This window comes from Paucihalobacter sp., assembly GCF_036825875.1.
Taxonomy (GTDB): Bacteria; Bacteroidota; Bacteroidia; order Flavobacteriales; family Flavobacteriaceae; genus Paucihalobacter.
This window is the reverse complement of record NZ_DAISXK010000001.1, coordinates 167948-214883: the sequence shown is the minus strand read 5'-3', so window position 1 is coordinate 214883 and position 46936 is coordinate 167948. Positions and strand designations below refer to the sequence as shown.

Annotated in this window: 43 protein-coding genes and 1 other RNA gene (1 of these 44 only partly in view); 15 read left to right on the top strand and 29 right to left on the bottom strand. The window is 35.2% G+C overall.

Going from position 1 to position 46936, the window contains the following annotated elements; all coding sequences use genetic code 11:
• The 3 genes from V7Z48_RS00990 to V7Z48_RS00980 form a co-directional block, all read left to right on the top strand.
• A partial coding sequence (locus V7Z48_RS00990; protein WP_334111515.1) for a gliding motility-associated C-terminal domain-containing protein occupies nt 1-995 on the top strand: 995 nt, incomplete at its 5' end.
• A 12-nt stretch (nt 996-1007) separates the two neighbouring features.
• A complete protein-coding gene (locus V7Z48_RS00985) occupies nt 1008-1925 on the top strand; it encodes a PorP/SprF family type IX secretion system membrane protein (protein ID WP_334111514.1) in 918 nt (305 codons plus the stop codon).
• An 11-nt stretch (nt 1926-1936) separates the two neighbouring features.
• Nucleotides 1937-3847: an OmpA family protein gene (locus V7Z48_RS00980; RefSeq protein ID WP_334111513.1), complete on the top strand. Its 1911-nt coding sequence runs from the start codon at nt 1937-1939 to the stop codon at nt 3845-3847.
• 555 nt (nt 3848-4402) lie between these two features.
• Here the strand turns inward: V7Z48_RS00980 and V7Z48_RS00975 are convergent.
• Together V7Z48_RS00975 and pdxH are read right to left on the bottom strand one after the other, a co-directional pair.
• Entirely contained in the window at nt 4403-4897 is a 495-nt protein-coding gene (locus V7Z48_RS00975) for a CAP domain-containing protein (protein ID WP_334111512.1), read from the bottom strand.
• Between the two features lie 222 nt (nt 4898-5119).
• Nucleotides 5120-5767: a pyridoxamine 5'-phosphate oxidase gene (gene pdxH / locus V7Z48_RS00970; protein WP_334111511.1), complete on the bottom strand. Its 648-nt coding sequence runs from the start codon at nt 5765-5767 to the stop codon at nt 5120-5122.
• A gap of 97 nt (nt 5768-5864) precedes the next feature.
• Between pdxH and V7Z48_RS00965 the strand changes: the two genes are divergently transcribed.
• Nucleotides 5865-6281: a hypothetical protein gene (locus V7Z48_RS00965; protein WP_334111510.1), complete on the top strand. Its 417-nt coding sequence runs from the start codon at nt 5865-5867 to the stop codon at nt 6279-6281.
• On the opposite strand, the gene V7Z48_RS00960 is transcribed toward V7Z48_RS00965, so the two are convergent.
• The 5 genes from V7Z48_RS00960 to rpsA form a co-directional block, all read right to left on the bottom strand.
• A complete protein-coding gene (locus tag V7Z48_RS00960) occupies nt 6271-7176 on the bottom strand; it encodes a ribonuclease Z (RefSeq protein ID WP_334111509.1) in 906 nt (301 codons plus the stop codon). The two genes, V7Z48_RS00965 and V7Z48_RS00960, sit on opposite strands and share 11 nt — an antisense overlap.
• Nucleotides 7177-7179: 3 nt before the next feature.
• Entirely contained in the window at nt 7180-7512 is a 333-nt protein-coding gene (locus tag V7Z48_RS00955) for a ribonuclease Z (protein ID WP_334111508.1), read from the bottom strand.
• Nucleotides 7513-7515: 3 nt separating this feature from the next.
• Nucleotides 7516-8445 carry an aspartate carbamoyltransferase catalytic subunit gene (locus V7Z48_RS00950; RefSeq protein ID WP_334111507.1) on the bottom strand — a complete coding sequence of 310 codons (930 nt, stop codon included), beginning with the start codon at nt 8443-8445 and terminating at the stop codon, nt 7516-7518.
• Between the two features lie 4 nt (nt 8446-8449).
• On the bottom strand, nt 8450-8989 hold the full coding sequence (pyrR, locus tag V7Z48_RS00945; RefSeq protein ID WP_334111506.1) for a bifunctional pyr operon transcriptional regulator/uracil phosphoribosyltransferase PyrR: 540 nt from the start codon (nt 8987-8989) through the stop codon (nt 8450-8452).
• Nucleotides 8990-9115: 126 nt separating this feature from the next.
• Complete coding sequence (gene rpsA / locus V7Z48_RS00940; RefSeq protein ID WP_334111505.1) at nt 9116-10957, bottom strand: 30S ribosomal protein S1; 1842 nt, start codon at nt 10955-10957, stop codon at nt 9116-9118.
• A gap of 267 nt (nt 10958-11224) precedes the next feature.
• Here rpsA and V7Z48_RS00935 point away from each other — a divergent pair, with 267 nt between their 5' ends.
• A complete protein-coding gene (locus V7Z48_RS00935) occupies nt 11225-11602 on the top strand; it encodes a LysM peptidoglycan-binding domain-containing protein (RefSeq protein ID WP_334111504.1) in 378 nt (125 codons plus the stop codon).
• 44 nt (nt 11603-11646) lie between these two features.
• Here V7Z48_RS00935 and cmk read toward each other — a convergent pair whose 3' ends face one another.
• From cmk to lon, 3 genes are all read right to left on the bottom strand, one after another.
• Nucleotides 11647-12345 carry a (d)CMP kinase gene (gene cmk, locus V7Z48_RS00930; protein ID WP_334111503.1) on the bottom strand — a complete coding sequence of 233 codons (699 nt, stop codon included), beginning with the start codon at nt 12343-12345 and terminating at the stop codon, nt 11647-11649.
• Nucleotides 12345-13364, bottom strand: coding sequence for a type IX secretion system protein PorQ (gene porQ, locus V7Z48_RS00925; protein ID WP_334111502.1), 1020 nt, complete (start codon nt 13362-13364; stop codon nt 12345-12347). The genes cmk and porQ overlap by 1 nt, the downstream gene beginning before the upstream one ends.
• A 90-nt stretch (nt 13365-13454) precedes the next feature.
• A complete protein-coding gene (gene lon, locus V7Z48_RS00920; protein WP_334111501.1) occupies nt 13455-15905 on the bottom strand; it encodes an endopeptidase La in 2451 nt (816 codons plus the stop codon).
• Nucleotides 15906-16135: 230 nt separating this feature from the next.
• Between lon and V7Z48_RS00915 the strand changes: the two genes are divergently transcribed.
• From V7Z48_RS00915 to V7Z48_RS00900, 4 genes are all read left to right on the top strand, one after another.
• Nucleotides 16136-16708: an RNA polymerase sigma factor gene (locus tag V7Z48_RS00915; protein WP_334111500.1), complete on the top strand. Its 573-nt coding sequence runs from the start codon at nt 16136-16138 to the stop codon at nt 16706-16708.
• 12 nt (nt 16709-16720) lie between these two features.
• Complete coding sequence (locus V7Z48_RS00910; RefSeq protein WP_334111499.1) at nt 16721-17275, top strand: hypothetical protein; 555 nt, start codon at nt 16721-16723, stop codon at nt 17273-17275.
• On the top strand, nt 17256-18341 hold the full coding sequence (locus V7Z48_RS00905) for a hypothetical protein (protein WP_334111498.1): 1086 nt from the start codon (nt 17256-17258) through the stop codon (nt 18339-18341). Before V7Z48_RS00910 ends, V7Z48_RS00905 begins: the two co-directional genes overlap by 20 nt.
• A gap of 63 nt (nt 18342-18404) precedes the next feature.
• A complete protein-coding gene (locus V7Z48_RS00900) occupies nt 18405-19130 on the top strand; it encodes a head GIN domain-containing protein (protein WP_334111497.1) in 726 nt (241 codons plus the stop codon).
• Nucleotides 19131-19147: 17 nt separating this feature from the next.
• Here the strand turns inward: V7Z48_RS00900 and V7Z48_RS00895 are convergent, their stop codons facing one another.
• The 8 genes from V7Z48_RS00895 to glgA all read right to left on the bottom strand — a co-directional run bounded on the left by V7Z48_RS00895 (nt 19148) and on the right by glgA (nt 32079).
• The gene (locus V7Z48_RS00895) at nt 19148-20500 is read right to left on the bottom strand and encodes an MFS transporter (RefSeq protein ID WP_334111496.1); all 1353 of its coding nucleotides are present in this window, start codon (nt 20498-20500) and stop codon (nt 19148-19150) included.
• 54 nt (nt 20501-20554) lie between these two features.
• Nucleotides 20555-21385: a M48 family metallopeptidase gene (locus tag V7Z48_RS00890; protein ID WP_334111495.1), complete on the bottom strand. Its 831-nt coding sequence runs from the start codon at nt 21383-21385 to the stop codon at nt 20555-20557.
• Between the two features lie 88 nt (nt 21386-21473).
• Complete coding sequence (locus V7Z48_RS00885) at nt 21474-23879, bottom strand: glycoside hydrolase family 31 protein (RefSeq protein ID WP_334111494.1); 2406 nt, start codon at nt 23877-23879, stop codon at nt 21474-21476.
• 156 nt (nt 23880-24035) lie between these two features.
• Nucleotides 24036-25946, bottom strand: a complete 1911-nt coding sequence (gene glgB / locus V7Z48_RS00880) for a 1,4-alpha-glucan branching protein GlgB (protein WP_334111493.1) — start codon at nt 25944-25946, stop codon at nt 24036-24038.
• Nucleotides 25947-25949: 3 nt separating this feature from the next.
• Nucleotides 25950-27581, bottom strand: coding sequence for a trehalose synthase (locus tag V7Z48_RS00875; protein WP_334111492.1), 1632 nt, complete (start codon nt 27579-27581; stop codon nt 25950-25952).
• Nucleotides 27582-27583: 2 nt separating this feature from the next.
• On the bottom strand, nt 27584-29521 hold the full coding sequence (locus V7Z48_RS00870) for an alpha-1,4-glucan--maltose-1-phosphate maltosyltransferase (protein ID WP_334111491.1): 1938 nt from the start codon (nt 29519-29521) through the stop codon (nt 27584-27586).
• Nucleotides 29522-29605: 84 nt separating this feature from the next.
• Entirely contained in the window at nt 29606-30871 is a 1266-nt protein-coding gene (locus V7Z48_RS00865; protein ID WP_334111490.1) for a glucose-1-phosphate adenylyltransferase, read from the bottom strand.
• Between the two features lie 2 nt (nt 30872-30873).
• Nucleotides 30874-32079 carry a glycogen synthase gene (glgA, locus tag V7Z48_RS00860; protein WP_334111489.1) on the bottom strand — a complete coding sequence of 402 codons (1206 nt, stop codon included), beginning with the start codon at nt 32077-32079 and terminating at the stop codon, nt 30874-30876.
• A gap of 239 nt (nt 32080-32318) precedes the next feature.
• Between glgA and msrB the strand changes: the two genes are divergently transcribed.
• The 3 genes from msrB (at nt 32319) to lpdA (ending at nt 34952) form a co-directional block, all read left to right on the top strand.
• Complete coding sequence (gene msrB / locus V7Z48_RS00855; RefSeq protein WP_334111488.1) at nt 32319-32798, top strand: peptide-methionine (R)-S-oxide reductase MsrB; 480 nt, start codon at nt 32319-32321, stop codon at nt 32796-32798.
• Nucleotides 32799-32815: 17 nt separating this feature from the next.
• Nucleotides 32816-33346, top strand: a complete 531-nt coding sequence (locus tag V7Z48_RS00850; RefSeq protein WP_334111487.1) for a DUF1572 family protein — start codon at nt 32816-32818, stop codon at nt 33344-33346.
• Nucleotides 33347-33575: 229 nt separating this feature from the next.
• The gene (gene lpdA, locus V7Z48_RS00845) at nt 33576-34952 is read left to right on the top strand and encodes a dihydrolipoyl dehydrogenase (protein ID WP_334111486.1); all 1377 of its coding nucleotides are present in this window, start codon (nt 33576-33578) and stop codon (nt 34950-34952) included.
• 98 nt (nt 34953-35050) lie between these two features.
• On the opposite strand, the gene V7Z48_RS00840 is transcribed toward lpdA, so the two are convergent.
• The 6 genes from V7Z48_RS00840 to V7Z48_RS00815 all read right to left on the bottom strand — a co-directional run bounded on the left by V7Z48_RS00840 (nt 35051) and on the right by V7Z48_RS00815 (nt 39225).
• Complete coding sequence (locus V7Z48_RS00840; RefSeq protein WP_334111485.1) at nt 35051-35533, bottom strand: hypothetical protein; 483 nt, start codon at nt 35531-35533, stop codon at nt 35051-35053.
• Between the two features lie 288 nt (nt 35534-35821).
• Complete coding sequence (gene aroQ, locus V7Z48_RS00835) at nt 35822-36241, bottom strand: type II 3-dehydroquinate dehydratase (RefSeq protein WP_334111484.1); 420 nt, start codon at nt 36239-36241, stop codon at nt 35822-35824.
• Between the two features lie 73 nt (nt 36242-36314).
• The gene (locus V7Z48_RS00830) at nt 36315-36896 is read right to left on the bottom strand and encodes an outer membrane beta-barrel protein (protein WP_334111483.1); all 582 of its coding nucleotides are present in this window, start codon (nt 36894-36896) and stop codon (nt 36315-36317) included.
• A gap of 275 nt (nt 36897-37171) precedes the next feature.
• Nucleotides 37172-37771 (bottom strand): porin family protein, encoded by a 600-nt coding sequence (locus V7Z48_RS00825; RefSeq protein ID WP_334111482.1) that lies wholly within the window; start codon nt 37769-37771, stop codon nt 37172-37174.
• Nucleotides 37772-37915: 144 nt separating this feature from the next.
• Nucleotides 37916-38554: a porin family protein gene (locus tag V7Z48_RS00820; RefSeq protein ID WP_334111481.1), complete on the bottom strand. Its 639-nt coding sequence runs from the start codon at nt 38552-38554 to the stop codon at nt 37916-37918.
• A 194-nt stretch (nt 38555-38748) separates the two neighbouring features.
• The gene (locus V7Z48_RS00815) at nt 38749-39225 is read right to left on the bottom strand and encodes an outer membrane beta-barrel protein (protein WP_334111480.1); all 477 of its coding nucleotides are present in this window, start codon (nt 39223-39225) and stop codon (nt 38749-38751) included.
• Nucleotides 39226-39444: 219 nt separating this feature from the next.
• Here V7Z48_RS00815 and xerA point away from each other — a divergent pair, with 219 nt between their 5' ends.
• On the top strand, nt 39445-40362 hold the full coding sequence (gene xerA, locus V7Z48_RS00810) for a site-specific tyrosine recombinase/integron integrase (RefSeq protein ID WP_334111479.1): 918 nt from the start codon (nt 39445-39447) through the stop codon (nt 40360-40362).
• A gap of 313 nt (nt 40363-40675) precedes the next feature.
• Here the strand turns inward: xerA and V7Z48_RS00805 are convergent, their stop codons facing one another.
• The 5 genes from V7Z48_RS00805 to V7Z48_RS00785 form a co-directional block, all read right to left on the bottom strand.
• Entirely contained in the window at nt 40676-41107 is a 432-nt protein-coding gene (locus V7Z48_RS00805) for an FKBP-type peptidyl-prolyl cis-trans isomerase (protein ID WP_334111478.1), read from the bottom strand.
• Nucleotides 41108-41275: 168 nt separating this feature from the next.
• Entirely contained in the window at nt 41276-42853 is a 1578-nt protein-coding gene (gene rny / locus V7Z48_RS00800; RefSeq protein ID WP_334111477.1) for a ribonuclease Y, read from the bottom strand.
• A 55-nt stretch (nt 42854-42908) separates the two neighbouring features.
• A non-coding RNA gene (gene ssrS, locus V7Z48_RS00795) (6S RNA) lies at nt 42909-43015 on the bottom strand.
• 55 nt (nt 43016-43070) lie between these two features.
• On the bottom strand, nt 43071-43364 hold the full coding sequence (locus tag V7Z48_RS00790) for a cell division protein ZapA (RefSeq protein WP_334111476.1): 294 nt from the start codon (nt 43362-43364) through the stop codon (nt 43071-43073).
• 6 nt (nt 43365-43370) lie between these two features.
• Nucleotides 43371-43661: a hypothetical protein gene (locus V7Z48_RS00785; RefSeq protein ID WP_334111475.1), complete on the bottom strand. Its 291-nt coding sequence runs from the start codon at nt 43659-43661 to the stop codon at nt 43371-43373.
• Between the two features lie 176 nt (nt 43662-43837).
• Here V7Z48_RS00785 and V7Z48_RS00780 point away from each other — a divergent pair, with 176 nt between their 5' ends.
• Both V7Z48_RS00780 and V7Z48_RS00775 read left to right on the top strand, forming a co-directional pair.
• Entirely contained in the window at nt 43838-45526 is a 1689-nt protein-coding gene (locus V7Z48_RS00780; protein ID WP_334111474.1) for a M23 family metallopeptidase, read from the top strand.
• A 64-nt stretch (nt 45527-45590) separates the two neighbouring features.
• A protein-coding gene (locus V7Z48_RS00775) for a TonB-dependent receptor (RefSeq protein ID WP_334111473.1) crosses the window boundary here: on the top strand, nt 45591-46936 show its 5' portion. 1069 nt of this gene lie beyond the right edge of the window; the window shows 1346 of its 2415 coding nt (coding positions 1-1346); the start codon lies at nt 45591-45593; its stop codon lies off the right edge, out of view.

The following is a 46936-nucleotide window of genomic DNA, read 5'->3' as shown; positions in this document are numbered from 1 at the left end:
TTGAATGTGATGCTATTCCAACTGCTGAAACTTTAACAGCAACTGATAACTGCGGTATTGCTGAAGTTACTTTTGGAGAAGAAACTTCAAATGGAGACTGTGCTGGGGAATTTATAATTACTAGAACTTGGACTGCTACCGACGAATGTGGTAATGAAACTGTGCACACACAAATTATCAGTGTAAGAGACACGACCGCTCCTAGTTTAACGAATGCGTTCGAAACAAATATATTTGCTATTTGTAATGATATTCCAGAAGTACCTCAATTAGTATTTGAAGATGCTTGTTCAAATGATATTTCTGTTGTTTTCATTGAAAATTCAACTCAAACAGATGTACCACAAAATTATCAAATCATTAGAGAATGGACAGTAACCGACGATTGTGGCAATGAATCCATTTTTACTCAAACCATCAATGTATCTGTAAAAGTTGATGTATCTGCAATTCAGGCTTCAATATGTATTGAGGATATAGAAGTAGATCTGTTTGATTACTTGCCAAATGATATTTCTCAAGGCGGAACTTGGACAGTGGTAACAGGGAATGCAGACTTAGATGGCAGTCTATTCGATCCTTCAAATGTTGAGTTAGGTGACTATACTTTCAGATACAATGCAAACGATGATGTTTGTTTCACCCAAGTAATACTCAATTTAAATGTTAACGATGATTGTGTTGTACTATCTTGTGGAGAAGATGATGTGGAAATCTCAAAAGCAGTAACGCCTAATAACGATTTGATTAACGATTTCTTTACCGTTACTGGTATTGAAGATTGCGGATTTGTTGTAGAAGTTGAAATCTTTAATAGATGGGGCGCTAAAATATTTGAAAGCAAAAATTACCAAAACAACTGGGGTGGCGAAACATCAAAATCCTCTGTAGGTAATGCCGGAAAAGTACCAACTGGAACTTACTATTATATCGTAAAACTTAGAAACAGTGGATTAAGACCTTTCACAGGACCAATCTACGTTGCTACAAAATAAAAATCTTAACCTATGAAGTTATCAAAGTATTACATAACAGCTTTTATACTGGCCAGTAGTTGGATGGCATTAGCTCAACAGCTACCTCAATTTACCCAGTATATGTATAATACAATCGCTATTAATCCTGCCTATGCGGGAAGTAGAGAAACACTAAGTGTTGTTGGCCTTCACAGAAGTCAATGGGTTGGCTTAGAAGGTGGCCCTTCAACATCAACGCTGTCTGTTCATAGCCCATTGAAAAATGAAAAAATTGGACTTGGTCTTTCTTTTATAGACGATCAACTTGGTTTTGAAAATTTCTCATATATCTATGGCGACTTTTCGTATACAATTCAAACTGGGGAAAAAACTAAATTAGCATTTGGTTTAAAAGCTGGGTTTACCCATTATGGCCTAGACGCTGCTTTTCAAAATGACCAATCTTTTGATCCAACCATTTTTGGAATTCAAAATAGATGGACCTTTAACACTGGTTTTGGTTTATATTGGCACACCAATAAATGGTATTTGGGTTTGTCTGCACCTAGAATGTTAACCACAGACCTTAATCCTGACGATGGTTTCGCTGCTTTAGAGCGCGTGAGTTATTATTTTACAGGTGGTTATGTTTTTGATTTAAGCGAAAGCACAAAATTTAAACCAGCATTCATGCTTAAAGGAACCAATGGAGCACCATTGTCGTTCGATATAACCGCAAATTTCTTATTTAATGAAGTGTTGTGGTTAGGCGCAGCTTATCGCGTAAATGAACAGGCAGGAGCTTTAGGCGGTATTGCAGACTTTCAAGTTTCTAAACAACTTAGAATTGGTTATGCATACGAATATCCAATTTCAGATTTGCGACCTTATACCTCAGGAACCCACGAAATACTATTAATGTTCGAAGTATTTAAGAGTAAACGAATTAAATCACCAAGATACTTCTAAAACCTATCACAATGAAACTAAAATTAATAACATTATGTTTTGCTCTGAGTACCGTTTTCGGATTTTCTCAGAAAAAATTAGCTGATAAGTTTTTTAGTAACTATGGCTATGTAAAAGCAACAGAACTCTATCAAGAAGCCGTCGCTAAAGGCGATAGCAGTGCACATGTATTAACCAGACTTGGCGATTGTTATTACAACAACTCCGATACAAAAAATGCGGCACTATGGTACGGTAAGGCACTTAAAAAATATAAAGATGTTCATCCAGAATATATTTATAAATATATTCAGGCCTTAAGAAGTGTTGGCAATTATGACGAAGCTGATGTATGGACAAAAACATTTCAATCCATTCAAACGTCTGATACAAGAATTAAAGGCTACAATCCAGATGAAGTTGACATTTTAGAGAAGTTTGCAGCTAACACCGAAAAAGTTGTCAATATTGAAGGTGTTCCTTTTAATACTGCCAATTCAGATTTTGGATCCTATATCAATAATGGAAAGTTGTATTTCGCATCTTCTAAAGCTGATGAAAATAACAAAGTTTACAGCTGGAATAAGGAACCATTTTTAGATATTTTTGAGGTATCTGTTTCTGAAGAAAACGGCAAAACCAAATTTGGAACTCCAGATTTTATCAATGCTGAAAAACTAAACACCGATTATCACGAAGCAACCGTTGCTATAACAAATGATGGAAAAACCCTTTATTTTACAAGGGATAACGTTACCAAACGCAACAAATTGGATTATGACAAAAAAGGAACTTCTCATCTAAAAATTTATAAAGCGACACTATCGGATGACGGTACTTGGGATAATATTAAAGAATTACCATTTAACGATGCTAAATCTTCAACAGGTCACCCAGCCTTAAGTCCCGATAATAAAAAACTATATTTTGTATCGGACAGAGAAGGCGGTTTTGGACAAACCGATATTTATGAAGTTGATATTCTTGAAGACGGAACTTATGGCGAACCTATGAACTTAGGGCCAAATGTAAATACCGAAAGCCGTGAAATGTTTCCATTTGTGAGCAAAGATAATACCTTGTATTTTTCAACCGATGGATTTTTAAATTTGGGACTGTTAGATATTTTTAAATCAAATATCTTAAAAGAAAGCGATGCCCAACCTGAAAATTTGGGAGCTCCCTACAACAGTGGATATGATGATTTTGCATTTTTCTTAGATGAAGAAACTTCTAAAGGATATTTTTCATCTAACAGACCTGGAGGTCTTGGCAGTGATGATATTTATCAGTTTAACAGTTATGTGTGTTCTCAAATAATAAAAGGAATTGCTAGAGACGTTAAAACGAATGCTGTGCTTCCAGGTGTTGAAGTGAGATTAATTGATAACAATGGAAAAGTTATTGAAAAACTAACTACCACAGAAGAAGGTACTTATGAATTTGAAGTAGACTGCAACCAAATTTACACGGTTGTTGGAAGCAAAGACGATTATAAAGAAGATCAAACTGTGGTTAAAACAGATGACAATAATGGCAAAGTAATTGAAGCCGATTTGTATTTAACACCATTAATTATGGATAATCAGATTGTGATTAACCCAATTTTCTTCGATTTTGATAAGTGGAACATAAGAACCGATGCTGAATATGAATTAGAAAATATTGTAGATGTTTTACGTAAGCACCCAACTATGGTAATCAAAATTGAATCCCATACTGACAGTAGAGGAAGTGATAGCTACAATATGAAATTATCCGATCGACGCGCTAAATCGACAAGAGATTATTTATTATCTCGTGGAATTGCACCAGAGCGCATAGAAAGCGCTATAGGATACGGCGAGACACAGTTGCTTAACAAATGTTCAAATGGCGTTAGATGTAGCGCAGAAGAGCACCAACTTAACCGTCGTTCATACTTCTATATCTTAAAAGAATAATTTTTAGCTTAACATATTTGAATTTTAAAAGCCACCCGTTAAAGGTGGCTTTTTTACTTTTGATTATGTCTTATGCTTCATTTATTAAATAAAAAAAATGTCTATTTAAAACTTTGATAGTTTCAATAGCTATTAGGTTTTATAATATTTATATTAATATCAACCAAAAAAACTCAACAATTAATCGCTATAAAAGAAGGCAACAAAGTACTTCAGTAATCATCAAATGTATTCAGAATATACAAGAAATTCTCGCTGATGTCGAAGAAATATGCAGAACAAATCAGCGAAAATCAACGCTATCTGCAGGACAAGAAATTAATGAAATAATAAGTTGGCGGTGTATTAAATAGCAATACAAGAATATTCATAAAACAGCAAAACTGTAGGAAGAATACACTATCAAATATATCCCTCCGATGTCGCAGATCTACTGAAACCAAAACGGTGCTAATCTAATACCTTTTTAGATAAATAATACCCGAAATGCGATGTAACAAAAAAGCCACAAACTTTCGTTGTGGCTTTTTCTGCTATTAATCAAACTAATCCCAATTATCGTTTGATAAAAATGTTGGTGTAATACCATTTTCCTTGTGCATTCTGTTCGGCGGAAATATCAAAATCGGTAAAATCGCCTTCAATGGTAGCTCTATGGGAATCACTATTAATCCAAGCATTTACAACAGATTCAGCAGAGTTAAAAGCAAAGGCAACATTTTCTGAAACCTTTGAAGCGCTCGCATGTTGTTGCAAACTAGCTTTTCTTTGAAAGAAATTATCGTGAGATACATTGTCAACTTCTATCATATAATCTGTATGAGTAAAAGCGACCGATTTAATTATATTGTGATTTACCAAAGGTGTTAATCCGATGCTAATTCTATGTTCATTTATAAGTTCTAAAATTTCCAATTCTATCACCTTGGCTTGAGGTGCGTTGTTAATATTTATGGTACTAACTTCTTCCGGAAAACTTTCTGTTGAGCAAGATGTGAAGCTGAATAAAGCCACAATTGCCAATAACGGCAGTGTTTTAAAAACTTTCATAGTAGGGTTATTTAGATTTGGTATAGTAAAATTAACCGCTACTTTTGTTTAAACTCTTAATAAAATGTTAAAATCGATGAAATGCATGTATTTTATCGTTTTAGTATGCATTTCGTCGATGTTTTGCCGTCTTAAACTTAATTTTTGAACGTTATGGCTAAATTAAATGTATTTCATCGATGTTTTTTTTATTAAACATATTGCACAATGCCTTAAAAAAAACTAAGGTGAGAGTCGTTCAATTTTCCAGTTGAAATCATTTTGTAATTGATAACGTATTCTGTCGTGGAGTCTGTTTGGTCGTCCTTGCCAGAATTCTATCTCTACTGGTTTTACAATAAATCCACCCCAATACTGTGGACGTGGTATTTCTTTTCCTTCAAATTCACTTTCTAAAGCTTTAAGTTTTGCCTCAATAAATTCTCTGCTTTCAATAACCTCACTTTGATCGGAAACTAAGGCACCTAATTGACTGCCTCTTGGTCGCGATTCAAAATAACCATCGCTTAAATTATCAGCTATTTTCTCAGCTTTTCCTTTAATAATAATTTGCTGTTCGGCTCCATGCCAAAAAAATGATAGACACACTTGATTGTTTCTTAGAATGGCTTTGCCTTTTTCGCTTGTGTAATTGGTATAAAAAATAAAACCCTCGTACGTATACTTCTTTAGTAGCACTACTCTACCCTTTGGAAATCCGTCTAAACCAATCGTTGAAAGCGTCATAGCATTGGTTTCTATTTCTGGGAAATTCTTGTCGGCTTCGTAAAACCATTTTTGAAATAACTCTAATGGGTTTTCAGGCAGATCGGATTCTAATAAAGCTTTACTCTCGTAAGATTTTCTATAATTGCTTAAATCATTATTCATCGTGCGTTTTTTATTTCAAAATTAACCATAATAAAAATTACCGCTTTGATTATAACGAAAATTATATAACTTCGGCTCTGATTTAAAAAACGACCCCTTGATTTTTGAAACATCTGAACCTGCATCTATTTTTAAACATCAAAAACTAACATTAGATTTTGGTGTATTTTATTTCTGTGACCAATTTATAATTGTTGAAATTAACGAAGGCATCGATTATACCTGGGATAAAATTGAAATTGTAGCTATGATGGTTGTTGAACATTACGGCAACAATCCCAAACTTGGTTATATATCAAATCGCGTTAATTCGTATTCTGTAGATCCTAGTTTGTGGGATAAATTTCACAATACTTACAATATGATTGTAGCTAGTGCCATTGTTTCCTATAATAAATTTGGAAGCCTAAATGCCGAAATTGAAAAAAGGCTTACCTACAAAAGTACCAAACGTTGCACTAGTTTAGATGAGGCTATTGTATGGATAACAAATCTGAAGGAATTTAAAAATTAAATACCGCACCATCTTCAGCTAGTTCAACATTTTTAAAAACGGTTTGTGCTTCTTTTTTGAAGAGATTTAAATTATCATATCGTGTTGAATAATGACCTAAAATTAGCGTTTTGGCGTTGGCTTGTTTGGCAATTTCAGCGGCCTGCTTGGCAGTGCTGTGCTTAGTTGGTTCGCATAAATGCTTATGACTTTCTAAAAAAGTTGATTCGTGGTAGATCGCATTCACATTATTTACTACAGAAATTATTTCAGGATGAAACATTGTGTCGCTGCAAAATGCATAGGATTTTGGTTTTGGTGGATTTTTCGTGACTAATGCATTGCCTACGGTTTCGCCCTTTTCGTTTTCGACATCAAAACCTTGTTTAAGTTTTCGGAAATAAGACTTATCAATATTGGCATTTAAAACTGCATTCATGTCTAACTTTCGCTCCGCTGCTTTTTCTTTAAACAAAAAGCCGTTGGTATAAACTCGGTGGTTGAGAGGAATTGTATATACTTCAACCTTGTCGTCCTCAAAAATTAATTCGGAGGATTGGGATTCTAATTCGTGAAATATCAATTGATAGTTCGTCCATGAATCGGATAATTTCATTTGCAAGGTGATAACCTCTTTTAATCCTTTTGGTGCGTAAATATTTAAGTCAGCTTCACGCGTGAGCAATCTAAAGGTTGAAATTAGCCCAACCAAACCAAAATAATGGTCGCCGTGTAAATGAGAAATAAATATGTGCTTTATTCTTGCAAACTTAATTTTGTGTTTTCTGAGTTGAATTTGCGTGCCTTCGCCACAATCAATCAAAAAAATATGATTGTTTATTTCGAGAACTTGAGAAGTTGGATTGGAATTTATTCTTGGAGTTGCGCTGTGGCAGCCTAATATGGTTAGCTTCATTTACTAAAATCCTAAATCACGCTCAATATCTTCCATTTCAATAATATCTTGTGCTTCCTGCATAGTTGGGACAATAATTAATTCGTCTGGAGTAAGATCAAAATTAAACTTATTGGTAACAATTACAAATGAATGCTTTTTGACCCGATGTTTATTTGATATCAACAAAAATTGAAGCATATCGTCTAAACTAAATGCTTTCAAACTCGATAAATTAATAATGATATTATCGTTTTTGAACTTCGGATAAGATCCATTAATCTCGTTTACAAAATCTGTTATGGGTTCGTTTTGGTGCGTGATAATTACATTGACACCGCTGCTATCTATAATCATATTTTAAAGTTTTATTTTGGATGCTAATAAATAAATTACAGCCATTCTAATGGCTACGCCATTTTCTACCTGATTTAAAATTATGGAATGACTTGAATCTGCAACATCGCTGGTAATTTCCACACCGCGATTGATGGGTCCTGGATGCATTATTACAATTTCTTTATCTAGTTTGTCTAAAATAGTTTTGGTGACGCCGTATTGTTGCGCGTATTCTCTTGTGGAAGGAAAATAATTTATTTCCATACGTTCATTCTGTACGCGTAACATATTAGCTACATCGCACCAGTTTAATGCTTTGATAAGATTGGTTTCAACAAGCACTCCCAAATCTCCGATGAATTTTGGCAATAGGGTTTTTGGACCGCATACCATTACTTCGGCACCTAACATTTTTAAAGCATAAATATTAGATAATGCCACACGACTATGCAATATATCGCCAACGATAACTACTTTTTTTCCTTCTACATTTCCTAAGCGTTCTCTTATTGAATAACAATCTAAAAGTGCTTGTGTAGGATGTTCGTGAGCACCATCGCCAGCATTTATAATGGTGGCATTGATATGTCTTGATAGAAATACTCCAGCTCCAGGGTTGGGATGCCGCATAACCACCATGTCTACTTTCATTGAAAGGATATTATTAACCGTATCGATTAAGGTTTCACCCTTTTTCACAGAAGATTGTGCTGCCGAAAAATTAATAATATCGGCTGATAATCGCTTTTCAGCCAATTCAAATGATAGTTTTGTGCGGGTGGAATTTTCGAAAAATAAATTGGCAATGGTAATATCTCTAAGCGAAGGTACTTTTTTGATGGGTCGATTTATGACTTCTTTAAATTGATCGGCAGTTTCAAAAATTAATTGAATGTCCTCGGGCTTGAGGTATTTTATTCCTAATAAGTGGCTAACACTTAATACGCTCATAGGTTTATTTATTTATGAGATAGACAGCATCTTCGCCATCGTTCTCTTTCCAATTTACAATTACTCGCTCGTTACTAATGGCATCTACCTGCCTACCTCTATAATCCGGTTGAATTGGTAAATGTCTACTAAACCTTCTATCTATTAAAGTTAGCAACTCTATATGTTTTGGCCTTCCAAAGGATTGTATAGCTGTTAATGCAGCTCTTATACTTCTGCCTGTGTACAGGACATCGTCAATAAAAACTACATTTTTGTCTTCTATTATAAAATCGATATGAGTTTTGTTAGCTTCAAGTGGTTTGTCGCCGCGTCTAAAGTCGTCTCTAAAAAAAGTGATGTCTAGGTGCCCAAGTTGAACATTTTCAATACCGTAATCAACTTTTAGCATAGAAGCCAATCTGTCGGCTAGATATTTTCCGCGAGGTTGAATACCAATTAAAACGGTATTGTTAAAATTATTGTGATTTTCAATAAGCTGACAAGCCAATCGATTTAGAATGATATCAATTTCCTTGGCTGTTAACAGTACTTTTTGACTCATATAGTAAGAATCTCTTTATGGTTGGTAAAGTTAAACTAAATTTTAATAGTTAGCAATTCACTTTATTTATAAAAAAAGCCTCTCGTGAAGACGAAAGGCTTTTTAATTTACTAATGCGAGGGTTTATTATTTCCCGTCCATTTTATCTTTAAGTGCTTGCAACACATTGTTGGCGTCACCTAAAGTTGGTTTAGCTTCGTCTGCTGCTGCTTCAGCTTTTTTAACTGCTGCTTTGACAATCTTAGCTTCCTCTTCTTTAAATACCGCAGTATGTGAGGCTACTACTCTTTTGAATTCTTTATTAAATTCAATGATTTTAAACTCGGCACTTTCACCTTTATTTAATTTCTTACCGTCTTCTTTTTCAAGGTGACGTGTAGGAATAAAAGCAAGAATATCCTCGTTAAATTGAACAGTTGCACCTTTGTCAACTACTTCTAAAATCTCACCTTGATGAACTGTATCAAGTGCAAAATCAGATTCGTATTTATCCCAAGGGTTTTCAGTTGTCTGTTTATGACCTAAGCTTAATTTGCGCCCTTCAACATCAAGTTCAAGAACTACAACATCTAACTTTTGACCAACAGTACAGAATTCACTTGGATGTTTAATTTTCTTAGTCCAAGATAAATCAGAGATATAAATCAACCCGTCGATACCTTCTTCTAATTCAACAAAAACTCCAAAGTTTGTGAAGTTACGAACCACACCAACATGTTTTGAACCTACTGGATATTTTCCAGTAATATCTGTCCATGGATCTGGCGTTAATTGCTTGATACCTAAAGACATCTTTCTGTCTTCTCTATCTAAAGTAAGCACAACTGCTTTAATTTCATCTCCAACAGAAACAAAATCTTGAGCAGAACGCAAGTGTGTAGACCATGACATTTCACTTACGTGAACTAGGCCTTCAACACCATCGGCAACTTCAACAAATGCACCGTAATCTGCAATAACAACTACTTTACCTGTTACTTTGTCACCAATTTTTACTTCTTCACCTAAAGCTTCCCAAGGGTGCTTGCTTAGTTGTTTTAAACCTAATTGAATTCTTGATTTATCTTCATCAAAATCAAGGATAACAACGTTTAATTTTTGGTCTAATTCAACTATTTCGTTCGGGTGATTAATTCTTGACCATGATAAATCTGTTATGTGAATTAAACCATCCACACCACCAAGATCAATAAATACACCGTAAGAAGTGATGTTTTTCACAACGCCTTCTAACACTTGACCTTTTTCTAATTGACCAATAATTTCTTTTTTCTGTTCTTCAAGATCCGCTTCAATAAGCGCTTTATGAGAAACGACAATGTTTTTGAATTCATGGTTAATTTTAACCACTTTAAATTCCATTGTTTTATTTACGTACTGATCGTAATCGCGAATAGGTTTCACATCTATTTGAGAACCTGGTAAAAATGCTTCGATGCCAAAAACATCTACAATCATTCCACCTTTAGTTCTGCATTTTACAAAACCGTTTACAATTTCGCCACTATCGTGCGCTGCATTTACGCGATCCCAAGCCTTAATTACGCGGGCTTTACGATGTGATAATACCAATTGACCGGTAGCGTCTTCACGCACGTCAATAAGTACTTCAACCTTATCACCTACTTTTAAGTCTGGATTGTATCTAAATTCGTTTAAGGATATTACGCCTTCAGATTTTGCATTGATGTCAATAATGGCATCTCTATCTGAAATATGCACAACAACACCTTCAACAACTTCGTCGTTTAATGTGTCAACAAAATTTTCGGATACTAATTTTTCGAATTCTTGAAGTTTTTTGTCATCTACTTCGTCGATTCCTTCTTCGTAATTGTGCCAGTTAAAATCCTTTAAGAATTGTTCTGGACTTACTTTTTTTTCAGAAACCACAGGAGTTTCGACTACTGCTTCGATTGCTACTCCCGTAGTTTCGGGACCAGCTGGATTTGTTTGCTCTTCAGCCATATGCTGATTAATTAATTTGTATTCTGATTGTTATGGAACCTTTAACGAATAACAAACAGAAGTGTTATTGATTCTTTGTCGTTTTCCTTTTGCTATTCCATACTATTCGCCAAAAGGAGCGCAAAAATACAATATAATTGTCTGAAATACAAATAAAATTGAACCGATAAAATATGATAAAAGCTTAAGAAAATAATAATACATAACTTATTGAAATTTTGACATTTATTAGTATCTTTAAGCTACAATAATTAAAAAGACGATATTATGAATAAAGCAAAATACCAAAAGGTTTTAGACTTAGGACATAGTTTAAATATCAAAAACGGTGACGTAAAGGAAGCAAACGGTAAATTACATGTTACAGGAACTGCCAAAACCCAATACGAAAAAAACCTAATATGGGATAAAATAAAGGAAATAGGTGGTGATAATCCATCGGATATCATGGCTGATATTAAAGTTGAAGATACCTCGGTTTTTCACAGACACACCGTTAAGCAAGGAGAAACTTTGGGTAAAATTGCTCAGAAATATTACGGAAAAGCGAGTTTATACACGAAAATATTTGAAGCCAATACTGATAAACTAAAAAACCCTGATATGATTCACCCAAATCAGGAATTGGTCATACCAAATGTATAGAATTACTAAATAAATTGATTTAAGCGGCCAGACGGTCGCTTTTTTTATGAAATTTTTAAAATAGCTTCCTTGGCAAGCTGCAATAGAGCTTCAAATTGTTGCTCAACACTTAAGTTGGAATTGTCGAATAGAATCGCATCTTCTGCTTGAGCTAATGGCGAATCATCTCTATTGGTATCAATAGAATCTCTTTTTTGTATATTCTTTAAAACCGAGCTAAAGTTGGCACTATCGCCTTTTGTTTTTAGTTCTTCAAAACGACGTTGTGCTCTAGTTTCTGCAGAAGCGGTCATGAAAATTTTAAGCTCGGCATCTGGAAACACAACAGTTCCAATATCACGACCATCCATAACAACGCCTTTATTTTTGCCAAATTGCTGCTGCTGTTCTACTAGTTTTTTACGTACCTCAGATATTTCGGCAATATGGCTTACAAAATTAGACACTTCCAAAGTTCGGATATCTGATTCCACATTTATTCCGTTAAGATAAACTTCAGCAACACCTTTAACGGGATTATATTCAAACGAAATAGTAATATCCTTTAATTGTTTTACTAGGTTTGCTTTGTCAAAACTATCATTTGAAATCAGGCCATTTTGCATGGCAAATAAAGTAACTGCTCTATACATCGCACCGCTATCTACATAAATGTATTCCAATGCCTTTGCTAATTGTTTGGCAACAGTGCTTTTTCCCGTTGAGGAAAATCCGTCTATCGCTATGGTGATTTTTTTTGACATTATCTCAAGTCTATTTGCAAACCAAAAAAACTGCTATTGGCAGCACTGGTATATCGTGCATGAGTGTAACTAAAACGTAATTTATTCATTTTAATACCAACACCAAAGGACAAACCCGAAAAATTCCGTTGGTCTTCAATACGCAGTTCGTCTGCGCGTCTAAAACTGTAACCTAATCTTATATTGAAACCACGTTCGGGAAATAATTCGGCTCCAATTATGGTGTGACGCATCAATTCATTTATAAAACCAACTTTTTCCGGTGTTTGATTGCCGTCTAAATCAGTCTCTGTTCGCGCTGGATTAGAGCTTGCCAATGGCCATCTTTGCAAGTTTTCAAAAGTTAAATGCCATCTAATCGGCACATTTTCCAAAGATTGTGACAATCCTAAAATTACTTCAAACGGCAATGGCTCGTTTAACCCTGCGTAAGTTTTAAACTGCGATCCTAAATTTCGAACTGAAAGTGCCGCTCTAAAATCTAGTTTCTCATTTATATACATGGCACCAAAATCGACAGCACCACCAACAGAGTTATAAATTTCTAACTGCGAGGTTATCAACTTTAAATTGGCTCCTATATAAAAATCTGAAAAAGGAATATTGTAGGCATAACCCAAGGAAAGTGCAACTTCACTACCAGAAAACGACCCGGTAGAAACACCGTTTAAATCATAGCCATCAAAACTGCCATAGTTTATATAATTAACACCAATGTGGAAAGTTTGCACATGCCTATCCCAAGTGTAGGCATAAGCCGCTGTGCCATAACTTATACCACCTAAATAGCTTGAATAATTAAGCGCCAACTGATTATCCATGTCTTCGTTAATAGAGGCTGGATTATAAATCCCATCAGTAACGTCGTAATCGTAGTTTGTAATGGTTTTACCACCTAATGCCGCTTGCCTAGGTGAAGAAATTAAATTGAGGAATTGATAAGTCGATTCGCCTCCAATTTGCCCAAAAATTGAACCAAAAGAGCACAAAAAAGCAATAGCGGCAATCGGCTTTATCATAGGCTGCAAAATAACTAAATCTTATTTAAAACGTTTGCAAGAATATTTTATTTTTTAGCCTGTAATTTATCTACGAAATGCTCCGAAGAATTACAAAATTTTAGCATTTTTTACCTTTTGATCTGTCAGTGCTAATTTTAATACTTCACTCATATCACTCACATAATGAAATGTAAGTCCCTTTAAGTAATCGGCCTTAATTTCAGCTATATCGCTTCGGTTTTCTTCACACAATAAAATCTCTTTGATGCGTGCGCGTTTTGCAGCTAGAATTTTTTCCTTTATTCCACCAACCGGTAATACTTTTCCTCTTAAGGTTATTTCACCTGTCATGGCTAAACTACTTTTAACTTTGCGCTGTGTAAACAAGGATACCAAGGAGGTTAGCATTGTAACTCCAGCACTTGGACCATCTTTTGGCGTTGCACCTTCTGGCACATGAATATGGACGTTATATTTCTCGAATACCTCTGGATCAATACCAAAATCGTCTGCGTTGGACTTAATATATTCCATTGCTATGGTGGCCGACTCTTTCATCACTTTACCAAGATTACCAGTAATGTTTAGCGTTCCTTTTCCTTTTGACAGTATTGATTCAATAAACAAAATATCACCGCCAACACTGGTCCATGCTAATCCTGTAACGACCCCAGCAATATTGTTATTTTCGTATTTATCACGTTCTAACTTTGGAGTGCCTAAAACAGTTACAATATCTTCGTTCGTCACCTTAATGTTGTAGGTTTCTTCCATTGCAATGTTTTTGGCTGCGTGCCTTACCATTTTAGCAATTTGTTTTTCCAAACCTCTCACACCAGATTCACGGGTATAACCTTCGACAATCTTTTCCAATTGTGGTTTGGCTATTTTTAAATGACTTGATTTAAGTCCGTGCTCCTTTAACTGCTTTGGAAGCAGGTGACGTTTGGCTATTTCTACCTTTTCTTCGATGGTGTAACCTGTAACATTTATAATTTCCATTCTGTCTCGTAGAGCAGGCTGAATGGTATTTAAACTGTTTGAAGTCGCAATAAACATCACCTTAGACAAATCAAATCCAACTTCTAAAAAATTATCGTAAAAATCGTTGTTTTGCTCTGGATCTAAAACTTCAAGCATGGCAGACGACGGATCGCCTTGATGCGAATTTGAAAGCTTATCAATTTCATCTAAAACAAACACAGGATTGGATGTTTGCGCCTTTTTTAGATTCTGTAATATTCTCCCGGGCATGGCTCCTATATAGGTTTTTCGGTGACCTCTAATTTCGGCTTCATCTCGTAAACCACCCAAGGACATACGCACATATTCTCTGCCCAAAGCTTCTGCAATGGATTTACCCAACGATGTTTTACCAACGCCTGGTGGACCATAAAAACACAAAATCGGTGACTTCATATCATTACGGAGTTTTAAGACGGCCAAGTATTCGATAATACGTTTTTTAACGTCTTCTAATCCGTAATGATCGCGATCTAGTATACGCATGGCGCGTTTTAAATCGAATTTATCCTTGCTGTATTCATTCCATGGTAAATCCAGATACAAATCCAAATAATTTCGTTGAATAGAATACTCAGCGACCTGTGGATTCATACGCTGCAGCTTGGCTAATTCTTTATTAAAATGCAATTCAACCTCCGAAGTCCAACGTTTTTTATTGGCGCGTTCTTGCATTTCTTCAATTTCTTCATCGTAAGAAACGCCACCCAATTCTTCTTGAATGGTTTTCATTTGTTGATGCAGAAAATACTCGCGTTGCTGCTGGTTGATATCACTTTGAACCTTAGACTGTATATCGTTTTTCAATTCTAATTTTTGAAACTCTATAGTCATGTATTTGAGCGTCGCCATAGCGCGTGCTTGCAGGTCGTTAATCTCTAATAACTCTTGCTTTTCTTTCACCAAGAGATTCATATTAGAAGACACGAAGTTCACCAAAAACGAGTTGCTTTCAATGTTTTTAATAGCGAAGGTAGCCTCGGTTGGAATGTTCGGACTTTCCTTAATAATTTGAAGTGCCAAATCTTTTATTGATTCGATAATTGCTGAAAACTCTTTGTTATCGATCGCTGGTTTCGCCTCGGGAACTTCTTTTATGGTTGCTGTGATATATGGTTTTTCTGAAGTAATCTCGTTAACCTCAAAGCGCTTTTTACCTTGAATAATAATCGTTGTGTTGCCATCGGGCATTTTTAACACTTTCAAAATACGCGCTACTGTACCAGTTCTATAAATGTCATTAATTCCAGGATCTTCAACATCGACATCTTTTTGTGACACCACGCCAATAACTTTTCCGCCTTTGTTGGCGTCGTTTATCAGTTTGATAGATTTATCTCTTCCGGCAGTTATAGGAATAACCACGCCAGGGAACAAAACTGTGTTTCGCAATGGCAGAATTGGTAGTGCGTTTGGTAATATTTCGTTGTTTATTTCTGCTTCGTCTTCGGGAGTCATTAACGGAATTAACTCTGAATTCTCATCAAAATCCTGAAATGACAAACTGTCAAGACTTATAAAATTAGATTTAGCCATAGTATATTTAAGGTCATTCTGTCATTTAAACAAAACAGAATGCAATTTTTATAAAAGTTTATAAATATATTCAATTTTCATAATATCAGTTTTTTACGTTTATTTTTTGTCTTGAATACTGAATCTTAAGTTCAATAGTTATGCCACTACAACTCATGAAACGAAAAAAAAATATTTAAAAGTGTAACAAAGATTGTATAACTTCATCTTTATACCAAACAATTGTTTTTTTGTCAACAACCAACAAAAATATAAAGGAACTCATCAAACGCTGTAAAAATGGTGACCGCAAGTCGCAAATGATGTTATACAACAATTATTGCAAAGCTATGTATAATGTATCATTTAGAATTGTAAAGGACAGATTTATTGCTGAAGATATCATGCAAGAATCGTTTTTAACGGCTTTTTCAAAGTTAAACGATCTTAAAAATGAAGAAACATTTGGTGCCTGGCTAAAGCGTATCGTTGTGAACAACAGTATATCCTATTACAAGCGTGAACAAAACCATATAGAAGTTGGTATTGATCAAGTATTATATAAAATTGAAGATGACAGCGATTTTGAAGAAGCGATGGAGGAACAACACACTAGCTCTTACAAAAATATTAACGCTAGTACTTTAAAGAATAGTTTATCCACCATTAAAGAAAGTTATGAGATGGCTTTAACACTGCACTATATTGAAGGTTATGATTACGATGAGATGTGCGAAATTTTAAATATTAGTTATGCCAATTGTCGCACTTTACTATCGAGAGCCAAGGCTAGTTTGAAAAAAAAATTGCAACATGCGAGTTAAAAATTATAAATTATGAATCCAGATCCACTTAAAAATATTTTCGATAATCATTCGGCTGAGTTCGATACTGAGCAATTGATGGATGATCACGAAATGCGATTCTTAGAAAAACTGAACATAGCGTCCGTTTCAAAAAAGTCAACATCCAGAATTAGTTATTTACAACCAATAATCGCAGTCGCTGCAAGTATAATAATCTGTTTAGGGCTTTTTGTTGTGTTTAATCAAGGTTCATCAGAATCTGATTTGGCAAGTGTTTCGGAAGAAATGTCAAACACCCAAGATTTTTTCACACAAACAATCGCTTCCGAATTAAATAAAATTAATGAGCAGCGCACGCCTGAAACTGAAATTTTAATTAATGACGCATTAAAACAACTAGCGTCTCTTGAGAAAGAATACGTAACGCTTAAAACAGATTTAAAAAATAGTGGTCAAGACAAGCGTGTTATTTATGCTATGATCAGCAATTTTCAAAGTAGAATAGAAATTTTACAAAACGTATTAGAACAAATTGAAAACATTAACAACTTTAAAAATCAATCCAATGAAAGCACAATTATATAAAATTTGTTTGGCAGTTTTTATGAGTATAGGTACTATCAATGCTCATGAGAATTGGAAAGGCAAACACACCGAAGAAAAAACAATTAATAAGGAGTTTACCGTTAGTAGCGATGCACTTTTAAAGGTTAACAACAGTTATGGAAGTATTAATATTGCCACCTATACAGGTAATAAAGTTTTAATTGAGGTTCATATAAAAACCAATGGGAATAGTCCTGATAAAGTAAAAGAAAGATTAGACGATATAAACATCGATTTTAGCAATACTTCAAGCTTAGTAACGGCCAAAACAAATATTAAGAAAAGAAGTTTAAGCAGTTGGTGGAATTGGGGAAACAACAATAATGTAAATCTCGAAATCAACTACACCATTAAATTACCAATCACAAACAGCGTAAATCTTGACAATAGTTATGGTAGCATTTACTTAGATACTCTTGAAGGAAAGGCAACCATTAACTGTGATTATGGCAAAATTACTACCAAAGAACTTTTGGCTGAAAACAATTTACTAACTTTTGACTATACCAATAATTCGTATTTCGAATATATAAATACAGGAAAAATAGATGCCGATTACAGCAGTTTTATCGTTGGAAAAACCAAATCGCTCGAGGTGGTTGCCGATTATACCAAATCGGTAATTGAAATTGCCGAAAAACTAAATTATAATTGCGATTATGGCTCATTTACCGCTAACGATGTTAACCATGTTAAAGGCAATGGCGATTATTTAACCTTAAGACTTGGTAACGTTTACAAAAGCTTAGAAATAGAAGCCGATTACGGATCTTTAAAAGTTGATAAATTGGGAACTAATGTTGAATTGGTTAAAATTAATTCCAATTTTGTTGGTATCACCATCGGTTATCATCAAGATTATGAATTTAGGTTTAAAATAGATTTGGAATACGCTTCGTTGAAGCATCCCGATACTTTTAATTTTGAAAAGAAGCGTGTAGAATCTTTTAGTAAATATTACGAAGGATCTGTAAAAAACAACAATACGCGCAACCATGTTGTCATCAATTCAGATTATGGCAGCATCACTTTTAAAGAAAATTAATTCACTAAGACCATAAAAGCTTTAGAGAACCAAAAATAAATCAAACACTTAAATTTAGAAAAAATGAAAAAATTAGTATTAGTAAGTTTTGCTTTAATGTTAGCAATAAACGTTCAAGCACAGTTTTGGGGTAATAAAAAAATTAAGGGTAATGGCGAGATGACGAGCATTACAAGAACAACATCAGATTATGATGGCATAAAATGCGCAGGGTCTTTTAATTTTATTTTAGTTTCTGGCACAGAAGGAAATATTAAAATTGAAGGCGAATTGAATTTGCTGGAATACATAATTACAGAAGTAAAAAACAACAATCTCATTGTTAAAGTTGATAACAATGTTTCCTTACAATCAAGCCGGAATAAAACCATCACCATAACAATTCCTTTTAAAGATATTTCTGAAATTTCACTAGCTGGCTCTGGAGATTTATGGAGTAAAAGTGATATTAACAGTGATGATTTAAAAGTTTCTTTAGCGGGTTCTGGAGATGTGAAATTAACTATTGATGCTCAAAATACTATTGCAAAGGTTGCTGGTTCGGGTGATTTAACTTTAACTGGAAATACTGAAAATTTGGAAGTGAGAGTGGCTGGCTCAGGAGATTTTCACGGATTTAATCTAAACGCCAGACACACCGACGTTTCCGTGGCAGGTTCAGGCGATGCCAAAGTTGTTAGCAACGAAAGTCTTTTGGCTAGAGTTGCAGGTTCAGGTGATATCAAGTATAAAGGTAACCCTACAAAAGAAGATACAAAAGTTGCAGGTTCAGGTTCAATAAGTAATTAACCAAAAAATTAATCACTTTAAACTTCTTCTATTTTAGCTTCTGGTACGAGTGTATTTTTTGGTAAGGTAGTTAGTATTATTAAACCGATTATAAAGAAGGTTATTAAAAACAATATGGAATAGCGCATGCTTCCTGTTAACTCAGCAACAAATCCATACATAAACATACCAATTACGATACCGATTTTCTCAGCCACATCGTAAAAGCTAAAATAGGAGGCAGTATCTAAAGTGTCGTCAGGAATCAGTTTAGAATAAGTAGATCTAGACAACGCCTGAATACCACCCATAACCACACCAACGCAAGCAGCAACCACATAAAATTGCGTTGGTGTGACTACAAAATATGCAAAACCACAAATCACAATCCACATACTAATGATAATGATCAAGGTTTTTATATTCCCAATTTTCTCAGATAGCTTAGCAGTTGCATTGGCACCAACAATGGCAATCAGTTGAATTAGTAAAATGCTCACAATTAACCCAAATGTTGAATCTTGTGATCCCCAATCTAATTCTTCAATAGCAAAATAGGTGGCCGCAATCATTATTGTTTGAACCGCCATGCTATATACAAAAAAGGCTGAAATGTATTTTTTTAATATTTTGTTCTCTTGAATAGCCAACCATATTTTTTTAAGCTCCTTCAAACCTGAAAACAAAACAGTTTTTGTCACTTTCTGTCCTTCATGGGTTCCAGTAGGCAGATGCTTAAAAGTGTATTGGGCAAATAAAATCCACCACACACCGACTAGAATAAAAGCCAGTCTAGTAGGTTGACCAGCATTTTCAAAGCCAAACCATTCAAATTTCAAAATCATAATCAGATTAGCAACTAAAAGAATAACGCTACCAATGTAACCCAATGAAAATCCTTTAGCACTAATTCGGTCTTGTTGTTCGGGGTAAGCAATATCAGGTAAATATGAATTATAGAATACCAAACTTCCCCAAAAACCAATCAATCCAAAGAAATAGCACAATAAACCAAACCATAGATTATCTAAAGAAAACCAGTACAGTCCAATACAAGAAATTGCTCCTAGGTAACAGAAAAATTTCATAAACGATTCCTTGTTACCGATATAGTCGGATATTCCCGATAACACAGGAGACATCACAGAAATAACCAAAAAACTAACTGCCGTTACATAACTAATAAGGGAATCATTGTTAAAATTATAGCCTAAAAAAGACACTGTATCACTTATTACAGCGCCAGTATCTTCGTCCTTAATGATGGTAAGCGCTCCATAAAAAATTGGAAACACCGCTGAAGAAATGACTAATGGATAAACAGAATTGGCCCAATCGTAAAACGCCCAAGCATTTAACAATTTTTTACTTCCTTTTGGTAAGTCTGACATAACAAAAAAGCTGTTCTTTTATGAACAGCTTGAAAGATAGATAAATATTTTAAACTATAGCGGCGACAATGGTCTAAAACTCGTAATACCAAATTTTGCCGCTTCTTCTTTAGCTTTTGGTGCTAATTGTTGTAATTCTCTAATTCGTGTTTCATTAGCTGGATGCGTGCTTAAAAATTCAGGTGGTGCTTGACCGCCACTTTTAGCGGCCATTCGCTTCCATAATTCTGCACCTTCATCTGGATTATAACCTGCCAAAGCGGTTAGTATCAATCCAATTTTATCGGCTTCCGTTTCGTGAGCTCTGCTAAAAGGCAACATCCCTAAAACATTAGAGCCAATACCATAGGACTGGTTAAAAATATTTCTGGTTTGCTCATCCTGAATTGCAATATTTCCTGCAAGTGCAATTCCTTGTTGTACATATGCAGCGCTCATACGCTGTTGACCATGATTGGCTAATGCATGCGCCACTTCGTGACCCATGATAACAGCAACCGCAGTTTCATTCTGTGCGACTTCTAAAATGCCTGTGTAAAAAACAATTTTTCCTCCTGGCATACACCACGCATTTACTGTTTTATCATCTACAAGGTTGTATTCCCATTTGTAATCGTTCAAATACCCTTGATAACCATTGGCATTCAACCAACGTTCCGAGGCGATGGCTATACGTTCGCCAACGCGTTTAATCATTTCGGAGTCTTTCGTTCCTGTCAATACTTTATTTTCAGTTAAAAACTGGTTATATTGCTGGAATGCTGAAGGAAAAAGGCTTTCGTTAGAAACTAACGCCATTGTTTTTTTTCCTGTGAATGGATTTGTAGCACAAGAAAGATAAAGTCCTAAAAATCCAAAAAGTATAATAATCTGTTTTATTGACATGTTAGTTATATTTAGTTGTTTTAAAGGTAATAAATTTTAGCTATGAATTAATATATCTTTTTTGCTTTAAATATCGATATAATAAAACCTACTCACCAATAATGTGAACTTCATTGAAGTTCTTATCAACTACCATGCTATTCTTTCCGTTTGTTTTTATGGACTCTAATGGAATCTTCATATTGTCGATCTGAATTTCCTTAATTTTAAATGGTAAACCGTGGATATTTAACATAAACGTTTCATAAGTGGTGATATATTTTCCTTCTTTATGTTGTTGAATAATAAGTTCATTTGGCCTGCCCGTAAGTTTAAACGTTCGTAAACTATACCTTCCTTTTATATAATCGTAACCATCGTGAGCATCATCAAAAAGTTGAGAGTCTTCTCTACCCTCTTTGTAAAAAATTGACAGCGTTAATTCATCTATAGGTTTTTCATCTACGTATTGCATAACGGGATATACTGGAATGATAGCACCTTCTTTTATAAATATAGGCATACGATCGATATCGGCCTCAACCCACATTTCTTTACCGCCTTTTACGCGCTCTTTAGTCCAATAGTTGTACCACTTACCTTTTGGCACGTACATGCGTCGCCCTTTGGCATTAGGCTCCAATATGGGACAAACCAAAATTTGTTCACCAAAAACAAACTCATCAGTCCTGTAATGGGTTTGTGAATCGGCTTGATCGTATAAAACCAAAGATTTTAGCAATGGCGCACCATGATCAACATAATTCCAAAAAGCGGTATATAAATAAGGAAGTAATTGATATCGCAACTCAATAAATTTTCTCACGATATCAGTTACATCTTCATCAAAAGACCAAGGTTCTTGACTACCGTGGTCACCGGAAGAATGCACTCTGAAAAAAGGATGAAAAACACCTAATTGAATCCAACGCGTAAATAACTCACCTGAAGGTTGCTCGGCAAAACCACCAATATCACTTCCGGCGAACGAATAACCCGACATGGCCATTCGCTGAACCTGAATATTGGCAATCCATAAGTGTTCCCAAGTGGCTACATTATCTCCTGTCCAAGTTGAAGTATAACGCTGTGTACCAGAATATGCCGATCGTGTTATTACAAACGGTCGTTTTGGATAGCAAAACTTTTTTAAGCCATGATAGGTTGCTCTTGCCATTTGCATCCCATAGATATTATGTGCTTTTCTGTGGCTACATGGGTTACCGTCGTAATCGTGACGAACGTCGTCTGGGAATGTTTTGTTAGGGACTTCCATAACGGCTGGTTCATTCATGTCGTTCCAAACGCCCTTTACTCCTATTTCTTCAATTAATTCTTTAAAAAGTCCTGACCACCAATCTCTAACTTCTGGCTTGGTATAATCCGGGAAATAGCATTCGCCAGGCCAAACCTTGCCTTTCATATAAGGACCATCCGCACGACGACAGAAATAATCATTTTTAAGTCCTTCTTGAAAAACCCAATAGTCTTTATCTACTTTAATGCCTGGATCGATTATAGCAACGGTTTTAAAACCATCGTCAGCCAATTCTTTCACCATCCGTTTTGGGTCTGGGAAATAGTCTTTGTTCCAAGTGAAACATCGAAAACCTTCCATATAATCGATATCCAAATAAATGGCGTCGCAAGGAATTTTTAATTTTCTAAAGGTTGAAGTCACTTCTTTAACCTTACTTTCTGGATAATAACTCCATTTACATTGATGAAAGCCTAGAGCCCAGAGTGGTGGTAAAGAATGAGGTTTTCCTGTTAAATCGGTGTAACTTTCAATCACATCATTCATTTCTGGACCATAAATGAAATAGTAATTCATTTCGCCACCATGCGCCCAAAAACTAGTTACGTTTCTTTTTTCCTGAGCGAAATCGAAAAATGACCGAAAAGAATTATCGAAAAAGATCCCGTAAGCTTTTTTATGATGCAAACCGATAAAAAAAGGAATCGCTTTATAAATTGGGTCCGTTTCTTTTCCATAGGCATAAGAATCAGTTGCCCAGTTTTGAAAGCGTTTCCCTTTGAGGTTTAAATGGTCGGACTTATCACCTAATCCATAATAGCTTTCGCCTTCATTGGACATCTTGCTCATTTTAACGATATTACCACCGTGTTCATAACTTTCTTCCCAGTGAAAACCTATTTCGTCTTGGCTGATAAGTGCTTTGTCTTGAGCATCAAAAATTGAAACCCGTAAATCATCCTTATTAATGTTACAAATTAACTTTGAAGTAGTTATTTGATAGGCATTTTCGTGTTCTACAATTTCGAGTTTATTATAGCCGCGACTAGCGTATTTGGTGATGGCATAAGAAAAATCTTTGTCGAAAGTTCCAGTAGTTGCATACCTAAATCTAAGTACACTATCTCTTACGACTGTTACTTGCAGTGCGACGTCATTTTCAGCAAAAAAAGAAAGTACATCTACGTCTTTCTTATATTTTATAATTTGTCTAGGAAACTGATTTCCTTTCTGTTCTAAATCGGTATTTATAATCATGCAATTTCTTTTAAAAGCAAGTAAAAAAAAGCAATTGTTTTTACTTTTGAAATTTTAGTTTCCACTTGTTATTAACTATAACGTTTTAGTAATATAAAACTAATTGGACATACGCCAAATCTGAATGTACTCCGCATAAGAAATACTACCAACTGCTTAAAATTGATATTTAAATACCAACAATCCAAGCGGCGGAATGTCTATCGAGGCTGAAAATTCACGGTACTGATGTGATAATTTTACTACCTTAATATCATTATTTTTATAGGTTCCACTGCCATAATATTTTTTTAAATCGCTATTGAAAATTTCTTTTAAATTACCTTTGGAAGGCAAGCCAATTCTGTAATTTTCTCTAGGAACCGGGGTCATATTACAAGCAATAATTAAATTGTTTTCTGGATTATCAGCCTTTCTTATGTAGGTTAAAACAGAGTTCTCCGCGTCGTTATAATCTATCCATTCAAAACCTTCTACACTAAATTGTTTATTGTATAACGCTGGTTCTTTTTTATAAAGTTTGTTTAAATCTTTAATGAGTGATTGCACGCCGGAATGTGGTTTGTATTCTAACAAATGCCAATCTAGACTTTGCTGGAAATTCCATTCAGAACTCTGACCAAATTCAGCACCCTGAAACAGTAATTTCGCACCTGGATGCGTAAACATATAACTGTAGAGCAAGCGTAAGTTTGCAAAACGCTGCCATTCGTCGCCTGGCATTCTTCCTAAAATAGATTGTTTACCGTAAACTACTTCGTCATGACTTAATGGGAGCATAAAATTTTCCGTAAATGCATAGGTCATTGAAAAAGTTAAATCGTTTTGATGGTGTTTTCGGTAAATGGGTTCTTTTGCAAAATACTGTAAGGTATCATGCATCCAGCCCATCATCCATTTCATACCGAAGCCCAAACCACCAATAAATGTTGGTTTTGAAACCATTGGAAATGAAGTAGATTCTTCAGCAATAGTTTGCACATCAGGAAAACTACTGTAAACAGCTTCATTCATTTCTTTCATAAAAGCGATGGCATCCAGATTTTCTCTGCCTCCAAATTGGTTGGGCTCCCATTCGCCTTCGTCTCTTGAGTAATCTAAAAACAACATAGAAGCCACAGCATCCACTCTTAAACCGTCGGCATGGTATTGGTCAAACCAATAAATGGCATTACTGATTAAAAATGATTTCACCTCATTTCGTCCATAATTAAAAATGAGACTTTTCCAGTCCGGGTGGTATCCTTTACGTTTGTCTGGATGCTCGTATAAACATGAACCGTCAAAAAAGCCCAAACCATGTGCGTCTTCTGGAAAATGCGATGGCACCCAGTCTAAAATAATTCCTATATCGTTTTGATGCAGTTTATCAACCAGTAGTTTAAATTCTTCAGGATATCCAAATCTTGAGGTTGGTGCAAAATAACCTGTTAACTGATAACCCCAAGACGGATCATATGGAAACTCCATTATTGGCATGAGTTCTACATGCGTGAAATTCATGTCTTTAACATAGGCTACCAATTCATCGGCTAACTCGGTGTACGACAAAAATCTGTTTTCTTCAATTTGCCTTTTCCAAGAACCTAAATGTACTTCATAAACGGAATATGGTGCATTCAGGGCGTTATGTTTTTCTCGTTTTTGCATCCATTTTCCGTCATTCCACTTATAATCATCGTCCCAAACTACGGAAGCTGTATTAGGTGGGTGTTCACATCGACGTGCATAGGGATCGGCTTTTTCTGTTTTAATATCGTTGTGATGACTTTGAATTTTATATTTGTAAATATTGCCTTTTCCAACTTTGGGTATAAATCCTTCCCAAATACCGCTACCATCCCATCTCACATTAAGTCGGTGTTCACCTTCTAACCAGTAATTAAAATCACCTACCACTGAAACCACTTTTGCACTAGGTGCCCAAACCGCAAAATAGGTGCCTTCTAACCCATTCAATGTAATTATGTGTGAACCAAATTTTTCGTATAATCTGTAATGTTTGCCTGATTTAAATAAATTGACGTCGAATTCTGAAAACAAACTATGTACTATAACTTCTGCCATAAATTAGTGGTTTATAATATTTGAAATTCCCTTTAATGGGATTACAGCCCAACGCGGACGCGAATTAAGCTCATAGCCTAACTCGTAAACAGCCTTTTCTAAAAGGGAATATTTAAGTAGAAACATGCGTTCTTGATGATACCCAATATTGATGTTGCCATTTTGAACCTCAATAATGTAAGTCCCTAAAAAGACACCTACTAAATACTGATACAGAATTTCACCGTATTGAAACAGCATATCTTGTTCTTGTTTGTATTGTGAAGCATTATTAAAAATTGTAGCATAAATAGCGTAGTGAAAGGATCTAAACATGCCAGCAACATCCTTAAGTGGTGGTTGTTTTACTTTCCGATCGCGAATGGTGCTTTCGGGTTCACCTTCAAAATCAAGAATGTAAAAATCGTCATCCTTGACCAAAACTTGTCCTAAATGGTAATCGCCATGCACTCTTAATCGCTCACCTTTGAGTTTGGTCCAGTCAAAATTAACAAAACGTTTCCTGATGGTGTTTTTCTGATCTAAAAATTCCTGTGCCAATTCAAGCGCCAAACCATCAAGTTTATGAAAATTATTTTCAATGGTGTTGAGTCTGTTTTGAAATTGATAAAGCATCCTGTTTTTCAACCAAACCGTGTAATCGCCATTAAATCTCGTTGGTGTGAAACTGGTATCTTCAAACTCCGAACCTAAGGCAATGTGCATTTCAGCAGTTCGTTTTGCCAAGGTTTCTATTTTGGTAAAAATATTCAATCCTGCCCAATCAATAATTTGGGGTGGAACATCTCTAATGTCTAATCTTTGAAAATCCTCAACTTTAGGAAGATTTTCCAAGCGTACATTTTTATATTCTATATTAGAGAACACTTTGTGAAGCTCTTTCAACATATAATCCCAAGCGTCGCCCTGATTAGGCACCATTTCTTGCATTAATGCGATGGTAACATTGATGTTATCGGAATCAATTATGTTGATACTTCCCAAATAGGCTGGCGTATTTTTAAAATCTTTCTTTTCTGAAAGGAAACGACTCATTTCGTAATCTGGATTTTTATCGGCATAAATGCGTCTAAAAAACTTCATTACATACTTTTCGTTGTAAACAATGGACGTATTGCTTTGCTCCAATCCCATAAATCGGGAGGTTTCGTATTGGCAATTGTCAAAAAGTAAACTTTTGTGATACTGAACATGGGTTTTGTCGTTTGGTAAGGCTGAAAGAATCCGTTCAAAGACCAATTTTCTGAACGCTTCAAGATTTATCGCATCAATAATAAAACCTTCTTGACCTTTGATACTTATTGGCAAAATTCGATTGTCCGTTGCAAAATCAGGATCGGAAACAAAGGCAATTGGCAAAAAATAATGCTGATAAAAGGCTTCCTTAAAATTGACTTCTAAAATAAGACCGTAATAAACTTCATCAAACTGTTGAATTTTAAAAAACTCTGATAATTCAATGTATTTTAATTTGCTCGCTTTACCACCATACCAGCGTTGCTTAACAATGTAATCTTCTAAAACATCCGAAAGGAAAACCTTTACAAAATTTTCGTTTTCCATTAACACATTCCACTCCACATCAAAATTATATGGTGGCTGAAGACTGGTGGGATTTGGTTTCGCTTTTGCCATATTTATTTGTGAATGCTAAATATATGAAATGGTAATGTTGGGTGTAACTCTACAAAATTCCACTCGTTATGCCAGGTATAACTACTAGAAGTAATTAAATCTTTAACTACTAAATGATGTCCAGCACCAATACCCATATCTGCAAGTGGTAATTGCACGGAGCCTTGTTGTGCGTAATAAGGATCTAAACTAATAACTATCAACAACTCATTTGACTTGGAATCATCCCATTTATAAAATGCCATTAAGTTATTGTTTTCTATATGGCAAAATTTAATATTATTGGTTTGCTGCAGTGCTGGGTGTTGGTGTCGTATTTGGTTTACTTTTTTTATAATGGTGGTTAGTTTGTTTTCTTTAAACCAGTCGTAATTATAAATTTGAAACTTTTCAGAGTTAAGATATTCTTCTCTGCCAGGAATAGCATCACTAATCATTTGCTCGAAAACAGGACCGTAAATGCCAATATTAGAACTTAAAGTTGCTGCCAAAACATAACGCTGAATGTACTTCGATTCGTTAGCGCCTTGCAAATGATACGGGTTGATATCCGGCGTGTTAGGCCAAAAGTTAGGCCTCATGTATTCACGCTGATCAGTTTTGGTAAGTTCTTCAACGTACTGGATTAATTCATGCTTGTTGTCTCGCCATGTAAAATAAGTATAAGATTGTGTATAACCTTGTTTGGCTAGTTGGTGCATTACTTTTGGTCTGGTAAATGCTTCGGCTAAAAACAGTACATCTGGATGTTTTTTCTTTACCTCATCGATAATCCAATTCCAAAAATAATAAGGTTTTGTATGCGGATTGTCTACTCTAAATACGTTGACACCACAGTCTATCCAATAGTATAAAGTATCTAAACATTCTTTCCAGAGATTCTCGTAATCTTCAGTTTCCCAATAAATAGGAAGAATGTCTTGGTATTTTTTGGGCGGGTTCTCGGCGTACTGAACGGTTCCATCTGGTCGCCATTTGAACCACTGTGGATGACTTTTAACCCAAGGATGATCAGGTGCTGCCTGTAGGGCGTAATCCATTGCTATCTCGATACCTAGATCTTTAGCTTTTGCAATGAGATTTTTAAAGTCATCTATCGAGCCCAGTTGCGGATGCAAATCTTTATGTCCGCCATATTGAGAACCAATACCCCAGGCCGAACCAACATCGCCTTTCTTGGCTTGGGTAGTATTGTTTTTACCTTTTCTATTCACTTCTCCAATAGGATGCACTGGTGGAAAATACAACACATCAAATCCCATATCTGCTACTCGAGGCAGTAAGCGTTCACAGTCTTTAAATGTACCATGCGCGTATTTATGTTCCGAAGCTGAACGCGGAAAGAACTCATACCAAGTGCTAAATCTTGCTTTTAGTCTATCGACATAAACCCGATAATCTTTTGAGATGTTTGCCAAATGTTTTTCCGGGTATTTTAGTAAGATGTGATTTAATCGTTCACTTTTCGCTTCAACTATTGCTTCTGAATATTGTGCTTCTTTTGAAAATATATCTATGCAATGTTGAAGGTAACTTGATTCTTCGTTGGTGGAATTATGTAATAGAGGTTTTAGTAATTCTATTCCTTCCAAAAGCTCTGACTTTACATGTTGCTTGTCATCAATTTTGCGTTCTATACCATGTTGCCAGTTGAGTGCATAATCAACCCAACCTTCTACTTTATAAATGTAGAAACCTTGCTTTTCAACTGAAAAACTACCTTGCCATTCGTCATTAACAGTATGGTGTAAGCGAACTTCCTGCCAGGCTTTTTCTTTTTCGTGTTTGTACAATACCGATGCGGCAATTACATCATGACCATCTACCAAAACATGGGCATGGATATTAACTACTTCATTTAAAACTCTTTTAATAAATAACTCGCCGTTATTCAATTGTGGCGAAACGTAATCTATAACTACTCGTTTTTGATTTTGCATAAAAAAGTAAATAAAATTTTGAGTAAAAATAATGAAATTACAGTATAACCTGTTTTATAACAAAGGAAATTGGAAAGCCGTTTATCAAATCACATAACCTTTAGGAATAACGGCATCCTTTTTAACAACCACAATGCCATCTTTTATAATATACATATCAGTTTCTTTATCCTCAAGGTGCGAGCCTCCAACTATTTGAACATCGTCACCAATTCGGCAATTTTTATCGATAATAGCGTTGTTAATAACGCAACGTTCACCAACACCCAATAAAATTTCAATGTTGTTTGAAGCAATTTCGTCGAGGGTTTCGTACTGGTCATTTCCCATCATATAGGTGTTTGAAATAGCAGAATCTTTTCCGATTCTTGATCGAATCCCTATAACCGATCGCTCAATTTTAGAAGCGTGAATGATACAGCCTTCGGCAATTACTGCATTTTTTAGACTGGTATTGCTGATTTTTGATGTCGGCAGCATTCTGGCACGGGTATAAATACGCTTATCTTTATCATAAAGATTGAATTTCGGAATATCGTCGGTAAGTCCGAGATTGGCTTCAAAAAAGGATTCAATATTACCGATATCTGTCCAATAACCAGGATATTGGTAACTCACCACTTTGTGTGTGTGAATAGACTGCGGTATTATTTCTTTACCAAAATCAACTGTATTTGGGTTGTTCATCAAGTTAATCAACACATCCCTATTGAAAATATAAATACCCATGGAGGCGAGATATTCTCTGCCATCATTTTTCATTTCTTCAGTAACTTCCGATTCCCAACCAGGCAATTCTTCTGAAGATGGTTTTTCAATAAAAGACGTAATTAGCTGGTCGGCATTCGATTTCAAAATCCCAAATGCCGTGGCTTCTTTTGCATTTACTGGCTGTGTAGCGATTGAAATATGCGCTTTGGAGTTGATATGTTGTTGAATCATTTCGTTAAAATCCATTTGATAAAGCTGGTCCCCCGAAAGAATTAAAGCATACTCAAAATTATGGTTTAAAAAGTGGTGCATACTTTGGCGTACGGCATCAGCCGTACCTTGAAACCACTTATCACTTGTGATTGTTTGTTCTGCAGCTAACACATCCACAAACGCCTCGCTAAAAAAGCTGAAATGATAGGTGTTTTTGATATGCTTATTTAAGGATGCAGAATTAAACTGTGTTAATACGTACATGCGTTTAAGTCCGCAATTAATACAATTTGAAATAGGAATATCCACAAGCCGATATTTACCTGCAATTGCTACTGCTGGTTTGGAACGTTTTTCGGTTAAAGGAAATAATCGCGAACCTTGTCCGCCACCTAAAATAATGTTTATTACTTTATCGTTGTACATATCTAGTTGATTAATTGATTGTATAGTGATTTCGTTTCTTCTGCAATAGCAACCCAGTCAAAGGTTTCTTCAACACGTTTTCTGCCATTTTTTGCCATGGTTTCTCTAAGCGGTTTATTCTGCACTATTGAGTTTACAGCTTTTGCCAAATCCCTAGAAAATTTATCCGGATTTACTGGCTCAAAAGGTGCTTCTTTCTGTTGTTCTAACGGTACTAATATTCCTGTTTCGCCGTTAACCACAACCTCTTTTATACCACCAACAGCACTTGCAACTACAGCAGTATTGCAAGCCATGGCTTCAATATTTATAATACCAAAAGGTTCGTAAATAGATGGACAACAAAATACATCGGCGTGCGAATACAATTGAATAACACTTGGCTTATCCAACATTTCATCAATCCAAAAAATATTGCTTCTTTCCTTTCTTGCAGCATTAACGCTAATTTCCATTTCTTTGGCGATCTCAGGCGTGTCGGGTGCGCCAGCGCATAATACTATTTGAATGTTTTTGTCTAAATACTTTATGGCATTTACCAAGTGAATGATACCTTTTTGGCGTGTGATTCGGCCAACAAATAAAACGTAGGGTTTTATTTTATCAATTCCATATTTATCCAAAACAGAGGTCTCAGATGTGGCAACATATTGTTTTAAATCGATACCATTGTAAATAACCTTTACTTTTTTTTCGTCCACATTAAAATATTGAAGCACTTCCTGCTTAGTTTCCTTGGAAACGGCAATTACCGCATCGGCCATTTCAATGGCGGTTTTTTCAATCCATGACGACATGTCATAACCTCTACCTAGCTGTTCACGCTTCCAAGGGCGTAACGGTTCCAAAGAATGCGTAGTTATTACCAACGGAATACCATAACACAACTTAGCAATAATACCCGAAAATTGCGCATACCACGTGTGGCAATGTACCAACTGCGCATCGGTGGTCTCTGCATTCATTAAAATATTAGTTTGCAAGGTTTTAAATATTGCTTGCAATTGAGTCTCAGACGATTTAAAGTCATCGCCGTTTAACGAAATACCCTTAACAGATAAAGTTCCATCTTGCACATCTTGTTCACCAAAACAACGCACTTCAACTTGCATTAATTTGGCCAATTCTCTTGATAAATATTCTATATGAACACCTGCGCCACCATAAACATTTGGTGGAAATTCTTTGGTATATAAAAGTACTTTCATTAGGTTGGTTTGTGGTTTATTTTAAATCCCATTTTAAAACATCAATCAGCTTTTTAACTGTAAATTTTTATGTTTCTACAGAAAATTTAATGACTTATATTTAGAAAAGAGATAGTTTAACAATAAGTTTATAAAAATAGGAAATTATCGATTGTATAGCGACTAAAATCAATATAAATATTTGGTTAAATGCTGAATTTATTAATTCTATCCAACTTATATTTACACAAAAAATAACTATGAAGAAATTATCCTTATTACTGTTTACTAGTATTTTGTTGAATTGTAACGGAAACGCTCAACAAAAAAATGATGCTGAAACTACGTACAAAATCACCAAAACCGAAGCCGAATGGAAAGCTCAGCTGTCTGATTTACAATACTATGTTTTAAGAGAAGCAGGGACCGAAAGACCTTTTACAAGTCCGTTAAACAAGAACGAAGAATCTGGTATTTATGTTTGTGCGGCTTGCGAAACACCTTTATTTAAAAGCGAACATAAATTTGATTCAGGAACTGGTTGGCCAAGCTTTGATAGAGAAATAAAAGGTAATGTGGCTTTTTCAACCGATTACGACTTAGGTTATGCCCGCACCGAAGAGCATTGCGCGACATGTGGCGGACATTTAGGACATGTATTTAACGATGGCCCAAAAAATACCACTGGCAAAAGACATTGCATTAATGGGGCTGCTTTAGAATTTGTTAAAAGCGAATAATCAACTCCTAAAGAATAATGGAAAACACATATCTCCTAAGCGTCATTAAACAGTTAAACTACTTTAAAAGTTTGGCAGACCAAACTTTTGAAAGACTCACGGATGAAGAGCTAAACTGGCAGTTTTCAAAAGAAACCAATAGTATAGCTACCATTGCAAAGCACATTTCTGGCAATATGTTAAGTCGTTGGACGAACATGTTTACCGAAGATGGTGAAAAAATTTGGCGCGAGAGAGACACTGAGTTTGAACATGAATTTCTTTCTAAAGACAATCTCAAAAGCATTTGGAAGAAAGGCTGGGATTGCTTTTTTGAAGCGATAAATGCTTTAACCGATGAAGATTTGGAACGCATTATTCATATTAGAAATGAGCCACACAGGGTTGTAGATGCCATCAATCGACAAATGGCGCATTATCCTTATCACATTGGGCAAATTGTGTTAATTGGAATACAAATAAAAGGTGCAGATTGGCAGTCATTGTCAATTCCAAAAGGTGCATCGGATAGCTTTAATGAGGCTAAATTTAAAGATGCAAAATCATAGACTTTAGACAAATAGAAGGCACTATTTTAAATCGTCATAAACTATACGCTGTGTAATTTTATCTACACTTATTATAAGAGAATTACTTCTTAAAAAAAAATTCAATTAAAATATAAGCCTTCCTTTTTATTACCTTGAACTTAAACAACGCTAATTTGCGCATGCTTTATAGTAAATTCAGTTTTGAATTTTATAAATTTGTGCTTTAAAATTTTCAAAGAAAAATCAAATGAGTAAATACGATATTATTGTTATAGGAAGTGGACCTGGAGGTTATGTTACAGCTATTAGAGGATCTCAATTGGGCTTTAAAGTTGCGATTGTTGAAAAAGAAAGTTTAGGTGGTGTTTGTTTGAATTGGGGTTGTATTCCAACCAAGGCATTACTTAAATCGGCGCAAGTATTTGAATACCTAAACCACGCCGAAGATTATGGTTTAACCGTGAAAGGAGCTGATAAAGATTTTAATGCAGTAGTTAAACGCAGCAGAAACGTAGCTGATGGGATGAGCAAAGGCGTACAGTTTTTGATGAAAAAAAACAAAATAGACGTTATTGAAGGTCTTGGAAAACTTAAGCCTGGTAAAAAAGTTGAAGTAGATGGAAAAGATTACAGTGCCGACCATATCATTATAGCAACTGGCGCCCGTTCTAGAGAGTTGCCTAGTTTGCCTCAAGATGGTGAAAAAGTAATTGGATACAGAAAAGCCATGACTTTAGAAAGTCAACCTAAAAAAATGATTATTGTTGGTTCTGGTGCGATTGGTGTTGAATTTGCCTACTTCTACAATGCTATGGGAACAGAAGTTACCATCGTAGAATATTTACCAAATATTGTGCCCGTTGAAGATGAAGACGTTTCTAAACAACTAGAACGTTCTTTCAAAAAAAGTGGTATTAAAATCATGACATCAGCTGAAGTTACTAAAGTGGATACTTCGGGCAAAGGTGTAAAAGCCACAGTAAAAACTACCAAAGGTGAAGAAGTACTGGAAGCTGATATTGTTTTATCGGCTGTTGGTATCAAATCAAATATAGAAAACATAGGATTAGAGGATGTTGGGATTGCTGTTGATCGCGATAAAGTTTTAGTGAATGATTACTACCAAACTAACATTCCAGGTTATTACGCTATTGGCGATATTACTGCCGGACAAGCTTTGGCGCATGTAGCTTCGGCTGAAGGAATTTTATGCGTTGAAAAAATAGCTGGCCATCACGTTGAGCCTATTGATTACGGTAATGTTCCAGGTTGCACCTATTGTTCACCAGAAATTGCAAGCGTTGGTTTAACCGAAAAGCAAGCTAAAGAACAAGGATACGACATAAAAGTTGGTAAGTTCCCGTTTTCAGCCTCTGGAAAAGCAAGTGCTTCTGGTGCCAAAGATGGTTTTGTAAAAGTGATTTTTGATGCCAAGTATGGCGAATGGTTGGGTTGCCATATGATTGGAGCTGGTGTTACTGATATGATTGCAGAAGCTGTTTTAGGTAGAAAACTTGAAACCACAGGTCACGAAGTTTTAAAAGCCATTCATCCACATCCAACCATGAGTGAAGCAGTAATGGAAGCCGTAGCAGATGCTTATGGCGAAGTGATTCACTTATAATATAATAAATACATAACAAACAAGTGCCTTGTAACGTCCTTGTTAATGCAAAAAGGCTGTTCGTTCGAACAGCCTTTTTTTTTGTGATGCCTTTGGTGCTATAATTTATAACCCAAACCAAAAAACAAACCATTGGGTGAAATTTCTTCAAACCCTAAAGCAAATTTAATGTGCGCGTCTAGTTTGGGTGTTAGATCGTAACTTGTACTAATATCGGCGCCGATTTTAAGCTTCGCATTAAATAAATCGAAAAAGTAATTGATACTTGGGCCTGCCATTAAGTGGAAATTTCTGCCCACCTCGTATTTGGCATAAATTGGGACATTAATAAAATTAAAATCGCCAATACCTACGTATAAAGCTTCTGGTTGAATGGAGAAGAATGCATCAATAGGAAATTCCATAAAAGTACCGATGTAAAAACCTGTATCAGTTTCAATGTTATCGCCAAAACTGGCTTCGGTTACTTTAAAAAAGGTGAGGTTTAAACCGCCTTTCACACCAAACTCAGCGTCGGTTTGAGCAACAGCCGAATGTAACAAAAAGGTAAAACCGAATAAAAGGCTATAGAAGTATTTCATATCAAATTTTTAGAAATCAATTATTCATTGTAAAACATTAAGCTACAAAATACTAAGAAAAAATCTTATAGGCTTGGGTTTTTGATAAATTTTAAGAATATGGGATAGATTGCGCTAAAAAATGTGATTGATTTTATTTCCCGCTGATGGCGCAAATTATCGCAGATATTTGTTCTAGAACATTATACCTTAAGTGATGAATCATTTTTTCTACGCCAATCAGCGAGATCGGTGGAACACCTTTTAAGACTGATAATAAATGTTGAATTAACAATTAGCTAAAAAATATTATTTCAATAAACTCTCAATAGCCAATTCATAACTTTGTAAACCAAAGCCAATAATCACGCCTTTGGCATGAGGTGAAATATAAGATTGATGTCTAAAACTTTCGCGCGAAAAGGTGTTAGAAATATGAACTTCAACCACCGGCGTTTTAATAGCTTTTACAGCATCACCAATGCCTACTGAGGTATGTGTATAAGCGGCTGCGTTTAAAATAATACCATCAAAAGAAAACCCAACTTCGTGAAGCTTGTCGATAATTTCACCTTCTATATTAGATTGAAAATAATCAATTTGAAGATTACTATGCTTCTTTTGAAGCAATTCTAAAAAATTAGTAAACGACAAACTACCGTAAACTTCTGGTTCTCTTACGCCCAAAAGATTGAGATTGGGACCATTAATGATCATGAGTTTCTTCATTAGGTAAAGATATAAAAATTGGACAATAAAAAACCGAAGACAAGTACTTCGGCTCTATTGATATAAATTTTATCTAAAACTTATAAAGTAACCCAAAATTGATGTTGCTAAGATTGAGACGAAAATCAAACGTACTTACCTCTGCATCAGAATCCTTAAATGTGTTATAGTTGTAGCCTAATTGACCAAATCTAGCTTGAAGTGCGAAGGCATTGGATAAGAAATAATTTATACCAGGTGCGATAGTGAGTGAATAACCATATGACGCCAACGATGGTGTAATTCCTTCACTATTTGCATAAATAGCGTTCAATTCACCAAATAAGGAAAATCGGTTTTCGGGAGTTGCATAATAGCGACCAAAAACACCTATATTATAGCTATTATTAGTTCTTTCTCCATTATTTTGCACAGAAAATCCAGCGGATATTCCAGCGGCTATATGGTCAGTAAAGAAGCGACCTACACTTGCGTCAACACCAAATCTTTCATTAATCGAAAAGCCATCAGTATTGCTGTCCGTTGAGAAGAAAGAAATAGTACCTGTTACAAAAACGTCTTTTTGATTAAAACCAAAATCATTAGCAGTATTATTTTCTTGAGCATTGAATTGAAAAGTGATGCAAATGAATCCTAAAACAAAAAATTTTTTCATAAAATTAAGTATTAATGTTAAATTAAAATTAGTATCCCGATATTGAAAAGACTTGTTTTAACTAATTAATATGGAATTTTAAAGTGAACCAAATACCAATCATTATGCCATCAAAGGCTGTAAGTATTATCTTAAGGTTAACCAATTGTTATCAATAAATTATTGGAATATTATATGATTTAAACAAATCCCTAGCAACCTATAAAAGATATGAGAAATGGAAATAAAAAAACCGAAGCGTCAACTTCGGTTTTAAAATATTCAAAATACTATTATTAAATTTTAAAAATGGCACCAACGTTAAATGAGCTTCTTGCATTTGTAATATCGAATGGAACAGAATTAGAATCATCAACATTAATAAATCCACCGTATCCTTGATAATCGATGCTTAATTGAAGATTTTCACTCACATCAAACTTGTAGCCTATACCAACGCCAAAACCGATATCCATTTTAGAAACAAAATCTTTGACATCAATTTCTTGACCATCACTTAATTCTGAATTAGCACTAAGTAAAAAAGCAGCATATGGTCCAAAATTTAGAAACCAATTTCTGTTTTTGCCAAAATGCCAATTTGCTTGTAATGGGATACTTAAATAATTAAGCTTATCGGTATTATTAAAATCATCTTCTGCTCCCATTGGATCGAATAGCAATCCAGAACGCAAACTCCAACGATCGCTAAAATAATACTCACCAATAACACCGCCAGCAAAACTGGTTCTTATGCCATAGGAAGCATCGGATGTGTAAGTAGAAAGATTTAATCCAATCTGCGGCGCTAAGGTAATATCACCTTTAGTAGATTGGGCATTTAAATTAAAAAATACTAAAAACGTAAAAAATGGGAAAATAAATAAGTTTTTCATAATAGAGTTGAGTTGTTAATGGTTATAAATTTGAGGCGAATGTAGAATTATACAAGCTTTTACGCAAGAAAAAACTTACATAAATATTAGGCATAAAAAAACCGAAGCATCAACTTCGGTTTTATAATTGTATTTATAAAAAATTTAGAAAGAAAATCCTAAACCAAATTGCCAAACGGCGTTATTAGCATCAACATTTTCAAAAATAGTATTATCCTTATAAATGTTGGTTAATCCGTAAGTATATCTCCCAGAAACGAAGAAGCCACTATTGAATTTGTAACCAGCGCCTAATGCCAAACTGGTATCAAAATCTTTAATATAAGAATCGTCACGGTCAACTTCAGTATCACCACCACCATCTTGTGGTTGTGAGTCAATTTTTTCACTCAATTTATATCCAAATTGCGGACCGGCTTCAATAAATAAGCCCTCAATTAAATAAAACTTAGCCATCAAAGGTAAATTGATGTAGGCTAACTGAAATTCAACATTTTCATCTGTATCAAAAATATTGTCCTGATTTCTGGTTAGAATTGTAAATCCTTGACCAGAATACAATAATTCAGGTTGAAATGAAAAGCGTTCACTAATTGTAAATTCCATAAAAATACCAGCATTAAAGCTTGTTCTGGAATCTAAATCATCAACATCATCGCCAGCAATGGTTGCAAGGTTTAAACCGCCTTTAATTCCCAATGCGGGACTAGTGCTATCCGCTTGTGCGTTGACTTGAATAATACATAATATAGATACTGATACTGCAAAAATTAATTTTCTCATAATCATAAGTTTAAGGTTAATATGATAGATATACGTTCAGAAACAATATATCGACCAAGCATTAACAGTCTTTAACATAGTTTGTGATTTTTAATGTTTTTGAACTTCAAAAAAATTAAATGAGAAGTTGAATGTTCAGTAAAAAAAAAGAAGCCGATTGGCTTCCTTTTAAATTATTATTTAATTGATTGTGGTTAAAAACCAAACTCTAAACCTAAGGTAATTAAATCGAAAGAACCCCCATCAAGGCTAACACCTCTGTAAGCAGCGACCAATGCTAGCGACTCTGTAAAACTGTACTGTAACCTTGGTGCATAATAAAATCCACCATCGTTACCACTTGGACTGATTCCAAGTCCATAACCTAGATCTGCTCCCACTGCAAAATCATCTGAAAACGAATAACGAGCAGCAGCAGCAATTGGAATAAAAGAAAAGGCATCACCTTCAAAATCTGAATCTAAAAAAGAATGTGAATAACCTGTGGCTGCACCTGCTTTAAAGCTTTCAGCTACATCCCATAAATAACTTAAGTCCGCAGAAATATTAAATGTGTAAGCGTCTCCCGCATCACCAATTGGCAATCCGAGGTTAATACCTCCTTTAAATTCTTGTGCATTTACTTGTGCAAATGCAAACACTGCAACAGCAGCAATCATTAGTTGTTTCATAATCTTTAAGTTTTAAAATTGATTACCACAAACTAACTAAAATTTTGGTGATTTTAGTAATATTTGCTGCGCGTTGTTAACATTTTTATTAACATAAAAATGTAATTATTTATATTTGAATGTTTTATAATTAAAGTTATTAACATTTATTTAGTGCATTCCTAACGTTTAAGTGTGAATTTAAGCCCTAAAATTAAGTTATTATCGTATTTTTAAACCATGAATTGGCAAAATACCCTACAAGATTTTAAGAATTATTTAAAAATAGAACGTGGTCTCTCTCAACATTCTATAGATAATTATGCTTTTGACATCCAAAAACTCATGTTGTTTATAAGTAATTACGAACCAAAGGCTTCACCAACTAATATTAGCCAACAAACTTTAACCGATTTTATTTACGACACCTCAAAATCTATCAATGCCAGATCGCAAGCAAGACTGATTTCGGGTATCCGAAGTTTTTTTAACTATTTGGTTTTTGAAGGTTACCGTAAGGACAATCCGGTTGATCAAATAGAATCTCCTAGATTGGGCCGAAAATTACCCGATACGTTAAGCTTAAAAGATATAGATCATCTAATCGCCGCCATCGATTTATCGCGCGAGTATAACGGTGTGAGAATTGGCGAACGCGATAAGGTCATTTTAGAAACCCTTTACAGCTGTGGCCTTCGCGTAAGCGAATTGACTACTTTAAAATTGTCAGATTTGTTTTTTGAAGAAGGTTTTATAAAGGTTACTGGAAAAGGTAACAAACAACGCTTTGTACCAATCAGTGCTTCAACACAACAACTCGTCAACACCTATATTAATGAAGTTAGAACGCATATCAATATTCAACCAGGTTTTCAGGATACCTTGTTTTTAAATAACCGTGGGAAACAACTAACGCGTGCTATGATTTTTACCATTATTAGAAATCTAGCTGAAGACATCAATTTAAACAAGACCATTTCGCCGCACACCTTCAGACATTCCTTTGCTACTCATTTATTAGAAAACGGTGCCGATTTGCGTGCCATACAAATGATGCTAGGTCATGAAAGTATCACCACCACCGAAATTTACATGCACATAGATCGCAGTCATTTAAAAGAGGTGTTGACGAAATTTCATCCGCGACGGTCTCGTTAAATTTTTTGAAATGTGAATTGCAGTTAGATTTTCACACCACGTGATAGAATCGTATGGTAGGAGATTATTTTTTGGGATTTGGTCCCAATAGTTATCGGCATGGAATTTAATTTGCGTTAGGGATTGCAGCACTGTTTGAGCGCTCCCGATGCAAGAGGGACGCGAGTGCGGAAAGCCCGACCTTTTGCCTTAACATAAGTTTTCATGTTATGCAACCTATATAAATAGCAAAAGGTAACGCCCAAATAGAACATTACCTTTATAATAATTTAAATATAAAAACTATGCGATAGAATCGCGCGGTAGCTGAGAATTATTTAATTTCTAAAACTTCAATTTCGAAAGTTAAATCTTGACCAGCCAAGGGATGGTTGGCATCTACAATGATGCTAGCTTCTTTAACTTCGGCAACACGCAGTTGATGCTCACGGCCGTCGGGACCACGAGACACCAAACCCATACCAACTTCTGGCTCCATATCTTGAGGTAATTCCTCCTTGTTCACTTCTTGAAAAAGCTCCTCACGAACTTCTCCGTAAGCTTCTTCTTTCGGGATATTAATGGTTTTCTTTTCGTTTAGTTTCATGTTAACAACGCCGTTTTCAAAACCAGGAATTAACTGACCCTGACCTAAGGTGAACTCTAAAGGTTCGCGTTCTAAGGAACTGTCAAACACCTGACCGTTGGCTGTTATTTTCCCTGTGTAATGTACTTTTACAGTGTTGTTTTCTTTTACTTGGCTCATAAATTTGATTTTAAAATTTCAACTCATAGCATTGTGCTGTAAATTATTGCAAAAGTACAGATTATATATGCCTAGCCAAAGGAATGCTTGATTTTATAAGTAGATTAAGGAAATCTTAACAAAAAAAAGCCACCTATTGGCAGCTTAATTATATATGTTTTTTTGAGATTACTTAGCTATGTTGACGGCTCTGGTTTCTCTAATTACGGTTACTTTAACCTGACCTGGGTAGGTCATGTCCGTTTGTATTTTTTGAGAGATTTCAAACGATAGTTTGGCGGCTACTTCGTCGGAAACTTTTTCGCTTTCTACTATTACTCGCAATTCTCTACCTGCTTGAATAGCATAGGCTTTTTTAACACCGTTAAAACCAAAGGCTACATCTTCTAAATCTTTTAAACGTTGAATGTATGAATCCAATACTTGACGTCTTGCACCAGGTCGAGCACCTGAAATAGCATCACAAACTTGAATGATTGGTGACAGCAAAGTAGTCATTTCTACTTCGTCGTGGTGAGCGCCAATGGCGTTACACACTTCTGGTTTTTCGCCATATTTTTCAGCCCACTGCATTCCTAAAATGGCATGCGGTGTTTCCATGTCGGCTTCAGAATCTGGCACTTTACCAATATCATGCAACAATCCGGCGCGTTTGGCTAGTTTGGTATTTAACCCTAATTCTGCTGCCATTACGCCACAGAGTTTTGCTACTTCACGCGAGTGTTGTAATAGATTTTGTCCGTACGATGAACGGTATTTCATACGCCCTACTAACTTGATCAATTCAGGATGTAGACCATGAATTCCCAAATCGATGACAGTACGTTTACCAACTTCTATAATTTCCTGTTCAATTTGCTTTTGAGTTTTCTGAACGATTTCTTCAATTCGCGCCGGATGGATACGACCATCAGTTACCAATTTATGTAAGGACAATCTTGCTACTTCACGTCTAACCGAGTCAAAGCAAGATAAAATAATGGCTTCGGGTGTGTCGTCCACAATAATTTCTACTCCAGTGGCAGCTTCAATAGCGCGGATGTTTCTACCTTCGCGACCGATGATTCTACCTTTAACATCATCTGATTCAATATTGAAAACCGACACACAATTGTCTATCGCTTCCTCAGTACCAATACGCTGAATGGTATTGATGATGATTTTTTTAGCTTCTTGTTGCGCGGTGAGTTTGGCTTCTTCAATGGTGTCTTGAACGTAGGCCATGGCATCGGATTTTGCTTCGCCTTTTAATGACTCGATGAGTTGTTGTTTGGCATCTTCAGCTGATAGACCTGAAATCACTTCAAGTTGCTTTATTTGACTTTTCTGTGCTTTTTCAATTTCTACTTTTTTCTTTTCTAAGAATTCAAGTCTGAAATCGTAGTCCTTTATCTTGTCTTCTAAATCTTGATTTATCTTTTTACTTTTGGCCAACTCGCCAGACACCTGAGATTCTTTGTCGCGGGTGCGTTTTTCGGCCTCTGCCATTTTTTTATCACGTGATAAAATGACTTCTTCGTGCGCAGCTTTTAATTCTATAAATTTTTCTTTGGCCTGTAGGATTTTATCCTTTTTCAGGCTTTCACCTTCAGCGGCGGCTTGTTTTAAAATTACATCTGCTTCCGATTTTGCTGATTCTATCAACTTAGATGCACTTGCTTTTTCGAGTGATTTGGCTATAAGATAACCGATTACCAAACCAGCCACAAGGGTTGCAACTATGATTAGTATTGTATTAATGTCCATGTTTATATTTAAATTAATCGTAAAAAAAAACCTACATCAGCTTTGGATTCTGTATAAACTCCTTAAAAACAAGTTTAGGGCTAACAAGCTGCTTAAAAATCTGCTCGTGGCAGCACGCTTTCACAACTTAAACTCACCCTTTTTAAAGAATTAACGTTGAGTTTATCAAAAAAATAATAACTAATGTAGGCAGTAACCTTTGTATTTTAAAGAACGTTTACGAGCTTAAATGTTCTTGAAGCAAATCATTTAAAGCAACCAGCTTATTTTCAACTTCTCCATTAACATATGCTTTATCTATTGTTTTTTGTTCTACTTGTGCTGCAAATTGTAAAGCGCACATGGCTAAAACATCTTGCTTGTCGCGCACTGAGTAGTTTTGCTCAAATTGGCTAATCATAGTTTCAATTTTCTTTGCCGCAATTCTTAAACCTTCTTCTTGGCTTGGGTCAATAGTAAGCGGATACACTCTATTGGCAACTGAAAGCTTAATTTTTAATGGCTCTGGCATCGTTTGTTATTCTGACAATTGCGCAATACAATCGTCAATTTCTCTAATTAGCGTATTTATTTTGAGCTTAGTTTCTCGTTTATTATCATCACTGCCAAGCATTGAATTTGCAACTTTGAGTGATTCGTATTTTTGAACCCAAGAGTTTAATTGTTCTTGTTGTAATAATACTTTTTGTTGGCATTGTTCTAATTCTTCAGATAACTTGACATTAGTTTGCTTTAAAACCTCCTGTCGGTGTAAAATCTTACTGATTTTATTCTCTAACGAATCAACAATATCTTCAATTTTACTCATTTATAAAATTCAATACTTCGTTAACAAAGTTAATATTAGTATTGATATATAACAATTGTTTTACAAAAAATTTTAAGAAACGGCATAAAGATTGTTAAGTGTTTATTAATAAATTGTTTAGCTATTGTATGGTTAATACCAACTAAATTAATAATTTAGCTGTTAAATCCCTCATCATGAAATATTACTTCATCTTACTCATACCAATACAATTAGCATTGGGTCAGTCACGGTATCCGCAGGATTATTTTATCAATCCTTTAGATATTACTACTGTTTTGTCGGGTACTTTTGGTGAATTGCGTAACAACCATTTTCATTCCGGACTCGATATAAAAACACAACAGGTAGAAGGCATGAAAGTCTATGCCGTCGCCGATGGTTATGTGAGTAGAATTAAAATTGCACACTACGGCTATGGAAAAGCTTTATATATTACACACCCTAATGGTTATGTAAGCGTTTATGCACATTTACAAAAATTAGAACCCAAATTAGAAACCTACCTTAAAAATATACAATATGAGCGTGGCACTTATGAAATTGAATTATTCCCACAAGCTGATGAACTAATCGTTAGCCAAGGAGATATTATTGCCTTTTCTGGAAATACTGGTAGCTCTGGTGGTCCGCATCTGCATTTTGAAATTCGCGACAATTTAGAACGCCCTATCAACCCATTGTTGTTTGGTATTGATGTTAAAGACACTAAGCCTCCAACAATTCAAAAGTTCTATGCTTATCCGAAAGATGCTAACAGTTTTATTAATGGTAAAAATGAACGTACTGAATTGCGTCTTATCCCAAGAGGTAACGCTAACTTTGAAGTTGAACCGCTTACTGCTTACGGTTATATTGGATTTGGGGTTACTACCTACGATCAGCAAGATTTAGCAGCCAACAAAAATGGGGTTAGTAATATTACAACGACTGTTAACGGTATTAAAAATTTTGAAATTGATTTTAAGCGATTTAGCTTTGATGAAACCTCACATCTAAATCGACTTGTTGATTATGAGTTTTATAAAACAAATCGCTCTTTTGTGAAAAAACTATTTGTTGAGCCTAACAATCCTTTAAGTATGTATAAAGATGTTATAGATAACGGCTATTTAAAGGTTGAAGACAGCATCAACAATATTTATAAGATTGTTGTGAGTGATTTTCATGGAAACACCTCAACCGTATCGGTCAAGGTCAAGGGTGATAAACCAGAAGAAAAGCTACAAAAAATAATCGCTCGACCTTACCATCATTTTATTTACGCCAATGATGCAACTACCTTGGAAGACCAACATGTTTCTGTTTACATTCCCGACAATACATTCTACGATGATGTAAATTTAGATTTTAGAGTGAGTGGAGATACACTTCATTTGCATCAAGATGTCATACCCTTGCAGAAAAACATTGGAATTAACTATGATATAAGCCAATATCAAGACGGCGATAAAAACAAGTTATTTGTAGGTAAAATAACTGGATACAGAAAATACATCAATTATATTCCTACTATTAAAAAAGGAGACCTTCTAACAGCCTACACCAAAACACTGGGACAATTTATTTTGAAAGCTGATGAAAAAGCACCAAGCGTTACACCAGTGAATTTTCAAAATGGTAAATGGTTAAGCAACTATCGCTACTTAAAAGTGAAAATTAGCGACGATCTTTCTGGAATCGGTAGTTACCGTGCTACTGTAAACGATAAGTTTATTTTAATGGAATACGATTACAAAACTGGCGTACTCACGCACGATTTTAATGATAATGTCGTTACTGATACTAGAAACGAATTGAAAATTATTGTTACCGATAATGTTGGAAATAATACTACATTTGAAGCGACGTTTTTTAGAAAGTAAATTTTATAGCCGCTTGAAACCATATTTTACGACGCTTTTTCTTTTAGTTTTGTTATTTCCAACAATGCTTATTTCTCAAACTGCAACAGTTAAAGGTGTTGTTTTAGATGAATTTCAAAATCCAATTTCGGAGGTTAGCATTCAATCCGGTTCCAGCGATGGTACAACCACTAACATTAATGGGTTTTACCTGTTAAAAATTCCCTCAAATCAGGATATCAAGCTAACTTTTAAGCACATTTCACATAAAATTATAGAAATCACAGTTAACCTTAAAAACGGGCAAGATTTCGAATTTAATCCAGTGATGCTGGTCAATGTTCAACAAATTGAAACCGTTATTTTAAAAGGTAATACCAGAAAAAATGTTGAAGGAGTTACCAGTATTTCACCCGAAGTACTACGAACTATAAAAGGAGCGCAACCGGGTGTAGAAAACATTTTGAAAACATTGCCCGGTGTTAATATTTCGAATGAATTGAGTACGCAATACTCTGTAAGAGGCGGAAATTTTGATGAGAATTTGGTGTATGTGAATGAAATTGAAGTATACCGACCCTTTTTAATCCGTTCTGGAAACCAAGAAGGATTGAGTTTTGTAAATACGGATTTGGTTCAAAATGTCGATTTTTCGGCGGGTGGATTTCAAGCTAAATACGGCGATAAAATTTCTTCTGTTTTAGATATTACCTACCGCACACCGGTGGACTTCGGTGTTCGCGCTGATTTAAGTTTGCTCGGTGGAAGCATCGCTGTTGAAACCATTTCGAAGGACTCAAAATTTTCAGCAATTACAGGTATTCGGTATCGCGATAACAGTTTATTGTTAGGTTCACTAGAAACGGAAGGTGCTGTTGAACCTGTTTTTATGGATGCGCAAGCCTTTATGACCTATCGCTTTAGTGATAAATTTCATTTAGATTTTCTTGGAAATGCCTCTTTAAATCAATACAATTTTGAACCATCTAATCGACAAACCAATTTTGGAACCCTACAAAATCCTATTGCCTTATTGGTGTTTTATGACGGTCAAGAAAAATCGCAGTACCAAACATTATTTGGCGCATTAAAAGCCAATTACTTCGTAAATGATGATTTAACGCTCAAACTTATTGCTTCAACCTACCATACAACAGAACAAGAATATTTTGATATTCTAGCGCGCTACCGATTAGGCGAAGTTAATACTAATATAGGCGACGAAAATTTAGGTGAAGTAGAATTTAGCGAAGGTATTGGTTCGCAACTCACCCATGCGCGCAATGATTTGGATGCCTTAATCACCACCATTCAACATAATGGTGACTATAAAATTGACGAAAGCTCAACCGTAGAATGGTCCTTAAAATACACCCATGAAGATTTTAGAGACCGATTGGTAGAATGGGAAGTTATAGATTCGGCTGGGTT

Coding starts and splice junctions, on each gene's coding strand:
- V7Z48_RS00885 (WP_334111494.1), bottom strand. CDS start 23,879: ATGATTATAAATACCGATTTAGAACAGAAAGGAAATCAGTTTCCTAGA.
- rny (WP_334111477.1), bottom strand. CDS start 42,853: ATGGACATTAATACAATACTAATCATAGTTGCAACCCTTGTGGCTGGT.
- V7Z48_RS00865 (WP_334111490.1), bottom strand. CDS start 30,871: ATGTACAACGATAAAGTAATAAACATTATTTTAGGTGGCGGACAAGGT.
- V7Z48_RS00840 (WP_334111485.1), bottom strand. CDS start 35,533: ATGAAATACTTCTATAGCCTTTTATTCGGTTTTACCTTTTTGTTACAT.
- V7Z48_RS00985 (WP_334111514.1), top strand. CDS start 1,008: ATGAAGTTATCAAAGTATTACATAACAGCTTTTATACTGGCCAGTAGT.
- V7Z48_RS00830 (WP_334111483.1), bottom strand. CDS start 36,896: ATGAAAAAATTTTTTGTTTTAGGATTCATTTGCATCACTTTTCAATTC.
- V7Z48_RS00895 (WP_334111496.1), bottom strand. CDS start 20,500: ATGTCAGACTTACCAAAAGGAAGTAAAAAATTGTTAAATGCTTGGGCG.
- V7Z48_RS00955 (WP_334111508.1), bottom strand. CDS start 7,512: ATGATTATAGATAGCAGCGGTGTCAATGTAATTATCACGCACCAAAAC.
- V7Z48_RS00890 (WP_334111495.1), bottom strand. CDS start 21,385: ATGTCAATAAAACAGATTATTATACTTTTTGGATTTTTAGGACTTTAT.
- aroQ (WP_334111484.1), bottom strand. CDS start 36,241: ATGAAGAAACTCATGATCATTAATGGTCCCAATCTCAATCTTTTGGGC.
- V7Z48_RS00780 (WP_334111474.1), top strand. CDS start 43,838: ATGAAATATTACTTCATCTTACTCATACCAATACAATTAGCATTGGGT.
- V7Z48_RS00820 (WP_334111481.1), bottom strand. CDS start 38,554: ATGAGAAAATTAATTTTTGCAGTATCAGTATCTATATTATGTATTATT.
- porQ (WP_334111502.1), bottom strand. CDS start 13,364: ATGATAAAGCCGATTGCCGCTATTGCTTTTTTGTGCTCTTTTGGTTCA.
- V7Z48_RS00815 (WP_334111480.1), bottom strand. CDS start 39,225: ATGAAACAACTAATGATTGCTGCTGTTGCAGTGTTTGCATTTGCACAA.
- V7Z48_RS00825 (WP_334111482.1), bottom strand. CDS start 37,771: ATGAAAAACTTATTTATTTTCCCATTTTTTACGTTTTTAGTATTTTTT.
- lon (WP_334111501.1), bottom strand. CDS start 15,905: ATGGCTAAATCTAATTTTATAAGTCTTGACAGTTTGTCATTTCAGGAT.
- rpsA (WP_334111505.1), bottom strand. CDS start 10,957: ATGGCTGAAGAGCAAACAAATCCAGCTGGTCCCGAAACTACGGGAGTA.
- V7Z48_RS00960 (WP_334111509.1), bottom strand. CDS start 7,176: ATGAAGCTAACCATATTAGGCTGCCACAGCGCAACTCCAAGAATAAAT.
- msrB (WP_334111488.1), top strand. CDS start 32,319: ATGAAGAAATTATCCTTATTACTGTTTACTAGTATTTTGTTGAATTGT.
- V7Z48_RS00910 (WP_334111499.1), top strand. CDS start 16,721: ATGAATCCAGATCCACTTAAAAATATTTTCGATAATCATTCGGCTGAG.
- V7Z48_RS00870 (WP_334111491.1), bottom strand. CDS start 29,521: ATGCAAAATCAAAAACGAGTAGTTATAGATTACGTTTCGCCACAATTG.
- V7Z48_RS00900 (WP_334111497.1), top strand. CDS start 18,405: ATGAAAAAATTAGTATTAGTAAGTTTTGCTTTAATGTTAGCAATAAAC.
- V7Z48_RS00905 (WP_334111498.1), top strand. CDS start 17,256: ATGAAAGCACAATTATATAAAATTTGTTTGGCAGTTTTTATGAGTATA.
- V7Z48_RS00950 (WP_334111507.1), bottom strand. CDS start 8,445: ATGAGCGTATTAAGTGTTAGCCACTTATTAGGAATAAAATACCTCAAG.
- pdxH (WP_334111511.1), bottom strand. CDS start 5,767: ATGAATAATGATTTAAGCAATTATAGAAAATCTTACGAGAGTAAAGCT.
- cmk (WP_334111503.1), bottom strand. CDS start 12,345: ATGTCAAAAAAAATCACCATAGCGATAGACGGATTTTCCTCAACGGGA.
- V7Z48_RS00875 (WP_334111492.1), bottom strand. CDS start 27,581: ATGGCAAAAGCGAAACCAAATCCCACCAGTCTTCAGCCACCATATAAT.
- V7Z48_RS00975 (WP_334111512.1), bottom strand. CDS start 4,897: ATGAAAGTTTTTAAAACACTGCCGTTATTGGCAATTGTGGCTTTATTC.
- V7Z48_RS00980 (WP_334111513.1), top strand. CDS start 1,937: ATGAAACTAAAATTAATAACATTATGTTTTGCTCTGAGTACCGTTTTC.
- xerA (WP_334111479.1), top strand. CDS start 39,445: ATGAATTGGCAAAATACCCTACAAGATTTTAAGAATTATTTAAAAATA.
- V7Z48_RS00785 (WP_334111475.1), bottom strand. CDS start 43,661: ATGAGTAAAATTGAAGATATTGTTGATTCGTTAGAGAATAAAATCAGT.
- glgA (WP_334111489.1), bottom strand. CDS start 32,079: ATGAAAGTACTTTTATATACCAAAGAATTTCCACCAAATGTTTATGGT.
- pyrR (WP_334111506.1), bottom strand. CDS start 8,989: ATGAGTCAAAAAGTACTGTTAACAGCCAAGGAAATTGATATCATTCTA.
- V7Z48_RS00805 (WP_334111478.1), bottom strand. CDS start 41,107: ATGAGCCAAGTAAAAGAAAACAACACTGTAAAAGTACATTACACAGGG.
- V7Z48_RS00790 (WP_334111476.1), bottom strand. CDS start 43,364: ATGCCAGAGCCATTAAAAATTAAGCTTTCAGTTGCCAATAGAGTGTAT.
- lpdA (WP_334111486.1), top strand. CDS start 33,576: ATGAGTAAATACGATATTATTGTTATAGGAAGTGGACCTGGAGGTTAT.
- glgB (WP_334111493.1), bottom strand. CDS start 25,946: ATGGCAGAAGTTATAGTACATAGTTTGTTTTCAGAATTCGACGTCAAT.
- V7Z48_RS00935 (WP_334111504.1), top strand. CDS start 11,225: ATGAATAAAGCAAAATACCAAAAGGTTTTAGACTTAGGACATAGTTTA.
- V7Z48_RS00850 (WP_334111487.1), top strand. CDS start 32,816: ATGGAAAACACATATCTCCTAAGCGTCATTAAACAGTTAAACTACTTT.